53 protein-coding genes and 1 tRNA gene (1 of these 54 cut by a window edge) are annotated in these 57,115 nt (G+C 62.4%); 24 read left to right on the top strand and 30 right to left on the bottom strand.

Annotated elements, in window-relative coordinates; genetic code table 11:
- Positions 1-258, top strand: the 3' end of a protein-coding gene (locus AC0L16_RS08470) for a cysteine desulfurase-like protein (protein WP_473620125.1). Its footprint begins 1,008 nt before the window's first position; the window shows 258 of its 1,266 coding nt (coding positions 1,009-1,266); its start codon lies beyond the left edge, outside the window; it ends in the stop codon at positions 256-258.
- Positions 259-276: 18 nt separating this feature from the next.
- On the opposite strand, the gene AC0L16_RS08475 is transcribed toward AC0L16_RS08470, so the two are convergent.
- From AC0L16_RS08475 to AC0L16_RS08495, 5 genes are all read right to left on the bottom strand, one after another.
- Complete coding sequence (locus tag AC0L16_RS08475; protein WP_473620126.1) at positions 277-1,308, bottom strand: histone deacetylase family protein; 1,032 nt, start codon at positions 1,306-1,308, stop codon at positions 277-279.
- An 8-nt stretch (positions 1,309-1,316) separates the two neighbouring features.
- Entirely contained in the window at positions 1,317-1,820 is a 504-nt protein-coding gene (locus tag AC0L16_RS08480; RefSeq protein WP_473620127.1) for a GNAT family N-acetyltransferase, read from the bottom strand.
- A gap of 207 nt (positions 1,821-2,027) precedes the next feature.
- Positions 2,028-2,957, bottom strand: coding sequence for a 3,5-dioxohexanoate:acetyl-CoA acetone transferase (gene kce, locus AC0L16_RS08485; RefSeq protein WP_473620128.1), 930 nt, complete (start codon positions 2,955-2,957; stop codon positions 2,028-2,030).
- Between the two features lie 9 nt (positions 2,958-2,966).
- Positions 2,967-4,346, bottom strand: coding sequence for an aminotransferase family protein (locus AC0L16_RS08490; protein ID WP_473620130.1), 1,380 nt, complete (start codon positions 4,344-4,346; stop codon positions 2,967-2,969).
- Between the two features lies 1 nt (position 4,347).
- A complete protein-coding gene (locus AC0L16_RS08495; RefSeq protein ID WP_473620131.1) occupies positions 4,348-5,988 on the bottom strand; it encodes a N,N-dimethylformamidase beta subunit family domain-containing protein in 1,641 nt (546 codons plus the stop codon).
- Positions 5,989-6,144: 156 nt separating this feature from the next.
- Between AC0L16_RS08495 and AC0L16_RS08500 the strand changes: the two genes are divergently transcribed.
- The 7 genes from AC0L16_RS08500 to AC0L16_RS08530 all read left to right on the top strand — a co-directional run bounded on the left by AC0L16_RS08500 (position 6,145) and on the right by AC0L16_RS08530 (position 12,637).
- A complete protein-coding gene (locus tag AC0L16_RS08500; RefSeq protein ID WP_287120331.1) occupies positions 6,145-6,393 on the top strand; it encodes a ParB N-terminal domain-containing protein in 249 nt (82 codons plus the stop codon).
- A 138-nt stretch (positions 6,394-6,531) separates the two neighbouring features.
- The gene (locus AC0L16_RS08505; protein ID WP_473620132.1) at positions 6,532-7,017 is read left to right on the top strand and encodes an SRPBCC family protein; all 486 of its coding nucleotides are present in this window, start codon (positions 6,532-6,534) and stop codon (positions 7,015-7,017) included.
- 26 nt (positions 7,018-7,043) lie between these two features.
- Positions 7,044-8,000 carry an alpha/beta fold hydrolase gene (locus AC0L16_RS08510; RefSeq protein ID WP_473620133.1) on the top strand — a complete coding sequence of 319 codons (957 nt, stop codon included), beginning with the start codon at positions 7,044-7,046 and terminating at the stop codon, positions 7,998-8,000.
- A gap of 190 nt (positions 8,001-8,190) precedes the next feature.
- Positions 8,191-8,589, top strand: a complete 399-nt coding sequence (locus AC0L16_RS08515; protein ID WP_473620135.1) for a GFA family protein — start codon at positions 8,191-8,193, stop codon at positions 8,587-8,589.
- Between the two features lie 167 nt (positions 8,590-8,756).
- Entirely contained in the window at positions 8,757-9,002 is a 246-nt protein-coding gene (locus tag AC0L16_RS08520) for a hypothetical protein (protein ID WP_473620136.1), read from the top strand.
- 214 nt (positions 9,003-9,216) lie between these two features.
- Positions 9,217-10,233, top strand: coding sequence for a glycoside hydrolase family 25 protein (locus AC0L16_RS08525; RefSeq protein ID WP_473620137.1), 1,017 nt, complete (start codon positions 9,217-9,219; stop codon positions 10,231-10,233).
- 205 nt (positions 10,234-10,438) lie between these two features.
- Positions 10,439-12,637 carry an esterase-like activity of phytase family protein gene (locus AC0L16_RS08530; protein WP_473620139.1) on the top strand — a complete coding sequence of 733 codons (2,199 nt, stop codon included), beginning with the start codon at positions 10,439-10,441 and terminating at the stop codon, positions 12,635-12,637.
- Positions 12,638-13,144: 507 nt separating this feature from the next.
- On the opposite strand, the gene AC0L16_RS08535 is transcribed toward AC0L16_RS08530, so the two are convergent.
- The 14 genes from AC0L16_RS08535 to AC0L16_RS08600 form a co-directional block, all read right to left on the bottom strand.
- Positions 13,145-13,771, bottom strand: coding sequence for an ImmA/IrrE family metallo-endopeptidase (locus tag AC0L16_RS08535; RefSeq protein ID WP_473620140.1), 627 nt, complete (start codon positions 13,769-13,771; stop codon positions 13,145-13,147).
- Complete coding sequence (locus AC0L16_RS08540; RefSeq protein WP_473620142.1) at positions 13,768-14,082, bottom strand: hypothetical protein; 315 nt, start codon at positions 14,080-14,082, stop codon at positions 13,768-13,770. The genes AC0L16_RS08535 and AC0L16_RS08540 overlap by 4 nt, the downstream gene beginning before the upstream one ends.
- A 143-nt stretch (positions 14,083-14,225) precedes the next feature.
- Positions 14,226-18,008 carry a vitamin B12-dependent ribonucleotide reductase gene (locus tag AC0L16_RS08545; protein WP_473620143.1) on the bottom strand — a complete coding sequence of 1,261 codons (3,783 nt, stop codon included), beginning with the start codon at positions 18,006-18,008 and terminating at the stop codon, positions 14,226-14,228.
- Positions 18,009-18,706: 698 nt separating this feature from the next.
- Entirely contained in the window at positions 18,707-19,195 is a 489-nt protein-coding gene (locus AC0L16_RS08550; RefSeq protein WP_473620144.1) for an NUDIX hydrolase, read from the bottom strand.
- A gap of 204 nt (positions 19,196-19,399) precedes the next feature.
- A complete protein-coding gene (gene gpt / locus AC0L16_RS08555) occupies positions 19,400-19,900 on the bottom strand; it encodes a xanthine phosphoribosyltransferase (RefSeq protein WP_023798205.1) in 501 nt (166 codons plus the stop codon).
- 150 nt (positions 19,901-20,050) lie between these two features.
- Positions 20,051-20,884, bottom strand: coding sequence for a universal stress protein (locus AC0L16_RS08560; RefSeq protein ID WP_473620145.1), 834 nt, complete (start codon positions 20,882-20,884; stop codon positions 20,051-20,053).
- Positions 20,885-20,961: 77 nt separating this feature from the next.
- Positions 20,962-21,705, bottom strand: a complete 744-nt coding sequence (locus AC0L16_RS08565; RefSeq protein WP_473620146.1) for a competence/damage-inducible protein A — start codon at positions 21,703-21,705, stop codon at positions 20,962-20,964.
- Between the two features lie 253 nt (positions 21,706-21,958).
- Positions 21,959-22,858, bottom strand: a complete 900-nt coding sequence (locus tag AC0L16_RS08570) for a carbohydrate ABC transporter permease (RefSeq protein ID WP_287363253.1) — start codon at positions 22,856-22,858, stop codon at positions 21,959-21,961.
- A gap of 1 nt (position 22,859) precedes the next feature.
- The gene (locus AC0L16_RS08575) at positions 22,860-23,711 is read right to left on the bottom strand and encodes a carbohydrate ABC transporter permease (protein ID WP_425293516.1); all 852 of its coding nucleotides are present in this window, start codon (positions 23,709-23,711) and stop codon (positions 22,860-22,862) included.
- 206 nt (positions 23,712-23,917) lie between these two features.
- Positions 23,918-25,243, bottom strand: a complete 1,326-nt coding sequence (locus tag AC0L16_RS08580) for an ABC transporter substrate-binding protein (protein ID WP_473620148.1) — start codon at positions 25,241-25,243, stop codon at positions 23,918-23,920.
- Between the two features lie 39 nt (positions 25,244-25,282).
- Complete coding sequence (locus AC0L16_RS08585) at positions 25,283-26,371, bottom strand: ABC transporter ATP-binding protein (protein ID WP_473620149.1); 1,089 nt, start codon at positions 26,369-26,371, stop codon at positions 25,283-25,285.
- Between the two features lie 287 nt (positions 26,372-26,658).
- On the bottom strand, positions 26,659-26,898 hold the full coding sequence (locus tag AC0L16_RS08590) for a DUF2188 domain-containing protein (RefSeq protein ID WP_077371423.1): 240 nt from the start codon (positions 26,896-26,898) through the stop codon (positions 26,659-26,661).
- Between the two features lie 31 nt (positions 26,899-26,929).
- Positions 26,930-27,223, bottom strand: a complete 294-nt coding sequence (locus tag AC0L16_RS08595) for a DUF982 domain-containing protein (RefSeq protein ID WP_473620265.1) — start codon at positions 27,221-27,223, stop codon at positions 26,930-26,932.
- Positions 27,224-27,317: 94 nt separating this feature from the next.
- Complete coding sequence (locus tag AC0L16_RS08600) at positions 27,318-28,421, bottom strand: NADH:flavin oxidoreductase/NADH oxidase (protein WP_473620150.1); 1,104 nt, start codon at positions 28,419-28,421, stop codon at positions 27,318-27,320.
- A 412-nt stretch (positions 28,422-28,833) separates the two neighbouring features.
- Here AC0L16_RS08600 and AC0L16_RS08605 point away from each other — a divergent pair, with 412 nt between their 5' ends.
- On the top strand, positions 28,834-29,412 hold the full coding sequence (locus AC0L16_RS08605) for an NUDIX domain-containing protein (protein WP_473620152.1): 579 nt from the start codon (positions 28,834-28,836) through the stop codon (positions 29,410-29,412).
- A 203-nt stretch (positions 29,413-29,615) separates the two neighbouring features.
- The gene (locus tag AC0L16_RS08610) at positions 29,616-29,858 is read left to right on the top strand and encodes a hypothetical protein (RefSeq protein ID WP_473620153.1); all 243 of its coding nucleotides are present in this window, start codon (positions 29,616-29,618) and stop codon (positions 29,856-29,858) included.
- A gap of 193 nt (positions 29,859-30,051) precedes the next feature.
- Here the strand turns inward: AC0L16_RS08610 and AC0L16_RS08615 are convergent.
- Positions 30,052-30,137, bottom strand: a tRNA-Leu gene (locus AC0L16_RS08615).
- 263 nt (positions 30,138-30,400) lie between these two features.
- On the opposite strand from AC0L16_RS08615, the gene AC0L16_RS08620 reads away from it, so the two are divergent.
- From AC0L16_RS08620 to ade, 3 genes are all read left to right on the top strand, one after another.
- On the top strand, positions 30,401-30,604 hold the full coding sequence (locus AC0L16_RS08620) for a hypothetical protein (protein WP_473620154.1): 204 nt from the start codon (positions 30,401-30,403) through the stop codon (positions 30,602-30,604).
- Between the two features lie 51 nt (positions 30,605-30,655).
- Positions 30,656-30,835: a hypothetical protein gene (locus AC0L16_RS08625; RefSeq protein WP_473620155.1), complete on the top strand. Its 180-nt coding sequence runs from the start codon at positions 30,656-30,658 to the stop codon at positions 30,833-30,835.
- 341 nt (positions 30,836-31,176) lie between these two features.
- Entirely contained in the window at positions 31,177-32,988 is a 1,812-nt protein-coding gene (ade, locus tag AC0L16_RS08630) for an adenine deaminase (RefSeq protein WP_473620157.1), read from the top strand.
- 27 nt (positions 32,989-33,015) lie between these two features.
- Here ade and AC0L16_RS08635 read toward each other — a convergent pair whose 3' ends face one another.
- Together AC0L16_RS08635 and AC0L16_RS08640 are read right to left on the bottom strand one after the other, a co-directional pair.
- Entirely contained in the window at positions 33,016-34,182 is a 1,167-nt protein-coding gene (locus AC0L16_RS08635; RefSeq protein ID WP_473620158.1) for an alpha/beta hydrolase, read from the bottom strand.
- A gap of 174 nt (positions 34,183-34,356) precedes the next feature.
- The gene (locus AC0L16_RS08640) at positions 34,357-35,457 is read right to left on the bottom strand and encodes an alpha/beta hydrolase (protein ID WP_473620267.1); all 1,101 of its coding nucleotides are present in this window, start codon (positions 35,455-35,457) and stop codon (positions 34,357-34,359) included.
- A 187-nt stretch (positions 35,458-35,644) separates the two neighbouring features.
- On the opposite strand from AC0L16_RS08640, the gene ilvA reads away from it, so the two are divergent.
- Positions 35,645-36,901, top strand: a complete 1,257-nt coding sequence (gene ilvA / locus AC0L16_RS08645; RefSeq protein WP_473620160.1) for a threonine ammonia-lyase IlvA — start codon at positions 35,645-35,647, stop codon at positions 36,899-36,901.
- A 10-nt stretch (positions 36,902-36,911) separates the two neighbouring features.
- Positions 36,912-37,472: a DUF1697 domain-containing protein gene (locus AC0L16_RS08650; RefSeq protein ID WP_473620161.1), complete on the top strand. Its 561-nt coding sequence runs from the start codon at positions 36,912-36,914 to the stop codon at positions 37,470-37,472.
- A gap of 6 nt (positions 37,473-37,478) precedes the next feature.
- On the opposite strand, the gene AC0L16_RS08655 is transcribed toward AC0L16_RS08650, so the two are convergent.
- Both AC0L16_RS08655 and gloA read right to left on the bottom strand, forming a co-directional pair.
- The gene (locus tag AC0L16_RS08655) at positions 37,479-37,772 is read right to left on the bottom strand and encodes a DUF2218 domain-containing protein (protein ID WP_473620162.1); all 294 of its coding nucleotides are present in this window, start codon (positions 37,770-37,772) and stop codon (positions 37,479-37,481) included.
- 27 nt (positions 37,773-37,799) lie between these two features.
- Positions 37,800-38,240, bottom strand: coding sequence for a lactoylglutathione lyase (gene gloA, locus AC0L16_RS08660; protein ID WP_473620164.1), 441 nt, complete (start codon positions 38,238-38,240; stop codon positions 37,800-37,802).
- 217 nt (positions 38,241-38,457) lie between these two features.
- On the opposite strand from gloA, the gene AC0L16_RS08665 reads away from it, so the two are divergent.
- Genes AC0L16_RS08665 through AC0L16_RS08675 form a run of 3 tightly spaced genes read left to right on the top strand, consistent with a single transcriptional unit; the run spans position 38,458 to position 40,374 of the window.
- The gene (locus tag AC0L16_RS08665; RefSeq protein ID WP_473620165.1) at positions 38,458-39,054 is read left to right on the top strand and encodes a cold-shock protein; all 597 of its coding nucleotides are present in this window, start codon (positions 38,458-38,460) and stop codon (positions 39,052-39,054) included.
- A gap of 25 nt (positions 39,055-39,079) precedes the next feature.
- A complete protein-coding gene (locus AC0L16_RS08670; protein WP_473620166.1) occupies positions 39,080-39,586 on the top strand; it encodes a DUF192 domain-containing protein in 507 nt (168 codons plus the stop codon).
- Between the two features lie 20 nt (positions 39,587-39,606).
- Positions 39,607-40,374: an alpha/beta fold hydrolase gene (locus AC0L16_RS08675; RefSeq protein WP_473620168.1), complete on the top strand. Its 768-nt coding sequence runs from the start codon at positions 39,607-39,609 to the stop codon at positions 40,372-40,374.
- 119 nt (positions 40,375-40,493) lie between these two features.
- On the opposite strand, the gene AC0L16_RS08680 is transcribed toward AC0L16_RS08675, so the two are convergent.
- Complete coding sequence (locus AC0L16_RS08680) at positions 40,494-41,093, bottom strand: HD domain-containing protein (protein WP_473620169.1); 600 nt, start codon at positions 41,091-41,093, stop codon at positions 40,494-40,496.
- A 246-nt stretch (positions 41,094-41,339) separates the two neighbouring features.
- On the opposite strand from AC0L16_RS08680, the gene cysE reads away from it, so the two are divergent.
- Positions 41,340-42,188: a serine O-acetyltransferase gene (cysE, locus tag AC0L16_RS08685; RefSeq protein ID WP_023798183.1), complete on the top strand. Its 849-nt coding sequence runs from the start codon at positions 41,340-41,342 to the stop codon at positions 42,186-42,188.
- Positions 42,189-42,458: 270 nt separating this feature from the next.
- Entirely contained in the window at positions 42,459-42,662 is a 204-nt protein-coding gene (locus tag AC0L16_RS08690; RefSeq protein ID WP_013531334.1) for a DUF3126 family protein, read from the top strand.
- A gap of 224 nt (positions 42,663-42,886) precedes the next feature.
- On the opposite strand, the gene AC0L16_RS08695 is transcribed toward AC0L16_RS08690, so the two are convergent.
- Entirely contained in the window at positions 42,887-43,618 is a 732-nt protein-coding gene (locus tag AC0L16_RS08695; RefSeq protein WP_473620171.1) for a hypothetical protein, read from the bottom strand.
- 161 nt (positions 43,619-43,779) lie between these two features.
- On the opposite strand from AC0L16_RS08695, the gene AC0L16_RS08700 reads away from it, so the two are divergent.
- Positions 43,780-44,124: a DUF6949 family protein gene (locus AC0L16_RS08700; protein ID WP_473620172.1), complete on the top strand. Its 345-nt coding sequence runs from the start codon at positions 43,780-43,782 to the stop codon at positions 44,122-44,124.
- 19 nt (positions 44,125-44,143) lie between these two features.
- On the top strand, positions 44,144-44,671 hold the full coding sequence (locus AC0L16_RS08705) for a gamma carbonic anhydrase family protein (RefSeq protein WP_473620173.1): 528 nt from the start codon (positions 44,144-44,146) through the stop codon (positions 44,669-44,671).
- A gap of 53 nt (positions 44,672-44,724) precedes the next feature.
- Here the strand turns inward: AC0L16_RS08705 and AC0L16_RS08710 are convergent, their stop codons facing one another.
- Entirely contained in the window at positions 44,725-45,285 is a 561-nt protein-coding gene (locus AC0L16_RS08710; protein ID WP_473620174.1) for an ankyrin repeat domain-containing protein, read from the bottom strand.
- A 256-nt stretch (positions 45,286-45,541) separates the two neighbouring features.
- Positions 45,542-45,781, bottom strand: a complete 240-nt coding sequence (locus tag AC0L16_RS08715; protein ID WP_473620176.1) for a DUF1127 domain-containing protein — start codon at positions 45,779-45,781, stop codon at positions 45,542-45,544.
- Between the two features lie 174 nt (positions 45,782-45,955).
- Between AC0L16_RS08715 and AC0L16_RS08720 the strand changes: the two genes are divergently transcribed.
- Together AC0L16_RS08720 and AC0L16_RS08725 are read left to right on the top strand one after the other, a co-directional pair.
- Entirely contained in the window at positions 45,956-47,965 is a 2,010-nt protein-coding gene (locus AC0L16_RS08720; RefSeq protein ID WP_473620177.1) for a BTAD domain-containing putative transcriptional regulator, read from the top strand.
- Positions 47,966-48,590: 625 nt separating this feature from the next.
- Entirely contained in the window at positions 48,591-50,615 is a 2,025-nt protein-coding gene (locus AC0L16_RS08725) for a hypothetical protein (protein ID WP_473620178.1), read from the top strand.
- A gap of 1,180 nt (positions 50,616-51,795) precedes the next feature.
- Here AC0L16_RS08725 and AC0L16_RS08730 read toward each other — a convergent pair.
- Together AC0L16_RS08730 and AC0L16_RS08735 are read right to left on the bottom strand one after the other, a co-directional pair.
- Entirely contained in the window at positions 51,796-52,071 is a 276-nt protein-coding gene (locus tag AC0L16_RS08730) for a hypothetical protein (protein WP_473620179.1), read from the bottom strand.
- A 248-nt stretch (positions 52,072-52,319) separates the two neighbouring features.
- Complete coding sequence (locus AC0L16_RS08735) at positions 52,320-57,011, bottom strand: alpha/beta fold hydrolase (protein WP_473620180.1); 4,692 nt, start codon at positions 57,009-57,011, stop codon at positions 52,320-52,322.
- Positions 57,012-57,115 lie beyond the last annotated feature (104 nt).

A 57,115-nucleotide genomic window follows, 5' to 3' on the forward strand; every position in this document is an offset into this window, starting at 1 on the left:
GGAGAGCGCGTGCCGACGGTTTCGTTCACCGTCGACGGCATCGTGCCGGAGACGATCGTGCGGCAGATGAATGCGGAAAACATCTTCCTGTGGTCCGGCCACAACTATGCCTGGGAGATCGTTCACCAGCTTGGCATTCCGGCCGAGCAGGGTGTCGTGCGCATCGGCATCGCCCATTACAATATGGCGTCCGAGATCGACGAGACGCTGGAGAGCGTGCATCGGGTTATCGCGATGCTACGGCAGGAGCGATCCTGACGCGGCATCCGGCTGATATCACCGCTTCTTGCCGCCGCCGAACCCGGTGAGGAAGGCAGTAAGATTGTCGCCGAGTTCGTCGCAGAGATAGCCGCCTTCCTGGACGATCACCGTCGGCAGGCCAAGGCCGGCGATAGCCTCGCCGATGCGCGAGAAGCCCGGTGTTGTTACAGAAAGTCCGCCGAACGGATCGCCTTCGAAGGCGTCGAGGCCGAGCGCCACGACCACCGCTTCTGGCGCAAAGGCGCGGATGCGCTGGAACGCCACGTCGAGTGCTTCCAGGAACGCGGCATCGCCGGATTTGCGCGCCAGCGGCAGGTTAAGATTGTAGCCGAGACCAGGCCCTTCGCCGCGCTCGTCGGCATGACCCCAGAAGAACGGATAGAAGCGCACCGGATCGGCATGCAGCGAGACGGTGAGCACGTCCGGCCGTACGTAGAAAATGCCTTGCGTGCCGTTGCCGTGATGCAGATCGACGTCGAGGATCGCCACCCGCGCAGCTTGCTTGCGGAGCACCTGTGCCGCGACCGCCGAATTGTTGATGAAGCAGAAGCCGCCGGCGACATCGGCAAAGGCGTGGTGGCCGGGCGGACGGCAGAGCGCATAGGCAGCCGGCGCGCCCCCCATCACCGCCTCAGCGGCCTCGACCGCGCTCCAGGCGCTCCACAGTGCGCTCCGCCACGTCTCGCCGGAGATCGGGCAAGCGGTGTCGGCCATGTGGTAGCCGGCCTGGCCGACCGCCGAGGCCGGATAGGAGCCGCCCCGCGCGATCGGATGGATGTTGGGGATCACTTCGGCCGAAGCGCCTTCGATGCGCTGCCAGCGCGCGAAGATGTGCTCGAGAAAATCGAGATATTCGGGCGTATGCACAGCGGCAACCGGACCAAGCCCGTGATCTCTCGGCCGTTCGATCGTGCAGCCGGCAGCCTTGGCGCCGGCGAGCAGCCGTTCGACGCGTTCCGGCTTTTCCGGATTGGGCTTTTGGGCGCCGCTGGAGAGGAACGCCTTGGGATCGTGGCGCTTCTGTTCTTCGGCATAGAAGGCTTTCATGATTTCCCTCATTCCTCTGGCGCATCGGCGAAGGCAAAGAACGCGTCGCCGACGATCTTTTGCACCTGCTCGTAGCTCGACCAGGCAATGCCCAGCCTTTCGTAGAAGGCCTTGGCGGTTTGATTGTCGGTATCGACGGACAGTCTGAGATAGGCGCCGCCCTCTTTCCGACATTCTCTCGCGACACGCCGCAGCAGGCGTTCGCCGATCCTGCGGCCGCGAAACCGATCTTCGACATAGAGGTCCTGCACATAGACGCCGGGCCGCCCCATCCAGGTCGAGAAGATTGGGAAATGCAGGCACAGGCCGGCGAACTCGCCGCCGACTTCGGCGATCAGCGTCGAGAAGGCAGGTTTTTCGCCAAAGCCGTAGGTGCGCAGGTCTTCAGGCGTTGAGGTGATTTCCTGATGCGCGCCGGTATGGGTTCCGAACCGCAGGAGTGCGGCGTGGATGGTTTCGACGTCGTCGATGCGGCCGGGGCGGATGATGATTTTGGGTAAATCGGCAGTCACTGGAGGTTCGGCGCCCAGGCACCCCCCTCTGTCCTGCCGGACATCTCCCCCGCAAGGGGGAGATTGGCAGCTTTGCTCTTAGCGTCTGTCCTGCAACGTTGACGATTGGCGGAGACGACTGGGACATCCGATCTTCCCCCTTGCGGGGGAGATGGCCGGCAGGCCAGAGGGGGGTGGGACGGAACGCAACCATCTCAAATCATCGTCTCAGAACGCTACCCTATCGCCGCCCTTGAGCGCCAGCATCTCGCGCGCCTCATTGGGCGTGGCGACGTCCAGCGACAGCCCGTCGAGCACGCTGCGGATGCGGCGCACCTGGTCGGCATTGGACTTTGCCAGCTGGCGGCCGTCGTAAAGGCTGTCCTCCAGCCCGACGCGGACATTGCCGCCCATCGCCGCCGCAATCGAGATCATTGGCATCTGGTGGCGCCCGGCGGCCAGCACCGAAAACTGGTAGCTGTCGCCGAACAGTTTGTCGGCGATGCGCTTCATATGGACCAGATTGTCGGGATCGGCGCCGATACCGCCGAGAATGCCGAACACGAACTGGATGAACAGAGGTCCCGACACCAGACCTCGATCGCGAAAATGCGCCAGTGAGTGGAGGTGGCCGACATCGTAGCATTCGAATTCGAAGCGTGTGCCACAGCCCTTTCCAAGTCTTTCGAGCACGGTCTCCATGTCGGCAAAGGTGTTTTTGAAGATCGTGTCGCGTGTCGCTTCCAGCAGCTTGGGCTCCCAGTCGTGCTGCCACTCCCTTGGCCGGTCGAGCATCGGGAACAGCGCGAAATTCATCGAGCCCATGTTGAGCGAGCACATTTCGGGCTCGGCCCTGAGCGGTGCGGCCAGCCGCTGGTCGAGCGTCATCAGCGAGGAGCCGCCGGTGGTGATGTTGATCACCGCTGATGTCGCCTGCTTGATGCGCGGTAGGAACTGCATGAACACATCAGGATCAGCGGTCGGCCGCCCATCCCCGGGGTCGCGGGCGTGAAGATGCAGGATCGAGGCGCCGGCTTCGGCAGCAGCGATTGCGTCTTCGGCGATCTGGTCCGGCGTCACCGGCAGATGCGGCGACATCGACGGCGTGTGCACCGAGCCGGTGACGGCACAGGTGATGATGACTTTTCGCGGCGCCATCGCTCGCTCTCAGCCTTCGACCGGCAGGTCGAGTTCGCCGGCCAGCACCTGCAGCGAGTCACCGATGATGGCGACGATTTCGCCGATCTGCTCAGCCGTGACGATCATCGGCGGCGCCACCATGAAATTGTCGCCGTCGACGCCGCCCTTGACCTTTCGCCCATAGATGATCAGGCCGCGCTCATAGGCGAGGTCGAGCAGGCGCTGGGTGGCCTTCTTCGCCGGTGCGATCGGCCGCAGCGTATCGGGGTCGGCGACCATCTCGGCGCCTAGCAGCAGACCCTTGCCGCGCACATCGGCGACGAACGGAAACCGCCTGGCCAAGCCCTTCAACTCAGCCATCAAAAGATCGCCCATGTCAGCCGCATTGGGGATCAGGTCGAGACGATCCATTTCGCCAAGCACGGCGAGCCCGGCGGCGCAGGCGAGCGGATTGCCGGCATAGGTATGGCCATGCTGGAAGCCGCCGGAGGCGAGCAGCGGCTGCACCAGCCGCATCGGTGCGGCCAGCGCGCCGAGCGGCGCATAGCCCGAGCCCAGCCCCTTCGACAGCGCGACGATGTCGGGCTTGCAGTCAAAATGGTCGCCGCCGAGGAATTTGCCGGTGCGGCCGGCACCGCTCATCACTTCGTCGTGGATGAGCAGGATGCCGTAGCGGTGGCAGATTTCGCGGATGCGCGGATAATAGCTGTCCGGCGCCACCAGCGCCGCGGTGGCAGCGCCGCCGACCGGCTCCATGATGAAGGCGAGCACGCTTTGCGGCCCCTCGGCGAGGATCTTCTCCTCCAGCATGTCGGCGTAACGGATGCCGCGCTGTTCCATCGAGAGATTGTCGCGGTCGCGCCAGGCGGCCGGCGCCGGCACGGTCGGCATGACCTGCATCATCGGCGCAAAGGTTTCGGCCAGCGCATCGTCGCCGGTGACGGCGAGCGCCCCGAGCGTGCCGCCATGATAGGAGGGAAAGCGCGTGATCACCTTCCAGCGGCTGGCCTGTCCGGTGGCGACAGCCCATTGCCGCGCCAGCTTGACGCAGGATTCCGTCGCTTCCGAACCGCCCGAGACAAAGAATATCCGGTCCAGGCCTTCGGGCAGTTTTCCGGCCAGTTCCCGTGCCAGGTCCTCGGCCGGCTCGTTCTCGAAATGCAGCCGGTAGGCGAAGGTGGCGCGATCCATCTGCCGCTTCATCGCATCGAGCACGTTGCGGTTGGAATGACCGATATTGGCGACCATCGGTCCGCTCGATCCGTCGATGAAGCGGCGGCCGTCCTGCGTCCAGATGTAGATGCCTTCGGCGCGGTCGACCAGCGGCCGGCGCAGGCTGGACAGATAGAACAGATGCGACGGCAGGGGCGTCTCGGTATCCGGGGCAGGGGTCTGGGACTTCAGCATGTCAGGACTTTCCGAGATAGCGGTCGAGAACATTCCTGGTGACGCGCTCGACCATCGCGTCCTGCCTTAGCAGGCCGGCGACCCATTCGCAGCTTCCGGCGTGGAACACCTCGCCCTTGCCGCGCGGGAAATTGACGATCATGCCGTTGCCGCGCTTGACCTTTTCGAGATTGGCGTCGCTCGCCTCGCCGAACAGTGTTTCCGCGGTGAAGCGTCCGTCCTCGTCGCCGAGAAACTGGTGTTCGAACGCGATGTCGGCGCTCTCCTCGACTTGCGCAGCCAAGCCGACCGCCAGAATTTCCAGCCCATCCGGCGCGCCGCTGTCGGGCGTCGGGTAGGGCAGGCCGCCGTGGATCTCGTGGTCGAGCCCGTCGACCTCATAGCCATAGACATGGCTGTCGGCGCCGAGCAGGTCGCCGTAATAGATGCCTGTGCCGGCGAACGCCCAATGCTCAGGCCGGTAGACCGGAAAGCCGCGCACGCCGCGCGGCGCGCAACCGCCCCAGCCGGCGTAGAGGCCCCTGGTCGCATTGAGCCCGAAGGTCGTCGCACCCGGCCGGCCGATTTCCGGTGCTTCCCAGGAATTCGTGGCGCGGGTCACGTCGCCGCCGCGATAGACCGGATCCTCGGCGCGGGCGCGGTATTTGTAGCAGACCTGCCGGTGGCCCTCGTCCTCCAGCCTGGTTTGCCACATGAAATTGCCGGCGAAGCGCGCCGCATGGCCGCCGCGCTCGACATAGGCGTCGACAGCGTCGCGCATCTCCCAGGTCCAGTATTCGTCATGGCCGACGAAGACGACGCAGTCATAGCCGTCGAGGATTTCGGGCGAGAAATGCAATTCGTGCTGGCTGGCGAGATCGACCCCATAGCCGGCACGCTCGGCAAAACGAAAGAAGTGGCTGTCATAGCTTGCCCAGCCGGACGAGGCGTATTTCTTCGAATGGCCGGTGGCGAGGGCCCATTCCATGTGCGGATAGCGCGGCACGGTTTTGGGCGGCACGGCGACCTCGAGCGGCACGCGCGGCGCCTCCTTCGGCAGAACAACAAAGCCGCGGCACCATGGCCGCTGCGTCGACACCATTGGGGCATACTGGTCGCGGTTCGGGCCGGTGATGCCTTCGTAATGATTGGAGCCGCCCCAGGTGTTGTAGGCAAGCCAGGTGCCGGTGGCTGCGACCTGCAGCACACGACCCCGTTTCTTGCCGGGCTGCGGGGTAACGATGAAAAGATGGTGGCAGCGGACCGGCTTGCCATCGCGGCCATCCGCCGTCAGCGTGACTCGGTAGGCCCCGGATGGCCAGTCGTCGCCGACGCGGATTTCAAACGAAGCGTCCCAGCCGCAGCCCACGACCGAACATTGATCGGGTGTATCCTGCCAGCGCGCCGCGATCCCGGCCTTCTCGAACATTTTCGTCTCGATGCCGCCGTCGCGGACGATCGCCATGCTGAAGCTGGAGGCTATTGAGCTGGCATGCAGCGTCACCGTCTCGCCCCGACGGTATGAGAAACGGTCACTGTAGCACCAGATCTCTCCGCGTTCGCCGTCCATGCCCGGCCATTCCCAGTAGTGGCCTCGCACCGCTTGCCGGCGCTGGTGGAGCGTCAGTCCGAAATCGGGGAATTCGGTCGGCAAGTCAGTCATGGCTACCGGCATGATCGAAGATCGCCATTTCGGCCATCTGCCCGGCAAGCGTCAATCGGAAACGATCGGGCCAGCGATAGCTGACAGCCGGCCTTGGCCTTGCCTGTCAAACCGACTATCTCTCAAAAGGCGGCCTTTTCCGCCGCGGGAGCCGACATGCTGAGAGTGCAAAAGGTCAGGGTGGACGACATCTACGTGCCGACCGCGCGCAGGAAGACGCTGCATCCCGAGACCGTCCGGCATCTTGCCGAGGACATTCTGGAAAACGGCATGAAGACGCCGATCCAGGTGCGCCACGACGGCAAGCGCCATATCCTGGTCGAAGGCCTGCACCGGCTGGAAGCGGCGAAATGGCTCGGCGAGATCGAGATCGACGCCTATCTGGTGCAAGCCAAGCGCCACTGAGCTCTCATTCGGCGTCCGCGGAAATCGGCCTGGCGAAGTTTTTCGCGAGACCGTGTCGGGCTGCGCGTTGCCCGCTCGTCCTTGAGACGGAAACCGGCATTCAAGCCAACTCTTTAGCAAGCAAGTGAGGAGACCATCATGACGACCAAGCTCGACATCGCCCCCAGCTCCGACCGCGAACTGGTTCTTGCCCGCATCCTCGATGCGCCGCGCGAGAACGTCTATCGCTGCTGGACCGAGCCGAAGCTCGTGACGCAATGGTTCGCGCCAAAGCCGTGGACGACGCCGCGCGCCGAAATGGACGTGCGCACCGGCGGCTCCAGCCTGGTCGTCATGGCCGGTCCCGACGGCAACGAATTCCCGAACCCCGGCGTCTTCCTCGAAGTCGTGCCGGGCAAAAAGATCGTTCTCACCGACGCCGACACAAAGGCCTGGGAGCCGTCCGAAAAGCCGTTCATGACGGTCGTGCTGACCTTCGAGGATGAGGGCGAGGGCAAGACCCGCTACATCGCCCGGGTTGCGCATTGGTCGGTCACTGACCGCGAAGAGCACGAGAAGATGGGCTTTCACGAGGGCTGGGACCAGTGCGCCGACCAGCTCGAAGAAGTCGCCAAGCGGCTTTGATATCGACGGGACGCAAGGAGACCGAGATGTCCAGATCGATGTTTTTCGCCATTTTCGCCTCGGCCGCAGCACTGTTCGCCGCGCCGGGCGCCACCAAAGCCGAGGAGGCAAAGCCCGCCATGACCACCGAAACGAAAGCAATGCCGAAGCCGGCGAAATCCGGCCTGCTGCCGATCAACGGCCTGAATTACTATTACGCCGTCTATGGCAAGGGCGAGCCGCTGCTTCTCTTGCACGGCGGGCTCGGCACCATCGATATGTTTGCGCCGATCCTGCCAAAGTTTGCCGAGAACCGCACCGTCATCGGTGTCGACCTGCACGGTCACGGCCGCACCGCGCTCGGCGACCGGCCATTGAGCCTCGAGGCGATGGGCGACGACATGGCGGCGATCGTCAAGGCGCTCGGCTACGAGCAGGTCGATGTCATGGGCTATTCACTGGGCGGCGGCGTCGCCTTCCGCATGGCCGTCCAGCATCCCGAGGCCGTGCGCCGGCTCGTCCTGGTTTCGACCGGCTATGCCGCGGACGGCTTCTATGCCGAGATGCGCGGTCAGCAGGCGCAGGTCGGCGCGGCGATGGCCGACATGATGAAGGACACGCCGATGTACAAATCCTATGTGGCGGTCGCGCCGCATCCGCAGGATTTTCCAAAACTGCTCGACCAACTCGGCGCCTATATGCGCAAGGACTACAACTACTCCGCCGATGTGCCGAAGCTGAAGATGCCGGTCATGCTGGCGTTCGGCGACAGCGACATGTACCGGCCCGAGCACGAGATCAAGTTCTATCAGATGCTCGGCGGCGGACTGAAGGACGCCGGCTGGATGCGCGAGAACCTGTCGCAGAACCGCCTGGCCATCCTGCCGAACCGCACTCATTACGACGTATTCTTTGCGCCGGAACTGACAGCCGCCGCGCTGCCCTTCCTCAATGGCGAGACCAAGGTGAAGACTTGGGACGAGATCGTCAGCGAAACGAACTGACCGCCTGACACCTGCCTGCCGGCCGTCTCCCGCGAGATGGCCGGCAACGCTTGTTACGCGTCGTGCCTGAGCACGCCGCAAGTTCCGCCTGCCGCATCACGCCAACAGATGGCGCCATCAAAGCTTTTCAATTGACGCTGCTATGCCGGCAGCTACCTTGCCGTCAATCCTGGGAAAGAGGGGTGCAGATATGGCCAGGTATCAGGGTGGCTGCCTGTGCGGGGCAGTGCGTTACCGCACTGAGGCCGCGCCGATCAACGAGCGCGTCTGCCATTGCCGGCTTTGCCAGAAGGCGCTCGGCGCTGCCTTCAACGCCCGCGTGCTGTTCCGTATCGACGATGTGACCATTGACGGGCCGGTGGCGACGGTGAATTCCTCGCCCGATCTCAAGCGCGGCTTCTGCCCGGGCTGCGGCACGACGTTGTTTTCCCGGCGCGACTCCGCCGGTATCATCGGCGTCACCTCAGGCTCGCTCGACGACCCTTCGATATTCAAGCCGCAGATGCATATGTGGACCGCCTCGAAGCAGCCCTGGGTACAGCTCATCGACGGACTGCCGCAATATGAAGGCGCCCCACCCCCGAATTGAAGCACAGGCGAACTGAAGCACAGGCGAACCGAAGCACAGGCGAACTCAAGCACAGGACGTGCCCAATTTTTTCTTCCGGGACACGAGATAGTCGGCAAAACGTCATTGGCGAGCCATCATTGCCACCTATCTATTGCTTGCGGGTCGGCAGTCGAAGGAGGCGACGGATGAACGACAGAATCAACACCCTGGATGAGCTTTTGAGCGATCCGATGGTCAAGCTGGTGATGGAGCGTGATCGCGTGCAGCCGGCCGAGCTTCGCTCGCTGCTTGAAGAAAAGGTTCGCCGGGATGATGCGCCGGTCAATCCCGTCACTGATCGCCCCGTCACCGACCGCCCTGCCACCGATCGCGCCGTCCCGCCCGCTCATATGGTAGCCGAGAGCTGTCACAATCTATGGTTGTGCGGCTAGGCAGCGGACCTGCAGGCGTCGGCGATCCTTCGCGCCCTCCTGCGGCATTTCCAGGCTCTCACCGCTGCGGTGATAGAGCGAGCGCCTTGCCCAGCTCCTCTGCCCTAACAATTTGATTCAAACTTTGTTGGTAATTTCTCGTTAGTAATCCGGACTGGTTTGTCCGGCGGCGTTGTCTTGCCCTCGGTCTGTTGTGTTCTGCGTACAGGTCCAGATGCGGTTATCAGGCGTCGTCATCTTCTCGATCGCGTCACTTTGCCTTGCCGGCTGCACATCCACGTCCGGCGTCGACGCGCTGCAAGTGCCGTCCAGCGAGACGACCAGCTCGGTTGTGCGGCCGCCCGCGCCGGTGGCGTCGGTCGGCGTTGCCGATGCCGAACCCGACTTTGCGCCGGAGGAGGTGACGGAGCAGACTGTGGCAATGGCCACTCCGGAGCCTGTGGAAAGCGTCGAACCGCCCGCCGAGCCGATTGCCCTGGTGGCGCCGACGCGGCTGGCACGGGCAGCACCGATGCTCGCCGAGCCGGTCCAGCGCTATCGTTTCCGCGACGCCAAGCCGATCAATTTCGGCAGGGCCTCGCCCAGGCACCTCGCCGTTCACGGCGTCGACGTCTCGCGCTGGCAGGGCAACGTGAACTGGGCGAAGCTGCGCGCGCAGGGCGCGAACTTCGCCTACATCAAGGCGACCGACGGCGGCGATCACCTCGACCCGATGTTCAGGAAGAACTGGCGCAATGCCGACGCCGCCGGCCTCAAGCGCGGCGCCTATCACTTCTTCTACTGGTGCCGCACCGCTAGTGAGCAGGCTGACTGGTTCATCCGCAACGTGCCGAGGGTCGAGGGTGCCCTGCCGCCGGTGATCGATGTCGAATGGAACGGCGAATCCAGCTGCAAGCGGCGGCCGTCGCGGCAAAAGGTGCTGGAGAAGATGCAGGTCTTCATGGACAAGCTCGAGCGCCACTACGGCCAGCGGCCGATCATCTACACCGCGCCTGATTTTTACCGCGACAATCTCAGAGGCGCATTTCTGGACTATCCGTTCTGGCTGCGCGCGGTGGCACAGCACCCCTCAAAAGTCTATCCCGGCCGCAAATGGGTGTTCTGGCAGTATTCCGGCTCCGGCCTGTCGCATGGGGTGAGGGGCCGCATCGACCTCAACGTATTCCACGGCGACGAGCGAGCCTGGCGGAACTGGGTTGGCGGGCGGCAGATGGTGGCCGAGGCGGAGTAGGGCGTCCTTCCGGGGCTGGAGCTTCTTGCTGTTCGCGCCCGGGGGGCGCTGATTGCGACCGCAGAAAGCTGCCATTTGCAGGCCAGTATGAGGTGAATATCGACGGACCCTGACCGCCTGTCGCGGAAGTGTCATCGATCCGTCATCGCTTTGAAATGTCGTTCCCCCAAATCAGGTGGCTTCCATTCGAACAGGAGACGCCGCCGTGCCCCGCCATTCCGCGCTTTTCGTCCTGACGGCAGCGCTTGCTGCCTCCGTTTCGCTGCCGGCCCATGCCGACATGATGTTCAACCGGGTCGCGAGCTTCGCAGTCGCCGGTAACCTGCCGGCGGACGTCGAGAAGACCACGCCGACTTCGTCCGAGATCATCACGGCGAGCGAAGACGGCATGACGCTGGTTTATTCCGATAGCCCGCTCGGTGCGGTCGGCTTCATCGACATCGCCGATCCCAAGGCGCCCAAGGCCGGCGGCATCGTCAAGATAGACGGCGAGCCGACCTCGGTTGTGGTCATCGGCGGCAAGGTGCTGGCCGGCGTCAACACGTCTCAGAGCAAAGCCAAGCCTTCGGGCAACCTCGCCGTCATCGATCTTGCCTCCAAGGCGATCGAAAGCACCTGCGATCTCGGCGGCCAGCCGGACTCGCTGGCGTTCAGCAAGGACGGCAAGTTTTTGGCCATCGCCATCGAGAACGAGCGCGACGAGGAACTGAACGACGGAGAAATTCCGCAGATGCCGGCGGGCGACCTCAGGATTTTCACGCTTGCCGAAGGCCAGCCTGATTGCGCGACGATGAAGACTGTCAACCTGGCTGGCATTGCCGAAGTCGCTGGGGAAGATCCGGAGCCGGAATTCGTCGCCTTCAACGAGGCCGGCGAGATCGCGGTCACGCTGCAGGAAAATAACCACATCGCCATCGTCAACGCCGAAACCGGTGCGATCGTCACCCACTTCTCCGCAGGCTCGGTCACGCTGGACAAGATCGACACCAAGAAGAACGGCGCCTTGTCCTACGATGGCAAAATCGAAAACGTCGCGCGCGAGCCCGATGCCGTGAAATGGCTCGACAATGACCGCCTCGTCGTCGCCAACGAAGGCGACTACAAGGGCGGCTCGCGCGGCTTCACGATCTTCAGCAAGAAGGGCGAAATCCTCTACGAATCCGGTCCGTCCTTCGAGTACCAGGTCGCCAATGCCGGCCATTATCCAGACGACCGCAACAAGAAGGGCGTCGAGCCGGAAGGTCTCGAGACCGGCGCGTTCGGCGAAGACAAGCTCGTTTTCGTCGCTTCGGAACGTGGCTCCGTTGTCGGCGTCTACAAGGACACGGGTGCGGAGCCTCAGTTCGTCCAGATCCTGCCGTCCGGCATCGGTCCGGAAGGCCTGGTCGCGATTCCGTCGCGTAATCTCCTGGTCACCGCCAACGAGGCCGACCTGGTCGAGGACGGCCTCGCCCGCTCGCACGTGATGATCTACGAACGCTCCGAGGGTCCCGCCACTTACCCGATGATCACGGCAGAGCTCACGGCAGACGGCACGCCGCTCGGCTGGGGTGCGCTTTCGGCGCTCGCGGCCGGCGACACTGCCGGCAAGCTGTTCGCTGCCTCGGACTCGTTCTACGCCAACGCGCCCTCGATCTTCGAGATCGATGCCGCCCAGACGCCGGCGCTGATCACCGGCAAGACCATCGTCACGCGTGGCGGCCATCCTGCACAGAAGCTCGATATCGAGGGTCTTGTCGCCGACGGTGAAGGCGGCTTCTGGCTGGCCAATGAAGGCGATCCGGCAAAGCTCGTCCCGCACGCCATCCTGCGCGTCGACGACAAGGGCGAGATCAAGCAGGAAATCGGCTTCCCGATGGAACTGCTCGCCCACCAGACCCGCTTCGGTCTCGAAGGCATCACTGCGGTCGGCGAGGGCGACGAGCTGACGCTGGTGATGGCCGTGCAGCGCAAATGGGCCGATGATCCGAAGGGCCAGGTCAAGCTTTTGGCCTACAAGCCGAAGGCCAAGGAATGGTCGGCGGTGCGCTACCCGCTCGAAGCGACCGAAGCTGGCTGGATGGGCCTGTCGGAGATCACCGCGCATGACGGCAAGCTCTACATCCTCGAACGCGACAACCAGATCGGCGACCTGGCCAAGGTGAAGCGCATCTATTCGGTGGCGCTCGACGCCTTCAAACCTGCCAAGCTTGGTCGCGACCTGCCATTGGTCGAAAAAACGCTGGTGCGCGACATCGTCGGCGACCTGAAATCAGCCAGCAACGGCTATGTCATCGACAAGGTCGAAGGTTTCACCATTGACAAGAACGGCGATATCTTCGTCGCCACCGACAATGACGGCGTCGACGATTCTTCCGGCGAAACGCTGTTTTTACGCCTGGGCAACATCAGCGCCGTGAATTGAGGGTGGTTCTTTCCCGTAGAAGGAGCGGGCAGTTCTTCCGTTTCCCCTGTGGGAGAAGGTGGTTCGGCGCGTTAGCGCCGAGACGGTTGAGAGGTGTTTGACATAGCGCGGTTGGCGCAAGCTGGAACACCGCTCATCCGACCGCATTGCTCGGGCGCTTCCTCCCATATGGAAAAAGCGCCCGATATTGATGGGGATTTATTTTTTTCGAGACGGCTCGTTTCTCGTGTCTCCATATCCAGGCTTCGGAACCCGTTCGACAGTCGTAGAGCTAGGACGACGCTCGGCCTCCTTTACCGGAATAAAATGACCAGTTTTGGAGTTCCGGCCTACTTCGAAGGTTTTACGCTCTTTGTTTGACATCTCATTCTCTCATAGGTGCCATGCGCCGAAGCTACCTCGACTCCAAGGATGAGATTCCCCTATAATGACCTTGCTACAGGAGAGGGAAATCAACCTCTTCGCCCCGCGTGGGCTTCGGCCTTTTCGCGGTATCCAAAGCCGGCTCTAACGGGCCGGCTTTGGTGTTTCTTCAATCGTAGTCTGGATAAGTCTAATTGCCGCTTTGACCTGAGGCGGAATTACAAGAGGTTCTGAGATTCCAAGGTTTTTGAGGCGGTTCTCGGCAGCTGTCCGACTGACAGCAAAAAACGTCATAATTTCCGAAATGTCGGTGAAGTCGCGAATTAGAGTCTCCGGCATAAGAAAAGCTGCAGCGAATGCGTTGGCCTGCCACTCTGCGCTCGCGTATGCAGGTAATTCCTTCATTTGAGAGTACCGTTTGGGGGCTCGATCAAGGGGAACGGCAGATTTGTGAAGGACTAAATGTCCTAGCTCGTGGGCAGCAGTCCACCGGCCACGACCCTCAAAATCAGCGGCAGATTGATACGTTGTTGCGGACAAGACAACGCGAGGTGGGTCAAATTCGGTATAGCCTTCTGCATCGTCCATCAGGTGATCATCTTTGACGACTAGTGCGAAATCGCCAAAAAGCCGGGGCATTTCATTTTCAAGAACACTAACCATGTCAGGGGCTTGGCATGTGGTGCCTATGCGCAGTGCTTGGCGCCATGCTGCTGCCAATATTTCTATGTCAGCGCGGCTTTTTGCGGACACGCAATAGTCGTGGCTCATCTTTCGTCTCCTGGAAAGGCCGCATCAAGTTTTCGAATCTCGTCCGGAGACATCTTATTGATCTTCCTAAACAATCTTCTGGCAAGTGCGGCGCGATCTTTGTTGATCGGTGTAAATCGAATGACATTAATTCTGGCATCTGCGAGAGCTTGTAAGTGCTTTCTTGTAACGACGTCTAACTTCAGCCAGCTTCCGAAATTTTCAACGTATCCTTCTGGAACCTGTTTGCCTCCGGTCTCAACAGCAGAGATAAATGAAGGCGAGCACTTGAATTCCTTTGCTTGATCGATCATCCGCAGCTTTCGTGCCATTCTGATTTCCCGGCATGCGGACCCAAATGCCGTCAGAGTTTTTTCGACCATTTTCAGTTCCCTTTCTCTTTCACCTGCAGGTGAAACGCTCCCTCAAAAAAAGACCCCACTGCCGCGAGTACGCGACAGTGAGGCGGTTGGTGTTAGCTGCACCCGCTCGTCGAGCCACAGGTGTCGCACTTCTCGCACGTGCCGTTCCGCACCATCGTAAAATTGTGGCATTCGGAGCATTCGTTGCCGGTGTAGCCCTGCATCAGGGATTGCTGGCGCCGGGTCGCGGCAAGCGCCTTGGCCTCGGCCGCTTCTTTCGCGGCCTCGTCGGTGAACAGCCCAGTCGGATCGGTTGCTTCCTCGTAGACGATGTCCTCGACCAGTTCCTTCGCCCGCTCCTCGTAGTCTCGCTTATAGGCGATCGCTTCGTCGCTGGCCGGCTTCAGCGCCAGCACATTGGAGCCTGAGAACGCGGTCGGCGCCGAGCGAGTGGGAGCGGGAGAGGGACTTGAACCCCCAAACCCCTTAGGGTCGGCGCTCATTCCCGACACCAGTTTGACCGGCGAGACGCCGCGGGTCAGCCCCTTCGAGAACGGCGTCGCCTTGCCTTCGTTGATGCCGCGGCCGAGTGCGGTCTTGTCGAAATCCGACTGGTCGACATGGGCGAGGTCGTGGCGGGCAAGATAGGACACGGCAAGCTCGCGGAACACGTAATCGAGGATCGACGTGGCGTTCTTGATCGCATCGTTGCCCTGCACCATGCCGGCCGGCTCGAATTTGGTGAAGGTGAAGGCTTCGACATATTCCTCGAGCGGCACGCCATATTGCAGGCCGAGCGAGATGGCGATGGCGAAGTTGTTCATCATCGCCCGGAAGGCCGCACCTTCCTTGTGCATGTCGATGAAGATCTCGCCGAGGCGACCGTCGTCGAATTCGCCGGTGCGCAGATAGACCTTGTGGCCGCCGACGACCGCTTTCTGGGTATAGCCCTTGCGGCGGTTCGGCAGCTTTTCGCGGTCGCGATAGAGGCGTTCGACGACGCGTTCGACGATCTTTTCGGTCACCTGCACGGCGCGCTGTGAAGCCGGTGCCGCGATCAGCTGCTCGACGGCATCGTCCTCGTCGTCTTCGACGTCGGCAAGCAGCGAGGCGTTGAGCGGCTGCGAGAGTTTCGAGCCGTCGCGATAGAGCGCGTTGGCCTTCAGCGCCAGCTTCCACGACAGCATGTAGGCGCCCTTGGCGTCTTCCACCGTCGCGTCGTTCGGCATGTTGATGGTCTTGGAAATGGCGCCGGAGATGAAGGGCTGGGCTGCCGCCATCATCTGGATGTGGCTGTTGATCGACAGTGAACGCTTGCCGATCTTGCCGCACGGGCTGGCGCAGTCGAACACCGGCAGATGTTGGTCTTTCAGAAATGGTGCTCCCTCGAGGGTCATCGCCCCGCAGACATGGATGTTGGCGGCCTCGATGTCCTTCTTCGAGAAGCCGAGCGCCGGCAGCATCTCGAACGAGAAATCGTTGAGCTGCTCGTCGGTGAAGCCAAACGTGTCCTTCACCCAGTCGGCACCCAGCGTCCACTGGTTGAAGACGAACTTGATGTCGAAGGCCGACTTCAACGCTGCATTGAGCGCCGCGATCTTGTCGTCGGTAAAACCCTTTGCCTTGAGCGAGCCGGGGTTGATGGCAGGCGCCTGGTTGAGGTTGCCGTGGCCGACCGCATAGGCCTCGATCTCGGCGATCTGGCTTTCCGAATAGCCGAGCGTGCGCAGCGCTTCCGGGACGGCGCGGTTGATGATCTTGAAATAGCCGCCGCCGGCCAGCTTCTTGAATTTCACCAGTGCGAAGTCGGGCTCGATGCCGGTGGTGTCGCAATCCATGACCAGGCCGATCGTGCCGGTTGGCGCGATCACGGTCGCCTGCGCATTGCGGTAGCCATGCTCCTCGCCGAGCTCGATGGCGCGGTCCCAGGCAGCCTTGGCATGGGCGGCAAGCTCCGGCTGCTTCAGGTCGGAGGCGACCAGCGGCACCGGGTTGACGGCGAGTTTCTCGTAGCCGTCCTTGTCGCCATAGGCAGCACGGCGGTGATTGCGCATGACGCGCAGCATGTTCTGGGCGTTGCGGTCGTAATCGGGGAAGGCGCCGAGCTCGGCGGCCATTTCGGCCGAGGTGGCATAGGCCGTGCCGGTCATGATTGCGGTGAGTGCTGCGCAGATGGCGCGGCCCTCGTCGGAATCATAGGGAATGCCCGAGGTCATCAGCAGGCCGCCAATATTGGCGTAGCCGAGGCCGAGCGTGCGGTATTCGTAGGAGAGCTTGGCGATCTCCTTCGACGGGAACTGCGCCATCATCACGGAAATTTCCAGCACCATGGTCCACAACCGAACCGTGTGCTCGTAGGCAGCGATGTCGATGGTGCCGTCGGCGTTGCGATAGGGCAGCAGGTTGATCGAGGCCAGGTTGCAGGCGGTGTCGTCGAGGAACATGTATTCCGAGCACGGGTTGGACGCCCGGATCGCACCGGCGGCGGCGCAGGTGTGCCAGTCGTTCATCGTCGTGTTGAAGTGCAGGCCCGGGTCGGCCGACGCCCAGGCGGCATAGCCGATCTTTTCCCACAGATCGCTGGCCTTCAGCGTCTTCAGCACCTTGCCGTCCTTGCGGGCGGTGAGATGCCAGTCGGCATCCTGCTCTACGGCGCGCAGGAAATCGTCCTTCAGCGAGACCGAATTGTTGGAATTCTGGCCCGAAACGGTGAGGTAGGCATCCGAATCCCAGTCGGTGTCGTAGGTCTTGAAGGACATCGAGGTGTAGCCCTGCCTGGCGAACTGGATGACGCGGTAGATGTAGTTCTCCGGCACCCCGTCCTTCTTGGCCAGCTTGATCTCACGCTTCAGCGCGGTGTTGATCGCCGGGTCGAAGCAATCGTCGTCCTGGCCTTCGCAGTTGATGCAGGCCTTCATGATCGCTTCGAGGTGCTTCTTGACGATCTTCGAGCCGGTGACCAGCGAAGCGACCTTCTGCTCCTCATTGACCTTCCAGTCGATGAATTCCTCGATATCGGGGTGGTCGGCGTCGACGATGACCATCTTTGCAGCACGGCGCGTCGTGCCGCCCGACTTGATGGCGCCCGCCGCGCGGTCGCCGATCTTGAGGAAGCTCATCAGGCCGGACGAACGGCCGCCGCCGGACAGTTTTTCGCCTTCGCCGCGCAGGAACGAGAAGTTGGAGCCGGTGCCGGAGCCGTATTTGAACAGCCGCGCTTCACGCACCCACAAATCCATGATGCCGCCTTCGTTGACGAGATCGTCCTGCACGCCCTGGATGAAGCAGGCATGCGGCTGCGGATGCTCGTAGGAAGACTTCGACTTGGTCAGCTTGCCGGTGAACGGGTCGACATAGAAGTGGCCCTGGCTCGGGCCGTCGATGCCGTAGGCCCAGTGCAGGCCAGTGTTGAACCATTGCGGTGAGTTCGGCGCAACGCGCTGGGTGGCCAGCATATAGGCGAGCTCGTCGCGGAAGGCGCGCGCGTCTTCCTCCGAGTTGAAGTAGCCGCCCTTCCAGCCCCAATAGGTCCAGGTGCCGGCAAGACGGTCGAAGACCTGGCGGGCGTCGGTCTCGGAGCCGTAGCGCTCGGTCTCGGGCAGCTTTGCCAGTTCGGCCCCGTCGGCAACGGAGCGCCACAGGAAGGAGGGGACGTTATTCTCCTCGACCTTCTTCAGCCGTGCCGGCACGCCGGCCTTGCGGAAATATTTCTGCGCCAGGATGTCGGCGGCAACCTGGCTGAACTGCGCCGGCACATCGATATTGTCCAAGCGGAACACCACCGAGCCATCCGGATTCTTGATCTCCGAAAGTGCCTTGCGGAATTCGATCTCCGCATAAGCGGCCCCGTCTTGACCTGCTAGTCCCTGCTTGGTGAAACGACGCTCGATGCGCATTGGTCCTATCCCTTGCTTGTCTAGATATAGCGCCTTTCCCAGGGGATTTCTGCCCCCATTGCGAAACGCGCATGTCCGCCGTCTGCCGGCGTTCGAAAACGGCCGGCTCCTTTTCACGAGGCTCCGCCCGCCCTGCTGGTCGAACTCCTTGCGAAGTAGCCGTCCAACGCGCCGACGGACCCTGCGGGTCCTCAAGACTGAAACTTTTTTGCGACTCCCTCAATCGAGGGAACTTCACACTATCTAGCGTCGAACCTACCTGCAAACACTAAATATAGTATTAACAGACAATTTATTCCAGTCCGACATTTTTCCCTTTCGTCCCCCCAAGACCCCACAATCCCGACGCATCCGCCGGCCCCGTAGCCAGGCGGAAATGCGGCCAAACGCACATAATCCGGGAAAAAAGACCGGGCTCAAAACTTTCCGGTCGCACTCTCAACAGGAGCGCATGGCCTATAAAAGGCGACTCGTTTTGCGCCGTCAAGGATTCGTTTGCGTAGCTTTTGTGACCCCAACATCTTGTGTGTCACATATGTGGATAACGGGGATAGAAAGTGGCGCGGAGGGTTCGATTTCTACTCACCGCGCAGGCATCAAGCGCGACAACGCATGGCAAGCCGGAGCACCAAGCCGATTCCCGACTTCACGAACATCGACGGCAAATGCGCGGCAATGGCCGGTGAGCCTATGCTTGCTTAGGAGAATTTGTGCGGGTCGGCGCAGAAATAGGCAATGATCTGGCCAAGGTCCGGCTCGTTGACCATGCGCACGGCCTCGACGGGGCTGACCCATTTGCGGGTTCGCGACCGCTTTTCCTTCCACCGGTCGGCGACCTTGTCGACCCGCAGCGGAAACACCAGGACTTCACAAGGCACTTCCTCGCCGGAAGCCAAAGCCTTGGCATAGAAGTAGCGGCCGGCTTCGTGGTGGGAGACCGTGCCGCGCAGTCCGGCTTCCTCGCCGGCCTCGCGCGCCGCCGCTTCGCAAAGCAGTTCCTTGGCCTCAGGCCAGCCCTTGGGAAGCACCCAGCGACCGGTATCGCGGCTGGTGATCAGCATGATCTCGATGCCATGCCCGGTATCGCGCCAGGGCAATGCTGCAACCTGCAGGCGGCACGGCGCTGCGCCGAAGAGCCGCTGGACCCTTTCGGCCAAATGGTTGTGCGTTACTGGCCTCGTCAACATCGGAGAAGCTTGCCCCAGCCTCCAGAATCACTTGCCGTCTCGTGAATCTTACGGCTAATCATGAGCAATAAAAGTAAAAAACCTCATACGCTCGGGTTAACCACACCAATAGGCATATTGTGCGCCGCGGCACTCTTTCAAGAAGTGCTCGCCGGCAAGCGGCGCCCGTCGGCATGTTCCGGGAAGAAAAGCGGTTGCCGCGAATCAGCCGGCGTGGTCGTCGGCGATCGGCTTCTGGTAGGTGAAGCCCATGTCCCACGGAAAATAGATCCAGGTGTCCTGGCTGACCTCAGTGACGAAGGTGTCGACCAGCGGTCTGCCCTTCGGCTTGGCATAGACGGTGGCGAAATGCGCCTTGGGCATCATGGCGCGGACGATGCCCGCGGTCTTGCCGGTGTCTGTCAGGTCGTCGATGATCAGCACGCCGGCGCCGTCATCGGCGAGCAGTGCCGGCGTGACCTCCTTCAGCACCTGCAACTGCCCCTGGCTGGCATAGTCGTGATAGGAGGCGACGCAAACCGTCTCGATGACCCGGATGCCGAGTTCACGCGAGATGATTGCGGCCGGAACCAGGCCGCCGCGCGTGATGCAGACGATCGCCTTCCATTGGCCTTTGTTGGCGCCGGCAAGCCGCCAGGCGAGCGCACGCGCGTCGCGGTGGAACTGATCCCACGAGACAGGAAAGGCCTTTTCGGGAAGGGACATTTTTCGCGCACTCCGCAGCGCGCGAAAAACGCGCGCAGACACTTTGAAAGGAATGCGCGCGGAATTAACTGGAAAGCCTTGCCCTTGGCAAGGGCGGCGGCAGGCGATCCCTGTGGACTTAGCCCCTTGTGAACTTACCCCCTATGAGACTTATCGCGACAGGAAAGCTGCCACCGGCAACGTGCGCAGCACCGTGCGGGTGACGCCGCCGAACAGCAGCTGCCGCAGCCAGGAATGGCTGTAGGCGCCGAGCACGAGCAGGTCGGCGCCGGTTTCGGCAACCCTGGTATGGAGCACCTCGTCGACGGAGTGGCCGGCCGATTGCAGCACCGAGACGCTGACCGTGGCGCCATGCCTGGACAGGGCGGCAGCGATTTCGGCGCCGGCCGCCTCCGGGGCCTCGTCGAGCGTATCCGGCGGGTCGATGATGACAATATCGGTCTTTTCGGCCTCGATCATGAAGGGCAGGGCGTCGAAGGCGGCGCGCGCCGCTTCCTTGCTGCCGTTCCAGGCGAGCAGCACATGCTTGAAGCTGGTGATGAGCGGGCCTGAATGCGGCACGACCAGCACCGGCCGGCCGGCGTCATAGACCAGCGTGTCGACATCGGCGTTTTGATCGCCGCCCGACTCTAGCTGCGCGGCGATGATCAGGTCCGCCGTGCGAACGGTCGGGATGCCGGTCAGCGCGCTATCTCCGGAAAAGCTCTCAAGGCTGCGCCACTCGAAGGACAGGCCGGACTCCTCGACATGCCGGAGGAAAACCGCCCGCAACTTTTCAGCGCGTTCTTTGTTCATGTCGGCCGAAACCTGCAGGAACTCGGTGTCGGGAAAGCCGGTGGCCGAGGTGTAGGGGACGGGAAGCGCTTCGGCATGGATGCCGATGAGATGGCTCTCGAACTTGTCGGCAAGCGGAATGGCGCATTCGAGCACGCGCTCCGCGTCCTGTTCGTTCTGCAGTATGGCGACGATGGTCTTGAATCGCATGGCAACCCCTCAATTTGCGGGCGAGCGAAACTCGCCCGCATGAAACGTTACAGCACGACGCTTGGTTCCGGCCTGCATCAGGTGGCCGGGCTGGCGAGCCTTGCGACCATCGCCTCGACATCGGCGCGGGCGGCGTCCAGCGCTTCCTGGCTGCGGGCACGGACGACCAGCTCGGTCCAGAACTTGCCGTCGCCATATTTTGGATAGGAGCCGATGATCGTGTCCGGATGCGCCTTCTGGATGTCGCCCAGCGGTCCGCCGACCAGGCCTTCGCCGAACGGACAGTGCACCGTGGCCGACAGCATTTTGGTGCCGGCCCTCAGCGTCGGCACCACATTGTCGAGCATCGCCTGGAAAATCGCCGGCACGCCGGCCATGACATGGACGTTGCCGATGCGAAAGCCCGGTGCGATCGACACCGGATTGTCGATATGGTCGGCGCCGCGCGGCATCCGCGCCATGCGCTTGCGCGCCTCGGTGTATTCGATGCCGCGCGCGGCGTAGCTCGCTTCCAGCATGGCATAGGCTTTGGCGTCGTAGTCGCAGGGCACGCCGAAGGCCTTGGCAATGGCATCCGCGGTGATGTCGTCATGCGTCGGACCGATGCCGCCGGTGGTGAAGACATAGGTATAGCGGGCACGCAGGGCGTTCACTGCGGCGACGATCTCGTCTTCCTCGTCGGCAACGATGCGCACCTCCTTAAGGTCGATGCCGATCGCCGTCATGATGTCGGCGAGGTGGCCGATATTCTTGTCCTTGGTGCGGCCGGACAGAATCTCGTCGCCGATGACGAGCATGGCGGCGGTAACGATTTCGGGCATTGGGAGGCTCCGGCAGAAGGTCAGTTGAGGCAGACAAGGTCGCCTGAGATAGCGCGGCGGATGGCCAGCGGCAATGCGCCTCTTCTTCCTTCTCCCCTTGTGGGAGAAGGTGGATTGGCGCGCAGCGCCAAGACGGTTGAGGGGTGCTGGCCGGAACGCCGTCGGTGCCAAGCTGGAACACCCCTCATCCGACCTCGCTTCGCGAGGCCACCTTTTCCCACAAGGGGAGAAGGAAGAGGCGCGCCCACGAGCGCTATTCCTTCACCGCTCCGGTCATCGAGGAAACGTAGTGCTCGACGAAGAACGAATAGAGCACCACCACCGGCAGCGAGCCGATCAGGGCTCCGGCCATCAGCGCTCCCCATTCATAGACGTCGGAGCGGACCAGCTCCGTAAGCACCCCGACGGGCACAGTCTTGTTTTCGGACGACTGGATGAACGTCAGCGCATAGATGAATTCGTTCCATGACAGGGTGAATGCGAAGATGCCGGCCGAAATCAGGCCGGGCACCGACAGCGGCAGCACGATCTTGATGAGGATCTGCCAGCGGCTCGCCCCATCGATGAGCGCGCATTCTTCCAGTTCGAACGGGATGGAACGGAAGTAACCCATCAGCAGCCAGGTGCAGAAAGGCACCAGGAAGGTCGGGTAGGTGAGGATGAGCGCGAAGGGCGTGTCGTAAAGCCCAAGGTTGAACACCATCACCGACAGCGGGATGAACAGGATCGACGGCGGCACGAGATAGGCGAGGAAGATTGCCAGCCCGACCTGCCGCGCCCCCGAAAACCGCAGCCGTTCGATCGCATAGGCCGCGAACACCGCAGCCAGCAGCGACAGGAAGGTGGCGGCGGTGGAGATGATGATCGTGTTGAGCAGCCAGCCCGGATAGGACGTGTCGAACAAGAGATAGCGGATGTGCTCGAATGTCGGATGCACGACCCATAACGGATTGAAATTGGCATAGTCGGTCATCTCGAGGTTGGGCTTGATCGCCGTGATCGTCATCCAGTAGAACGGGAACAACAGCACGATGACGAACACCAGCAACGGCAGATAGACCGTCACCACGCGCCGCGGCAGGCTCTGAAGATAGCCCATGCCGCCTTCGTCGAGTTCTTGCCGTTTGGTTTTTTTGATCGCGGTCTCAGCCATGTCAGTCTCCTCCGCCCTGCTGCCATTTGCGGCGTTGCAGGCCGAAATAGCTGAACAGGATCGCCGCAAGCAGGAACGGTATCATGGCGACCGCGATGGCGGCGCCCTCGCCAAGCTGGCCTCCCGAAATGCCGCGCTGGAACGACAGTGTCGCCATCAGATGGGTGGCATTGACCGGTCCGCCGCGGGTCAGCACATAGATCAGCTGGAAATCGGTGAAGGTGAACAGCACCGAAAACGTCATGGTGATGGCAATGATCGGCGTCAGCAGCGGCAGCGTCACAAAACGGAACAATTGCCAGCGGCTGGCGCCGTCAAGCGTGGCGGCCTCGTAGAGCGACTGGGGTATAGTCTGCAAGCCGGCCAGCAGCGTGATGGCGACGAACGGAATGCCGCGCCAGATGTTGGCGGCGATGACCGAAGCGCGCGCGTTCACCGGATCGCCGAGGAAATTGATGCGATGGTCGATCAGGCCCATTTCTATCAGTGCCCAGGACAGGATCGAGAACTGCGAATCGTAGATCCACCAGAAGGCGATTGCCGACAGCACCGTCGGCACCACCCACGGCAGCAGCACGATCGCGCGGAAGAACGATTTGAAGGGAAGGTTCTGATTGAGGATAAGCGCCAGCCAGAGGCCGAGCGCGAATTTCAGGATCGACGCGCTTATCGTGTAGAGCAAGGTGTTGAAGACGGACAGCCAAAAGACGGCGTCCTCCGACAGATATTGGTAGTTTTCGATGCCTATGAAGATGCCGGGGCGGCCGATGCGGGCATCCGTGAAGCCGAGCCAGATGCCGAGCCCGAGCGGATAGGTCAGGAAGACCAGCAGCAGCGCTGCCGCCGGCAGCATGAAGCCGAAGCCAAGCGCGTTGCGGCTGTCGGCCAGGAGCGACAGGCTCCGCGACAGGATCGACGGACGCGGCTGAACGGCAGCGGACGACACGGCCATGGGACGGCTCCTCATGAGGTCTGGTGGCATGGTGGCCTGAGTGGTCGCCACGCGATTCTGGGAACCAGACCGGGCAGCGCGGTCGCGGCTGCCCGGCTCGGCTGCGATCAAACGCGATAGTAGCGGTTGGCGCGTTTCTCCGCCTCTTCCATCGCCTCCTGCGCCGTCGCCTGGCCGGTCACCGCCTTGGCGAACATGTCGACCAGGACATAGTCGGCCATGGTCGCCGCCGACGCGTAGCCGAGCGGCCCGGCATAACCGTTGGGACGCAGCGTCGCCGAGGCCTTGGCGTAAGCGGCGTTGTTCGGGTCAGCCGTCCACACCGGATTGTTCTCGAAGGCCTTGAGTGTCTGGCAGCAATAGCCGGCGGAGGAGGTGATCCACTCCGCCATTTGCTGTTCCTCGAACATGAACTGCAGATAGGCTTTGGCCGCGTTGGGGTAGGGCGTGTAGTCGAAGATCACGGCCGTGGTCACCTGGAACAGCTCGACCGATTTCCCGACAGGACCGATCGGCAGGCTGGTCGTGCGCATGTCCTTGGCGATTTCAGCCAGTTTCGGATCATTGTCCTTGTTGGTCTTCGCCGTGTTATACACGGAAATGCCGTTGGCGATGACGCCCAGTTCGCCGGCCAGGAAGGCACGGTTGTTGTTGACGTCGAGCCAGCTTTCGGTGCCGGGGATGAAGGTCTTGTAGAGTTCCTGCGCGTACTCGATCGCCTTGAGCGTCTCGGGGCTGTTGATCGTCACCTTTCCGCTCTCGTCGACCATCTGGCCGCCATGGCTCCACAGCAGCCAGTGAGCGTAGTTGTTGCCGTCGCCGACGCCATGGCCGTGTGTGAAACCGGCCGGATGGCCCTTCGCCTGCAAGGCCTTGCAAAGCTCGAGGAAGCCCGCCGTGTCCTTCGGAAATTCCGAGAAGCCAGCCTCCTTCACCCAGCTTTCCCGATAGACGATGGCATTACCGATGGTGGCCAGCGGCAGGCCGAGGAATTTTCCCTCCCGTGTCGCATATTGCTTTGGTCCGTCGTGCCAGCCGCCATATTTCGTGCCGAGATACTCACCCAGTTCCGTCACGTCGTGCAGCTTGTCGGGGTACTGGTGCGGGTCGTCGAACCAGACCAGCATCAGATCTGGACCGGAGCCGACATTGGCGGCAACCGCCGCCTTCGGTCGAATGTCCTCCCAGCTCTCCTTGTCGACTCGGACCTCGACGCCTGTCGCCTCGGTGAACCGCTTGGTGTTGGCCAGCCATTGGTCTTCATCGCCCTGAACGAACGGCGACCAGCGCAGCATGCGCAGCTTTGCGCCGTCTTCGGGCTTGTACGTCAATCCCTCCTGGGCAAAGGCGGAAGAGCCGACGAAGCGGCTTCCAAAGGCTCCCGCCGCCACGCCGGCAGTGGTGCGGATCACGTCACGTCTGGTGAATTTCATGTTCGTCTCCTCCTGTTTATTGTCCTTGCCTTATGGATCCTACTGCCGGGCGCGCATTTCGAAGCGCTGCCCGGTCTCGCCATGAAAGAGATGGATGAGGCCCGGCTCGGCCGTGAGCCGTACGGTCTCGCCCGGCGTGAAGGAATGGCGCTCGCGGAAATTGGCAACGATCTCGTCACCGCCGGCCGTCCGGCCGATGAGCTGCACTTCCGACCCGGTCGGCTCGACCACCACGACAGTGACTGGAATGCCTTCGTCCTGGGATAGCCGCAGATGTTCGGGGCGTATCCCCAGCACCACCTGCTCGCCGCTGCCGGTCGAAGGCACTGCGGCCAGCGGCAGGGAAATCCCGCCGGAGCCGCGAAAGGACGGTGAGCCGCCATCGACAGCGATTCCGCCCCTCAGCATGTTCATGGCGGGCGAGCCGATAAAGCTGGCGACAAAAAGGTTGTTGGGCCGGTCGTAGAGTTCCAATGGCGGCCCGATCTGCTCGACGATGCCGTCATGCATGACCACGATCTTGTCGGCCATGGTCATCGCCTCGATCTGGTCGTGGGTGACATAGACCGTGGTGGTCTTCAGCCGCTGGTGCAGTTCCTTGATCTCGGCGCGCATCTGCACCCTGAGCTTGGCGTCGAGATTGGACAGCGGCTCGTCGAACAGGAAGACCGCCGGATCGCGCACGATCGCCCGGCCCATGGCGACGCGCTGGCGCTGGCCGCCGGAAAGCTGCCGGGGATAGCGCTCCAGCAATGGCACCAGTCCCAGGATTTCGGCGGCGCGCTTGACGCTGGCAGCGCTTTCGGCTTTCGCAACACCTTTGAGCATCAGCGAGAACGCCATGTTCTCGGCGACGGTCATGTGCGGGTAGAGCGCGTAGTTCTGGAACACCATGGCGACGTCGCGTTCTTTTGGCGCAACGTTGTTGACGACGCGCTCGCCAATCGCGATCTGGCCGCGCGAAATCTTTTCCAGGCCGGCGATCATCCTGAGAAGGGTCGATTTTCCGCAGCCCGACGGCCCGACCAGCGTGACGAACTCGCCATCCTCTATATCGACGCTGACACCGTGGAGAATCTCGACGGTTCCGAATGATTTGTAGACATCGCCAATCGCCACAGACGCCATCGATTTCCTCCCGAATGCTTCCTGCGACGTCTTCGAAGGAAACCGCTTTCCTGGCCGCGGCAGTTCCCAAAGCTCCTCCCTGGTCACGCGCGATGATGAAACGGTAGCGCTACCAGACTGCCCTGTAAAGCGGCTGCGTGGCAAGCACTCTTCTTCGTCGCGCCTGATCGTGTTTGTCCATAATGGGATTGGAGTTCGCCATATCCAGTGTCGTAGCAGGAGAATGATTTGCCCAGCCCCAGCTCTTAAAACCGGAGGTGCGAGAAGCCATCCGGCGCGACACCAGCCTAGTCGGAAACTTCGGTTTGCGGCCGGTCGCGGCCGTCGGCAAGCTCGTCGTGCCATTTGCCGTCGGCGTCCTCGTACTGGATGCCGTCGGTGGTGCCGGCGACCTGCTGTTCGGCCGAAGCGATCTCGGCGGCGCGCAGTGCGTCCTCGTGCGTGGGGAACGTCTCCGAAAATGTCTCGCCGACCTTATAGGCCCAGCCCCCGTCATGCTCGACGATCTTGTAGGTCAGCTTGGCCATGAAATCCTCCAGTGGAAAAAGCTCGGTTTGCTCAATGCGGTTTGCCTTGGGGCAGTTTGCCTTGGGGCAATCTCTCGTCGGGAACCAGCACGTCCGATTCTTTCGCGGCCTCGACCAATGCCCGGCGCGCATCCGCTGTCGAACGATAACCTTCCAGCACTTTTAGGCAAGTGTCGAGAGCATCGCGATGCCGAGGCCCACGATTGAGCGGCCAGACGGTCATCAGGCACTCCGCCGCTTCCTGCGTGCTGCGGATTTCACGGTATTTGCCGACATGGCCAAGTTCGACCACGACCGGCTTTTCAAAAGGCTTGCTGTCCATCATCGCCGCCAACGCGGAGCCGCCGATTTGGTTGCACACACCTCGGCAATGTCGGGGGGTAGCGGTCGTTGCGGCGGCAGCCTTGCAATCGGGCCGGTCAGCCGGCCGCCTTCATCCAGTGCTGCATCGTCGTCACCGAGCGGGCAAGCTGCGGCGCCGGCTGGATTTTTTCGCCGAAGGTGGCCGCGGCGCGCCACGCCCAGCGCGGATCGGCGAGGAAGGCGCGGGCCAGGGCCACCATGTCGGCACGGCCCTCGGCGACGATCGCCTCGGCCTGCTTCGGATCATCGATCAGGCCGACGGCCCGTGTCGGGATTCCGGCGCCGTTGCGAACGGCTTCCGCCAGATGCACCTGGTAGCCGCGACCTGTCGGCAGCTTCTGCAGGGGCGAATTGCCGCCGCTCGAGCAGCAGAGATAGGCGACATCAGCTGATTTCAGCGCCTTGGCCACTTCGATTGCGTCCTCGATGTCGAAGCCGCCATCGACCCATTCCTTGACCGACAGACGCGCCCCGAGCATCAGCCTGGGCACGGCCTTTCTCACCGCCTTGGCGATCTCGACGACAAAACGCATGCGGTTTTCCAGCGAGCCACCCCAGCGGTCGGTGCGCTGGTTGGAAAGCGGCGACAGGAACTGGAAGATCAGATAGCCGTGCGCGGCGTGCAATTCGATGAAGTCGAAGCCGGCACGTTCGGCCCGCCTTGCCGCCTCGGCGAAGCGTTCGATGATCTGCAGGATCTCCTCCTCCTCCAGCGCCCGCGGCACCTGCCAGCCGGTGTCGTAGGCGATGGCCGAGGCGGACACGATCGGCCAAGGGTCCTGATCGGCGTTCAGCGGCCCGCCGCCTTCCCAAGGTTTCTCGTTGGAGGCCTTGCGGCCGGCATGGGCAAGCTGCGTGCCGAATTTGGTGCCGGGGGCAGCGACGCGCTTGGCGGCATCCAGCGCGCGCCGGGCGGCCGCCTCGTTGTCGTCGGAATAAAGGCCAAGGCAGCCATGCGAGATGCGGCCGCGCCGCTCGACGTCGGTCATCTCGACGGTGACCATGCCGGCGCCGGACATCGCCAGGTTCATCCAGTGGTACAGGTGCCAGTCGCTGGCCGAACCGTCTTCGGCGGAATACTGGCACATCGGCGCCACCGCGATGCGGTTGGGAAAGGTGAGGCCGTCAAGCGTGATCGGCTGGAAGAGGGAAGGGGTCATCAAAAAACTCCGGGGAGGGGCTGTCGCTATTTAGGCGATGGATTGCGCCCGCGCCATACACGAGGCGGTGAAGCGCTGCCCGTCTGCCCTGCCGGGCAGAGCGACCTGTCAAGACCTGGGTTCCTCGCCCACCGCGAAGCGGGGGAGAGGTGGCCGCCCACGGGTCTTGCCTTTGGCAAGCCCGAGGACAGGCTCCGCGGCCGGAGAGGGGGCTTTCGTAGAGCGCGGTTCCCCTCTCCGTCTCGGCTCCGCCGAGCCACCTCTCCCCACTCCCGTGGGGCGAGGAACCCAAGCTGGATGAAGCCGCGATCCTTTCCCTGAAGTGATTGCCCCCGCAGGTCTGACCAATTGCTGTCGGGATTGCGCAAAGGCTGGATCACCGCTACGCCTCGCCGGCAACACGGAGTTCACCATGGAAGACCGCATTCGCATCCGTTCGGAGGAAGTCCTTTCCGATGACTGGGCCGTCCTGAAAAAGACCGTCCTCGATTACCGCCGGCGCGACGGGCAGTGGGAGACGCAGATCCGTCAGACCTACGATCGCGGCGATGGCGCGGTGATCCTGCCTTACGACCCCGAGCGCTCGACGGTTCTGCTGGTGCGGCAGTTCCGCTACGCGGCCTACGTCACCGGCCACCGCGAACCGCTGATCGAGGCCTGCGCCGGCCTGCTCGATGAACATGATCCCGAAACCTGCATCCGCAAGGAGGCGGAAGAGGAACTCGGCTATAGGATGAAGGACGTCGAACGGCTGTTTTCGCCCTTCATGAGCCCTGGCAGCGTGACCGAGCGGCTCTGGTTTTTCGTCGCCCGCTATTCACCGACCGACCGCATCTCGGACGGTGGCGGCGCGCCGGGAGAAGGCGAAGACATCGAGGTCCTGGAAATGCCGCTCGACGAAGCGCTGGCCGGCATTTACGACGGCCGCATTGTCGACGCCAAGACGATCATCCTGATCCAGCACCTGAAGCTGAACCCGATCCGGGCCTGATTTGAGCCGGCGCGGTTGTGGTGGCAGGCGTCTTAGTCAAGCATTAGCTAATATATATGAGCCCGTTTCATCCAATCGATGGATGAAGCTCATCATGGGCCGCTGCTACTTTGATGCATGGCGCGACTGCGTCACCTATTGCAACGCCAAGGGCGGCAGCCCGGTTTTGCTGCCAAGAAACCCGCTGGCTTTAGGGGCTAAATATGAGCAGGACGACTCTCATTGCTATCGCTATGTTCGCGATCACTGTCGGCTATGCGGAAGCCAACGACCGCAAGGTCGAAACCGCGACCCTCGGGACCTACGCCAATTCGAAGAACCTGCCGGTTTGCACCGCGTCAAGCACACTGTTCGAAGTCCTCGGTGACAAGTGTTTTCTCGTCAAAGGTTCGATGATCTATGGCGACATAGCCGAGCTATCCCAGATAATCACTGTAAGCTGGTAGCCGGAGCAACAACGGCGCGCTAATCTTTCGCAACCTTACCCCCGGCGCCGCCGCCAGGACGCGCTGTCGGCAGCAAAGACCATGCACTCGTCTACTTTGACGCAAAGACATATGGTCATTGAATTGTTTCCCACCCATTGCAGCAGAGTTCCGATTCCCAGCAAGAAAGCCAAATAGATGTTTAATTTCAAAATGGTGCGGACGACGGGAATCGAACCCGTACGATCAGAGATCGAGGGATTTTAAGTCCCTTGCGTCTACCAATTCCGCCACGTCCGCAGGCCAGTCCTTTTCAAACGCCAGCCAAAGGCCGTCAAGCCATCTTCTTGATGGCGCTAAAACCTGGTCCAAAAACCCGGGCTTGGCTGCGGTCGTCGGACCCAAAATCGGCACGGCGCCCAAATCAACGGCATGGCTGCCGTCGTCGAGCCAGCGGCAACCCTCGCCAGCGACGGGCCATCCACTGATTCAAACTTGATCAAGATCGCCGGAACCATTTCGCAACGGTTGAGTTTCGGACGGAAGCGACTGGAACCCCGGACATGACAGAGTTTGACACAGGACAAGGGAAGTCTGTTGCCAACGCGGTACGGCAATTGCTGCGTTCCGAAGACTATCGCCGGCACCTGCACGGCGTGCTGAATCTTGCCGTCGACGCACGACTGCCCAGCACCTTTGTCCCATTGCTTGAGGCGCTTGATCAGGCCGGGCGGGAACCATTTCCGCGGAGCCCAAACGAGCGATGACCGAGTAAACGCGCTAATCTTCTCCTGCACCCGCTAATCTCTCCTTCCCCCATGACTCAACGCTACGACATTGAGAAGACACCTGAAGGCACGTGGGACATCATCGATGTGTTCACGGGGCAGCCGGTTGTCGAGGTCGGCGTCCCGTTGATCGACATGCCGATCGAAGAGGCCGACGATCTGGTCGACCTTCTCAACTGCCGCGACAGGGAGCAGCGGCAGGATAGTTGAGCGTCCGCCTTGTCTGATCGAAACTCCCGAACACGCTGATTTGCCGCAAACGGACTCGCCTTCCGGTTGAGGCATTTGTCGTGGACGGCGCCTGAGTAAGAAGCCCTAACCGGGAAATCAGCGTGAGGATGTGGCTGTAATTGGTTGACAGGTCGGCGGGACAGCCCTGCCTTGCCAGGCATCTCCCCCGCAAGGGGAGATCGGCAGCTTCGTCGACGGCGCCTACTCCGGAGCGTTCGGCAACGAGAGGTGAAGACCGAGTAGCCGTACACGACCCACAAGTTCCCCGCTGGTCAAAATCCGCGCGGCTTGGCACAGTCGGGAAAACAGGAGTCCTCCTCATGGCGAAGACCGCGCGTGCGACGAAACCAAAACCCTGGGCCGAGGCGGCGACGCATCTGGTCGACGTCGCGATGGGCAGGAGGCCCGCCGATCTCGTCATCCGCAACGGGCGCTGGGTCAACGTTCATTCCGGCGAGATCATCGCCGGCACCGACATTGCCATTGCCGGCGGCCGTTTTGCCTATTGCGGGCCGAATGCCGGCCACGCCATCGGCCAGGGCACCAAGGTGGTCGACGCCGGCGGCCGCTATCTGGTGCCGGGCCTTTGCGACGCTCACATGCATGTCGAGAGCGGCATGGTGACGGTGACGGAGTTTTGCCGCGCCGTCATCCCGCATGGCACCACCTCGATGTTCATCGACCCGCACGAGATCGCCAATGTGCTCGGCCTGCCGGGTGTGCGGCTGATGCATGACGAGGCCGTCGCCATGCCGATCAACGTACTTGTGCAGATGCCGTCCTGCGTACCTTCCGCACCTGGGCTGGAGCATGCCGGCGCCGAGCTCACGGTCGCCGATGTGACCGAGGCGATGGGCTGGGAAAACATCGTCGGACTTGGCGAGGTGATGAACTTTCCCGGTGTCGCTGCCAACGATCAGGTTATGGCCGGCGAGATCGCCGCGACGGTGAGGGCGGGCAAGACCGTCGGCGGCCATTACGCCTCGCGCGATCTCGGCCTGCCGTTCCACGGCTACGTCGCCGGCGGCCCCGAGGACGACCACGAAGGCACGCGCGCCGAGGACGCTATCGCCCGCGTCCGCCAGGGCATGAAGGCAATGCTGAGGCTGGGCTCGGCCTGGTACGACGTTGCCTCGCAGATCAAGGCGGTGACGGAGAGCGGGCTCGATCCGCGCAACTTCATCCTGTGCACCGACGACAGCCATTCCGGGACGCTCGTCCATGAAGGCCATATGGACCGGGTGGTCCGCCACGCCATCAGCCAGGGGTTGAAGCCGGTGACCGCTATCCAGATGGCGACGCTCAACACCGCCCAGCATTTCAGGCTGGAGCGCGAGCTGGGGTCGATCGCGCCGGGGCGGCTCGCCGATCTGCTGATCGTCTCCGATCTGGCCGCGATGACCATCGATGAAGTCTATGGCCGCGGCGTCAGGCTGGCCAAGGGCGGCAAGCTCGACATCGACATTGCGGCCTATGACTATCCGAAGACGGCAAAGAACACCGTCAAGCTCGGCAAGAAGCTCAAAGCAGGGGATTTCGACATCGTGGCGCCTGCCGGCGCCAACGAGGTTCGGGTGCGGGTGATCGGCGTGATCGAGAACCAAGCGCCGACGCGGGCGCTCGAGGCCGATCTTCCGGTGGAGGACGGGCTGGTCGCCATGGACCGCCGCAACGACGTCTGCCAGATCGCGCTGGTCGAGCGCCACCGCGGCACGGGCGGCGTCACCAACGCCTTCGTCTCCGGCTTCGGCTATATGAGCGACTGCGCCATGGCCTCCAGCGTGGCGCATGATGCGCACCACATCATCGTCGTCGGCACCAGCAAGCAGGACATGGCATTGGCGGTGAACCGGCTGGGCGAGGTCGGCGGCGGCGTCGTGCTGTTCTCCAGGGGCAAGGAACTGGCGCTGGTCGAAATGCCGATCGCCGGCCTGATGTCGGATGAGCGCGCCGAAATCGTCGCGGCCAAGGCAGACAAGCTGACCGAGGCGATGCGCCAGATGGGCTGCTCGCTGAACAACGCCTACATGCAGCACTCGCTGCTGGCGCTAGTCGTCATCCCGGAACTGAGGATTTCCGATGTCGGCCTGATCGACGTGACGACGTTCCAGAAAGTCGACCTGTTCGTCTGACAACGACCAAGGGCGAGCCCAAATTGCTCATCCGCCGGTGGCGATGGTCAGCACCTTGAACGGCGTGGTGATGACGATCTCGGCGACGGAGCCGACGGCCTTGCCGATGCCCTGACCGAGATTGTCGATCGGCCGCGCCGGATCGACCTCGTCTGATGCCAGGCCGGCCGGGGCGCGCAGCCGGTCGCCGAGCAGTTGCACCAGGAACGGGTTGTCGGCGAATTTGGCGTGGTTCAGGCGGTCGCCGCCTTTGGTCTTGCTCAGGTCGACCACCGACACGCCATAGCTGGCGAGGTCGGCCGCGTCGCCATAGTCGCCGACGCGCGGCTTGTCGCCGGAGATCAGCGAGGACAGCCTGAGGGCGCGGTCGTCGCCCGAAAGCAGGATGGCGAAGGGCTTGTCGGGCTTGCCGTAACGGATCATCTGCTTCTTGAACACATCGACATCGATGTCGGGCGAGGCCAGGATGACATAGCCGAGCTTGTCGCTGAGATCACGGTCGCCGGTGATGGCAAGCTGGCGCAGCGCCTCCATCGTCACCCAGGTGCCCATCGAATGGGCGATGATGTCGATGCTCTTGGCCTTGGTCTTGGCCAGCATCCGCAACGTCTCTTCGAGATCGTCGCGCGCCGCGTTGGCGCTTTCCTTGTCGTAGATATAGCCCGTGGTCTTGCCGCTCGATGCCCATGAGAACAGCACCGGCGTGCCGGAGTATTTGGTGTCGTGCGCGATCTGTGTCAGCCGATAGATGCCGTCGTCGAAACCGTTGTTGAAGCCGTGCACGAAAACCAGCGCGCGGTCGCCGCGCATGGCGATATCGGCGCCGACCGCCTTGGCGAATTGCGGGGCGCCTTCGTAGAATTCGACCTCGGTTGCCGTGAAATCCTTGGCCGGATTGCTGTTGGCGGAGCCCCTGACCCGCTCGATGGCGCCGACCTGATGGATTTTCGGGACGGTGACCTCGACACTGGCAAAACTGGTGGTCGGTGAACGGTCACCGTCGAACACCTGCCGCGGGTCCTTCGTCGCCTTTTTTCGGGTGGTGGCGACGAAGATCTCATGCGTGGCGGCGATGTCGGAGGCAGGCACCGTCACGGTCGTCGTGTTGAGAAGGTCGTGTGTCTTGCGGCCGGCGCAGCCGGTCACGGCGAGCGCAAACGCTACGACGAGAAAAGTCTTCGAACGCACGGTCACGCAGGCTCCCGCAGGAAGGACGTCAAGCTGGTGACGTCAAGCTAGGGACGTCAAGTTGGTGACGTCGCTCGCTGTTTCGACAAAGCCAGGGGCCGGCCCGGTCCAGTTGAAAGTGAAACGGCGCTGCCGCAACCGTGACCATGCGGGACGAAAGTAACAGGGCGTCGAACGCCCTCACTGCCCGAGCAGGCTGATGCGGTCGGTCACTTCGCGGTCGCTGGCAAATCCGTCATCCTCGCGCAGCCGCTGGCCGATCATCTTCACCAACTCGGGGTTGTCGGCAAATTTGGTGTGGTTGAAGCGATCCGATCCCTTGACGCTGGAAAGATCGACGACGCTCACGCCATAGTCGGCGAGGTCGGCGGCGTCCTTGTAGTCGCCGACGCGCGGCCGCGAGCCGGCGATCAGGCCAGAGAGCCGCAGCGCCCGGTCGTCGTCGGACAAAAGCAGAATGAAGGGTTTGTTCGGCTTGCCGTAGCGGCGCATCTGGCTCTTGAACACGTCGACATCGATGTCGGGCGAGGCCAGCACGACGTCGCCGAGCTTGCCGCCGAGATCGCGGTCGCCGTTGATGGCGAGCTGGCGCAGCGCTTCCATGGTGACCCAGGTCCCCAGCGAGTGGGCGACGATGTCGATGCGTCGCGCGCCGGTCTGCGCGAGCATTCTCAGCGTCACCTCCAACTGGTCGCGGGCGGCACTGGCGCTTTCCCTGTCGTAGACATAGTCCCTGGTCTTGGCGCCCGACGCCCAGGAAAACAGCACCGGCGTGCCCGGGTAGCCGGAATCATGGGCGATCTGGGTGACGCGGTAGACGGCGGCGTCGAAGCCGGTGTTGTAGCCATGGACGAAGATCATGACGCGACCGCCGCGCGCGGCGATGTCGGCACTGAGCGCGCTGGAGAATTTCGGCGCGGTGTCGTAGCCGACGACTTCGGAGGCCATGAAATATTTGGCCGGGTCGTTCGACTTGCCGCGCGAGCGCCGCTCGATCTGACCGGTTTCGTGGGTCCCTGGCACGGTGACGTTGACGCGGGCATAGTTCAGCGTGGCCGAGCGCTCCCGGTCGAAAACCTTGCTGGGATCGTCGGAGCGCTTGCGCGTCGTGGCGATGAAGATGCTGTGGTTGCCGGCGATTTCGGTCACCGGCGCCGACACCATGGCGCTGCCGAGCAGTTCCTCGGTCTGCCGGCCGCCACAGCCGGCAACGAGCAAGGCAAGGACAAGGATGCAAATCTTCTTCAACTCTAGAATTCCACTTCCGGCCGAAAGGCTAATCCAACCTCCGCGAACCCTCCCGGACAGCCGAAGTGCGGCAGAAGTAAGTCGTTTCTTGCCGAAATGCGCTCAGCGGCTTGCGACAGTCATCGCACTGTTGCGCGAAAGCCAACGATTGCCCTGATCAAACACGTACGGCGTGTGCTAGCTTCGCGAACACCACAGACGATCCGGGGTAATTTTTCCGATGACCAGTTTCTCTTCCCGCGTCGCTGTCGCCGCTGCTGCGATCCGCCAGATTTTCCCGGAAACGCCGCTGCAGGAAAACGACTATCTGTCGAAGAAAACCGGCGCGCGCGTGCTGCTGAAACGCGAGGACCTGTCGCCGGTGCGCTCCTACAAGATCAGGGGCGCCTTCAATTTCTTCCGCAAGGCGCTCGACGCCGGCAACGATGCCGAGCTGTTCGTCTGCGCTTCCGCCGGCAACCATGGGCAGGGCTTTGCCTTCGTCTGCCGCCATTTCGGCAGACGAGGCGTGGTGTTCATGCCGGTGACGACGCCGCAGCAGAAGATCGACAAGACGCGGCTGTTCGGCGGCGAATTTGTCGAGATCAGGCTGGTCGGCGACTTTTTCGACGACTGCTACCGCGCCGCCTTCGAGTTCACCGAGAGTGCCGCCGCGCACATGGTGCCGCCGTTCGACCACAAGGACATAATCGAGGGGCAGGCGACCGTCGCCTACGAGATATCGGCCCAGATGCCCGGCGCGCGCATGCCCGACATCATCATGCTGCCGGTCGGCGGCGGCGGTCTGGCCGCCGGTGTGACGCATTATTTCGCCGACCAGCGCCGCGACACGCGCTTCGTCTTCTGCGAGCCGGCCGGCGCGCCAAGCCTGCGCGAGAGCCTTGCCAGCGGCAAGCGCATCAAGCTTGCCAGGGTCGACAATTTTGTCGATGGCGCCGCGGTGGCCGAGATCGGCCGCGAGCCGTTGCGGCATCTCAGGGCGTTTGCCACCGAGGCCGTGCGGCTGATCCCGGAAAATCGGCTTTGCGCGACAATGATCGAGATGCTGAATGTCGAAGGTGTGGTGCTGGAGCCAGCCGGCGCACTGGCGATCGACGCGCTGAAGGATTTTTCCAAGAAGGAAATCAGGGGCAAGACCATCGTCGCGGTGGTTTCGGGCGGCAATTTCGACTTCGAGCGGCTGCCGGACGTGAAGGAAAGGGCGCTGCGTTTCGAGGGGTTGAAGAAGTATTTCATCATCCGCTTTCCGCAGCGGCCGGGCGCGCTGCGCGACTTCCTCGAATTGCTCGGTCCCGACGACGACATCGCCCGCTTCGAATATCTGAAGAAATCGGCGCGCAATTTCGGTTCGGTGCTGATCGGCATCGAAACCAAGGACCGCCGCAATTTCGAGCTGCTCAACGCCAATTTCGAGGCCGAGGGCGTCCAGTATCAGGACATCACCGACAACGAGACGCTGGCCGGGTTCATCATATGAGCGTCCGAATATGAGTGCCCAGCCGAAAATCTTCGTTGCGCTGTTTTCCGGCATCAATGTCGGCGGCAACCGCATCGTCAAGATGGCGGACTTGCGGTCGTTCTTCGAGCAACTCGGCTTTGGCGACGTCGCCACCTATGTGCAGAGCGGCAACGTCGTGTTCCGTTCGGCAAAGGGCGACGCGGCCACGCTGACCAAACAGCTGGAAACGGAATTCGAGAAGAAATGGGGATTCTTTTCGCGCATCATGGTGCGCGATCTCGGCTGGTTCGAGCGGCTGGTGGCGGAAAATCCCTATCCGGAAGTCGCCGGCGAGCCGACAAAGCTTCACGCCTATGTGCTGGAGCGCCCGCCGACCGCCGACGAGGTCGCGCGGCTGGCCCAAAAATGTACAGGTTCCGAACGGTTCGAGATCAGGGACGACGTGCTTTACCTGCATGCACCGGAAGGCCTCGGCAAATCGGTATTTGCCAACCTCATCCCGCGCACGCTGAAAGTACCCGGCACCGCGCGCAACTGGCGCACGGTGCTGATGCTGCTCGAGATGGCCGGCCGGAATGGCGGAGCGTAGTCACGCCTACGTTGCCGAAGCCTTTTTCCAATCGAAGGTCAGCTCTTCGCGGAAAGCGAAGCGTTTGATGTGGTCGGCGACGACCGTCTCCAGGCGCTCCAGCGAGCCGGCTTCGTCGACGGTTACCGCGATACGCAGCGCTGCCGGGTCGGCATCGAGAACCGTGCGGCCCAGTGAGAGATCGATGGTGCCGTGGTTCGCATCGAACTCGACCGGAAACTTGTGCGCCCAGTGCTTGCAGAGCTGCTGCAGATAGCGGCTCGCATGTTCAGTGGCGATATCGGCATGGCTGGTCGGCATGAATGGATTCTTCCCCAATGTGGCCGGTTACCAGCTTCCGGTATTGGGCATCGACGCCCAGGGCTCGGCCTTGGCCTTGGCCGGGCCCTTCTGCAGAAGCTCGATCGAGATGCCGTCCGGCGATTTGACGAAGGCCATGTTGCCGTCGCGCGGCGGCCGGTTGATGGTGACGCCATTATCCATCAGCTGCTGGCAGGTGGCATAGATGTCGTCGACCTCGTAGGCGAGGTGGCCGAAATTGCGGCCGCCCTTGTAGTCCTCGGGATCCCAATTGTAGGTGAGCTCGATCAGCGGCGCCTTGTCGGTGATGCCGCTTTGCTCGTCTTCGTCCGCTGCGAGGAAGATCAGCGTGTAGCGCCCCTGTTCGTTTTCGTGGCGGCGCACTTCCTTGAGGCCAAGCTTGTTGCAGTAGAAATCGAGCGAGGCATCGATGTCGGCGACACGGACCATGGTGTGGAGGTAGCGCATGTGATTTTCCTCGAAATGTTGCGTTGCGGCGGAACATAGGGGCCACCCGGTCAAAGGGCAATTCCCGATAACCGCCCCCGCCGGCAAACAACAAATCCGGTATTCCTGCAATGAACCGTGAAAAAACGCCGCTCAGGTCTTGCACACACCGGAAACGGAAGTGTTAATCTAACGTCAAGAATCAGTTGCGGTATTCTTGGAAAAGGGGGGCGTTGTTATGGGGGAAAAAGCCTCTTTCATGGGGCGGGACGGAAGCGGTCACGACGCCTTGCAAAGAGACGCGAGCGGCGACACGGCAGATCTTGTCGAGGTTGCGGGCGCTATCAAATGGTTCGACGTGGCCAAGGGTTACGGTTTCATTCTTCCCGATGACGGCTCTTCCGGCGATATTCTCCTCCATGTGACATGTCTTCGAAAAGACGGTTTCCAGACCGCCTTGGAAGGTGCACGCGTCGTCTGCCTGGTCAAGCAGGGTGAGCGCGGATTGCAGGCGTTCCGCGTGCTCTCCATGGATCTCACCACGGCGACCCATCCGGCGGAGATGCAGGAGCAGCGCACCCATGTCTCGGTGACGCCGGAAAGCGGCCTCGAACGAGCGCTGGTGAAATGGTTCAACCGTACCAAGGGGTTCGGGTTCCTGACCCGGGGCGAGGGCACCGAGGACATTTTCGTCCACATGGAGACGCTGCGCCGTTACGGCATTACCGAGCTCAGGCCGGGGCAGGTCGTGCTGGTCCGCTTCGGGCGCGGCGACAAAGGCCTTATGGCTGCCGAAATTCACCCGGATATGGGTACCTTGCCGGTCTCGCACTAGGATGATTTCCGGCCAAGGATTTTGAATGACTCACAGGAACTGGCTGACAACGGGCGTACTCTGCGCCGCGATCGCCTTTGTCATCGCCACAGGCGCTTTCTTCCAGCGATCGGCTTCGGCAGACAGCCGGGCGATGATCCTTGCCGTCGACCCGCAGCCGCTGGTCGCGGTGACGAAAGGCGGCGAACGCTCGTTCTCCGTCGAGATCGCCGACACCTCGGCCGAGCGCGAGGCCGGCCTGATGTTTCGCGATGAGATGGCCGACGATCATGGCATGCTGTTCGTGTTCGAGGAGCCTCGGGATGTCAGCTTCTGGATGAAGAACACGCCGATGCCGCTCGACCTGATCTTTGTCGGTCAGGACGGCAGGATCCGGGCGATCAAGCAAGGCGAGCCGCAGTCCGAGGCGATGGTCTCACCCGGCGAGCCGGTTCGCTTCGTGCTCGAGCTCAAGGCGGGCACGGCCGCCAGGAGCGGCATCGAGGACGGCGACCTGTTGCGTCACCCGGCAATCGGCACTGCGCACAACTGAACGCGCAGGATCGATCGCAGATGCAGTTTTTTTCCCATGACGGTTTTGATCTTGCCTTCCTCGACCGCCAGCCGGCATCGGGGCAGGGCGATCCGGTGCTCATGATCCATGGCTTTGCCTCGACCCATTACGTCAACTGGGTCTCGCCCGGCTGGTTCAAGGCGCTGAACGATGCCGGCTACCGCGCCATCGCCTTCGACAATCGCGGCCACGGCGCCTCGTCGAAGAGCTATCGGGAGGCCGATTATACGCCGGCAAGAATGGCGTCCGACGGGGCAGCGTTGCTGAACCATCTCGGCATCGAACGCGCCCATGTCATGGGCTACTCGATGGGCGCGCGGATATCGGCTTTCCTGGCGCTTTCCGATCCGGACAAGGTGGCGACACTGGTCTTCGGCGGTCTCGGCGTCGGCATGGTCGACGGCGTCGGCGACTGGGATCCGATTGCCGCCGCCCTTCTGGCCGACGATCCCGATGCCACCAGTCATCCGCGCGGCCGCTCGTTTCGCGCCTTCGCCGACCAGACCCGCAGCGACCGTCGGGCGCTGGCCGCCTGCATTGCCACTTCACGGGAATTGCTGGCCGAGGCAGACATTGCGCGCATTGCCCAGCCGACGTTGATTGCCGTCGGCACCAAGGACGATATCGGCGGTTCGCCCGACGAACTGGCCGCCTTGATGCCGAGCGCCAGGGCTTTCCACATCGAGGGCCGCGACCACATGCTGGCCGTCGGCGACAAGACCTTCAAGCAGCGGGTGCTGGAGTTTTATGCCGAAAATCCGCTGTGAGCATATCGGTGGTTGAGTTGGGGTGACTTAAGGCCTGAAGAATGCAGCGGCTCAGGATAAAAGCCGATCCGTAGCGATCCTTCGCGCCGGCATCAAAGGTGCTGCACCCGCAGCAGCGCTCACGCCTCAAGCGCTTCGAGCGAACGCTCCATGTTTTGCCGAGCCAGAGCTTCGAACCGCTGCCGGAACTCCTCGGTGTGGAAGATGTGCGCGCGGGCGAGGAAACTCTTCAGAACAGCACTGCGGCCGGCACGCCACATCGGCTCCTCCACCCAGCCATATTCGCGGCGCACCGCCTGTTCATAGGCGTCGAACGCATCAGGCGGCGCCCCCAGGATCGCCAGGTCCATGTCGAGGAACAGCGCTGCATCGCGTGCGGCATTCTCGTCGTCAAACTGCGGCAATTCATGCGTGGCGGTGGCCGATATCATCCCCGTGATGCGGCCAAGGCGTTGTGCATCGGTGCGGCCTGCGAGCTTTTTCTCGGCAAGGGCGGCACTCCTCGCCTCGTTGTCCTTGGCCCGGCTGTCATAGATGGCGTCGTGAAACCAGATCGCCGCCTCGACTGCTTCAGCATCATGCAGCGACGCCTTGTAATCATTGGCCAGCGCCAGCATCGCCTCGATGTGGCCAAGGTTGTGATAATGGCGACCCTCGGCCTCATAGAGCGCGGAAAGCTCATTCTTCAGCGGCTCGTCGATCAAGGCTTGGTATTCCATGGCCGCTTGAATTTCCGTGAACCAAATCCATTTGACAAAGCACTAAGGAAAATTGAGTTCAACCGTGCTATGATCTGGCTTATAGAGCATGTCGCGCAAAAGTGCGCAGCGGTTTTGGGACAACGACATGCTCAAAACGGACGCTTGATGCGCATCGCCTGAATCACTTTGATCGCGATTCGCATTGTGCGGCCGGAGAATAGGCAAGTCGCCAAGCCGGAGACATTGGATGGCCGGAGACCATTGATGAACAGCGTTACGATTGCCCGCCCGACCATGGTGAAGCCGATCGACCCGATCTGGCGCTCGATCCGCGACGAAGCGATGGAGGCGGTCAACCGCGATCCGCTGCTGGCGGCGTTCCTCTATTCGACCATCCTCAACCAGGAAAGCCTGGAGGAAGCGGTCATCCATCGGCTGGCCGAACGGCTCGCCCATCAGGATATCGGTTCCGATCTCATCCGCCAGACATTCAAGGCGATGGCAGCCGACGACAAGGATTGGGCGTCAACGGTGCGTGTCGACATTCAGGCCTATTACGACCGCGATCCGGCCTGCGATCGCTTCATCATGCCGGTGCTCTATTTCAAGGGTTTTCACGCCATCCAGACGCACCGGCTGGCGCACTGGCTGTGGAACCAGGGCCGCCAGGATTTCGCGCTCTACCTGCAGAGCCGGTCGTCCTCGGTGTTCCAGACCGACATCAACCCGGCCGCCCGCATCGGCAAGGGCATCTTCCTCGACCACGCCACCGGCCTCGTCGTCGGCCAGACGGCGGTGATCGAGGACGACGTGTCGATCCTGCACGGCGTGACGCTGGGCGGCACCGGCAAAGCCGGCGGCGACCGCCATCCAAAAATCCGCTACGGCGTGCTGATCGGCGCCGGTGCCAAGATCCTCGGCAACATCGAAGTCGGCCATTGCTCCAAGATCGCGGCAGGCTCGGTGGTGCTGTCGCCGGTGCCGCACAACAAGACGGTTGCCGGCGTGCCGGCCCGCGTCGTCGGCGAGACCGGCTGCGACCGGCCCTCGCGGCAGATGGACCAGCTTTTGCCGTCGCAATCGATGGACCACGTCGTCAGCTTCGATATCTGAACGCTCGGGCAGGGGCTTGTCGCGTCGGACCTCGATGTCGGCGTATAGCGACGTCGGCACGCTTTCCGCAGCGCTGCAGAATGGCGAAATCTTTTGCAACGCGTCTTTCTCCCCGTCACTATACGGGGAGAAGTGCCCGGCAGGGCGATGAGGGGCAGCGCAAACCTCAAGCGATTGCCCTGGTTCTCTCGCCGGCTTGCCTTTACATCGCCATTGTCGACGTGCCAGAAGCGCGCTCAAACGAGCAAGACCGACGATCGGAGAAGAGTTTTGAAGCCGGACGAAATCAGAAAGCTGGACGCCTATTTCAAGCGCGTCTTCCAGAACCCCAAGCTTGAAGTGAAGGCGCGGCCGCGCAAGGACGATTCGGCCGAGGTCTATGTCGGCGACGAATTCCTCGGCATCGTCTTCAAGGACGAGGACGACGGCGACTATAATTTCTCGATGGCGATCCTCGACATCGACCTGGCCTGAGCCGAGAGGCGATCGGTGCCGGCCGCACCCTCTTCTTCAACGTTGGCGATTGGCGAAAGAAGAACGAATAGCCAATCTCCCCCCTTGTGGGGGGAGATGCCCGGGAGGGCAGAGGGGGGGCGCTGTCCGGGGCGCTGTCCCGCCGGCGTCGCGCAAATTTCTGCGCTGCTGCGGCGTTCAAAAGTCACTGAGCGGATCCTCGCGCGGGTTGCTTCATCATCATCCTAATGCCCGGCCTTCAGCATTCGCGCAGCCTTGGCGGCGATCGCTGCGTCGAGCGCCTGCCAGTCGCTCAGAAACTCCATGGGAAAGCGGTAGGTGAGGCTGAGATTGTTGCCGACCAGAATGTCGCGTTCGCAGGGCGCCAGCGATTGCGCGGCACTCGGGCCGCTCAGGCAGCGGGCCACGAACGGGTCCTTGCCCCGGCGATTGCCGACCGCCAGCACCTCGTTGAAATAGCCTGATTTTTCGGTGAAGCCGTAAAGCGTCGTGCCGCCCGGGCCGGGCGTGCCGGGCTCGACGATCAGCGCGCTGTAGATCGGCGCGAAGCGGCCGCTCATGTCACGCGACATGACCTGTCGCTCGAACGACAGAAAGACGATGCTTTTGCTCTGTCCAGTGTGGTTGAAATCGTCGCGGGCGGCCTCGCTGTAGCCGTCCATTTCGGGATAACGCAGATAGAGGTCGAGGCGCGAGGCGATGCCGTCGCGCCGCGCCTGGTCGAAGCGGATGACATTGGCCGGCACGGCGATGACGTTGTTGCCGATCACCACCTCGTGGATTGTCGTGTCGTCGGTGTATCCGGCCATCGCGATCGAGCGGCCCAACCATTTGCCGCCAAGGCTGATCGTCACCGAAAGCACTGCCAGCGCCGCGAACACGCAGAACACCCGCTTCATCAGCCTGGAATCGACGACGGTGAGTTGCGGGCCGTTGGCGGTGGCTGCCTGCTTCATCGCGATCCCCAATTTCGGCCGCCTGTCCCCATGATGCACCTGGGCGTCCCCTGGGACGACCCTCTTGGGTGTCCTTAGACGGCACATGTGGCGCGGCACGGCTCTTGCAGCGGCGCCTGTCGAACACGACTGTGCGATTTCATGGTAAATGGAAGGTAAAGATGGGTCCGGTCGAACACACACTCTTTGCTTTTATGGTTGGGCTGACGGCGTGCGGCCTGGCCGGATCGGCTATGGAGCTGATATCAGGCCGCCGGCTTGCCTTCGTCGAGCCCTATGTGTCGCCGGCGCATGTGCTGCGCTCACTCTTCGCGACGGCCTGCGCCGGGCCCCTGATGTTCGCCAACGAAGCCCTCCACGCCTGGCGGGAAGGCCGCATTTCCGCCCCGGCGCTGATCTCTTGCGGTTGCACCGCTACGGTCTGGGCCTTGGCGTTGGGCGTCGTGCTGATCGACATTGCATCCCGAGCGGACATTCTCCTAGGTTCGGCTGATTCTTCAGCGTGAGACGATTCGGAGGCGAAAAATGCCGCTCTATGCGATCGACGGAAAGGCACCCGGTTTCGAGGACGCGGACAGCAACTGGATCGCGCCCGACGCGACATTGATCGGCGATGTCAGGGTCGGCCGCAATGCAGGCTTCTGGTTCGGCGTCGTCATCCGCGGCGACAACGAGCCGATCGTTATCGGCGCTGATACCAATGTGCAGGAGCACACGGTCATGCATACCGACGTCGGTTTTCCCCTGACCATCGGGCAAAGCTGCACGATCGGCCACCGCGCCTTGCTGCATGGCTGCACGATCGGCGATAACAGCCTGATCGGCATGGGCGCAATCGTGCTGAACGGCGCAAAAATAGGCAAGAACTCGCTGGTCGGTGCCGGCGCGCTGGTCACCGAAGGCAAGGAATTCCCCGACAATTCGCTGATCATCGGCTCGCCCGCGCGTTTGATGCGAGTGCTGGACGATGCCGCGGTCGCAAGGTTGCGCGATTCGGCCGCGCACTACGTCGCCAACGGCAAACGTTTCAAAGCGGGACTGACGAAGGCCTGAGGCCAGCCTTGCTCAAATCCTCGGCTATGGTTTCACCGGCATCGTCCCCCAACTCACCGTCCATTGGAGCCGCGCCTGGTCATCGCATCGCGCAGCAACGAAGCGCCGGCTTCAAAGCCGGCATTGTCGGCGTCCTCGAGGGCCGTCGTATAGTCGTCGATGCGGGTTTCGAGGGATGGGCCGGCGCCCGCCGCCAACAGTAGGCGGATGGCATCGACGCTACGGATGGCGACCGCATAGTGAAGCGGCGTCCAGTCGTTTACGCCCCGCATGTTGAGGTCTGCGCCACCATCGATCAGGATTCGGACGATTTCCAGTCTGTCAGCCCGGTCGGTGGAGAGTGCCGCAATGATTGCTGGAAAACCGCCGTGGTGGTGATAGTTCGGCTCCGAGCCCGCATCCAGTAGGATCGAGATGAAAGCGGCGGGGCTCCAATAGATCGCATACTCCAGTGGATGCCCAAGGCCGAATTCAAAGGGCATCTGCTCGTCGAACCAGCAAGGTGAGCCGCCGAGAGCCACACCGAGGCCCTCGAAGTCGCCCGCCTTGAACGCGTCGTCGATGGCCTTGAACAGGCGGTGGCGCTCGCATCGATCTTCCGGGATTTCCAACATCGCAGCTATCCGGAGGTTGAATTGGCCTGGCTGCCATATTGCTCCCACCCGCAGTTGCCTGAAAGCCTCATGACGGTTGCGATTGGAGAGCAGTTCTTGCGGCTGCGTTTGTTAGAATCTCATCCCGCCTTAGTCTCGTAAGCTGCCGAGAAAATCTCCCGGACTGGCGCGCCCAAAGCTGCGCATACAGCCCATTTTTCAAAAGCAGCTCGTTATGGGTGCCGAGTTCCACGATGCTGTCAGTCGTACCCCGATCTTACCGCATCGACATCAAGTTCGTGATCAGACCTGCCTCGATGTTGAGCACGGCTCGATCGGCCTCCGGATGACCGATGTCGTTCAGCTGATCGGCCGTCAAGTCGGCCAGTGCCCTGCGTCTTGCGACGATGCGCCGCCACCCCCTGAAGGCGGCAATCATCATTGCTGCGCTTTTCAGGCTAGGTCCAAACAAATGTCTTTTCGAGGTGCGGGCGGCGCGAGTTTTCGTGTCAGCCATTTTAGTCTCCCATTTCGAGATTTGCGGATGAGAGCGTGCCATGTGGCTGTTTTCGGGCTGTTCGGCTGTGCGTGAAAAAAACGGAAAAGCCCGACGAGCTGCCGTTAAATCGGTGTTAAATCCATCTACGGGAATGCTATTCTGCCGCGGCGGTCAAAGTCTGGAGACGGATCTGTGCGCATCAGGTTGCTGGGCGGCCTCGAGGTTACCTCCCCGGAGCGCCGGCCCGTCCGCTTCGCGACGCGCAAGACTTCGCTGCTTTTTGCTGCCTTGGTGCTGGCGGGCCGCCGCGGCCATCGTCGTGAGTTGCTTTCCGAAGCCTTTTGGCCGGGACGAAGCAATGGCCAGGCGCGCAACAGTTTGCGGCAAGCGCTGGTCGACATCCGGCGCTCGTTCCCGACCAGCAAGGATGCCACAGTCTACATCGACGGGGATCACGAAGCCATCGCGCTGATTGCCGGTCCGGATGACGCGGACATTTCGATCTTCGACCGGAAACTGGAGCAGGGCGGGGCGGCCGATCTCGCCCTCGCCGCCGACCTCTACCGCGGTGGGGTGCTTGCGGGGGAGCCCATTCCTGAGGAACTGGATGAGTGGTTTGGACCCTATCTGGACAGGTATCAGCGCAAGGCGCTGCAGTTGGTCGATCGGCTGAGCCTCGCGCTGCCGATACCCGGCTCAGCGGAAGAGACGGCCTGCGAAGGGCTGGCAGAGAGATTGCTTGCCTCAGATCCTACCGCGGAGGCCGCCCATCGGGCGCTGATCCGGATCCACGCTCATCGCGGTCACGAAAACGCCGCCTTGCGCCAGTTCGAGCTCTGTCGCAATGCCCTGAAAAAGCAGCTGGATGCGGAGCCGGAGGCGCAGACAAGCTCGCTGGCGGCTTCTCTGCAGTCCCGCGAACGAACTGGGGATCGGCGGCCCGGGCCAAACTCTGGCGTCGCGGCGCCGGCGCAGATGCTGGTCCCAACGAGACACGACGACCAGCCGTCAATTGCGGTGCTGCCGTTTCAGAATCTGAGCGGTGATATGGAGCAGGAATATTTTGCCGACGGTATGGTGGAAGACATCGTCACCGCCCTGGCTCACTTTCGTCACCTGTTCGTAGTCGCACGGAATTCGAGTTTTACCTACAAGGGACGGTCGATAGACATAAAGCAGGTCGGGGGTGAACTGGGCGTGCGCTATGTGGTCGAGGGAAGCGTGCGGCGGGCGGGTGACCGCCTGCGCATCGCCGGGCAGCTCATCGACACCTCGACGGGGGCGTATCTGTGGGCCGATCGTTTCGACGGAACGCTCGCCGAAGTGTTCGATCTGCAGGACCAGATCGCCTCGAGCATAGTCGGCGCAATCACCCCGAAGGTGGAGGAGGCTGAGATCGAGCGAGCCAAACGCAAGCCGACAGAAAGCCTTGACGCTTACGACTACTACCTCCGCGGGCTGGCGGCCTTTGACCGGACGATCACTAGTAGATCGGCCATTGACGAAGCCTTGCGACTGTTCAAGGCAGCGATCGCCCGTGACCCGGAGTTTGCCGCAGCTTACGCGCGGGCTGCGCGATGCTACGCTACCCGAAAGAGCAATGGCTGGATGGTCGACCGCGCGGAAGAGATTGCCGAGGCTACTCGACTGGCCAGGAGAGCCGTCGAACTCGGAAGGGACGATGCAATTGCGCTTTCCTACGGTGGATACGTCCTCGGCTACGTAGGCGGCGACCTTGATGACAGTGCGGCTTGCATCGATCGCGCGCTCGCTCTCAACCCGAACTTGGCCGCTGCTTTGGGCGTCAGCAGCTGGGTGAGGGCTTGCTTGGGCGAGCCAGGCAAGGCCGTCGAGCACGCCGCGCTTGCCATGCGTCTAAGCCCATTGGATCCACGCCTGTTCGCTTGGCAGTTCAACACCGGGCTCGCTCATTTTTGTGCCGGCCACTACGATGACGCTGTCGCTTGGGTGGGAAAGTCGCTGCGGCACCAGCCGAACTACGTGAGCGCGATGCGTGTAGTGGCGGCGGGTCATGCCCTTGCGGGGCGTCTATCGGAAGCGCAGCAAATGATGGCCCGGATCTGCGAGTTCGATCCGCTGCTGCGGCTTTCGAATCTCGCCGAGGTGCTGCCGCCGTTTTATCGACCGGACGATCGCAGCAGATATATCGAAGGCCTTCGCAAGGCGGGCCTGCCCGATTAACGCCGTGTCAGCGTGAAGCGAGGCAGACGGCTTCGGCACCAGATCGTGTCGCTCGGTGCGACTTAACCACGATCAGCATGATTTAGTTGGCCAGTTCGCGGGCGCCCCAATGGCCATATTGCATGCCGAGTGCTCCCGATGGATGCTTGATAAGGTAACGGTTGACCGTGGAGATCTGTGACCTAGCTAAAAGCTTAGCCGACCGTCCAGAGCCGGAAATGGCGGGATGGTACGCTACCGTGGGAGAACTCTCGGGACGTTGAGATGCAGAGGTGCAAGTCGGCTTTTCAGAGCCTGTGCGCCCTTGGCGGCCGACAATCGGCGGCCACGGCATGTCAAGTTTCGTTTCAAAGAAAAGTCATCTGCGCCGGGACGACTATCAACGCGCGACCGCCGCTCCGCCATACAACAACAATTCGAGCACTGGAGGGCCCTCGAAGCAAGTGACAGCTTCGAAAGCGATCAAAGGCTTTAGCCAGCACCAAGACGAGGGGCCAAACACCGCTTCACGAACTTGAGAATACACCCAAGACGCACAGGCACGGCAATGTCAAATTCTCTTGCCGAAATTTACGCAAACGACGCTGATCTCGCCATCCTGGGCGGGATAGCAACATTTGCCTCGGTGGGCCTCTATCTTTTGCTCCGGCGTATCCTTATCGCGGTGCAACGTCGCCTCAAATCAGATGTGAGCGAAGGCGGATCTGACTTCCCCGAGGAGGAGGTTTCTTGGGAATGGGAAAGCCCGGTCGACCTTGCAACCGAGCCGGCTTCTTCTTCTCAGGTTGCCGTGCCCTCAGACCCGGCAGACCCGGAAATTCGGCGTCAGGATGCCAATTGCCTTCGGTTCGGGGTGCGAATTGAGTATTTCGACGTGATATCTTGCGAGAGCTCGTCTGTGGCCCAGACCAACGCTTTCGCTTCCGCGACGAACATAGCGCAATTCGGCCGACTTGCGACATCGATCAGGGAAATCGCTGAGTACGTTTATAGGCGGATGGCGGCTGATCTTGCCGCTCTAAGTAATCCCGTGCTGAGGGCTCTGGGCCGTATGCCGACACAACTCGCCCTCGCGGAGAATCCCGACCCCACCACAACGACGGCCTCACCTCCTCGCGTTCGCAGGCCGATCGGTCTTGTGCCCCGCTTTGGCGTCGCCGCAATCTGTCTGGCCGTGCCGCTTAGCTATGCGATGACTAGACAAAACTGGGTCGAAAGCGCCCCCGCCATTTCGCTGGTCCAGGGCAACGTCAATCCGGACCTTTCGCGACCATTCGAGCGTCCGGCGAGTGCTGCATTGGATGTGCCTAGGCCAGCCCAGGGAGACGAGCGCACGAGTGTCGGATTGCTCAGTCCGGATCTCACGACTGCCCGGGCGCAAGTCGGAGCAGCCGCAGCGAGGGAATTGGCCGGCCAGGATCGCCGGGCGGCGGCGGAAGGCGAGCGCGCCAGGAGCGCCGCTCTGCAGCGAGCGCTGCTCGAATCGCGAAAGGAGATCGATGCGCTGAGGACAAGCATGGCAGCTGCCGATAGCGTACGCCAGGAGCAATTGCGCAACGAGCTCGCGGCAGCCCGTACAATTGACGCATTGCGGCGCATAGCGGGAGATACCCGCACAATGCTGCGCGAGGCCACCAACTATGTCCTTACGGAGATGCCCGCTGCTCATCTGGAGCGTCAGCGAGTCGAATGGCGGGCGCGCGAGCTCTCGCGAGCGCGGGCGAAAATTCAACAGCTTGAGGCCAAGGCCGCCGAGGATCGCGCCAAGGCCACGGCTTCGCTGGCGCAAGCGACCGGAATGCTCGACGACGAACGCCGGAAGTCAGAGGACCTTCGTGGCGACCTCGCCGAAGTGAACCTGTCCAATGCCGCGCTCGTGGAGCGCGCCGACGCGGCTGAGCAGGAACGGGCCGGTGCAGTCACAGCGAGAGAACGAGTGGAGCAGACCGCAGCCGAGACGGAGGGCGCGCTGGCTCGAGAACGCGCTGCAGCAGCGTCGATTCGTGAGGAGCTGAAAAAAGCTCGCCTCGAGCGCGACGCGGCTGAGCAGGAACGAGCCAGAGCAGTAACGGCGAGAGAACGAGTGGAGCAGACTGCAACCGAGACGGCGCATGCTCTGGCACGAGAACGCGCCGCAGCAGTCTCGACGCGAGAGGAGCTGAAAAAAACTCGCCTCGAGCGCGACGCGGCTGAGCAGGAACGAGCCAGAGCAGTCACAGCGAGAGAACGAGTGGAGCAGACTGCAACCGACACGGCGCAGGCTCTGGCACGAGAACGCGCTGCGGCAGTCTCGACCCGTGAGGATCTCGATAAAGCTCGCCTCGAACGCAACGCCGCCCGAGCACTTTTGGCAGGGGTCGCCAGGCTGAAGGAGGCTCTGGACGAGCAACGTGAAGTCACTGTTTCTCTTGCCCGCGACCTGGCCGCGGCGCGCGCGGACAATGACAGGCTCAGGGCTCAGCGTCGCAGCGCCCAGATTGAGCCGCCGCTGAAGCCGCGCGCTGGCCGCGTGGCAGCCGCTGCCGGCGGGTTGAAGGCTGTCAGCCAGAAGACTGCACGCAGCAAGGTTCGCAACCCGTCGCGGATTGCCCGGGTGCGTTCTCTCACACTTCCCTATCCCCTCAGGCCAAGACTAGCGACGCTGGAGTGATTTCCAAAACGACTGTGCGGTCCCTCCTATCGAAGGCCAGGGCCTTTGGGAGGCCTTGTCTCGCACCCTCTCACGATGCCGCGGATGAATCACCCGTTCGAGTTCATCCTGCTCTCGTCGGCGAGGAGTCTGCGCGATGCGCTATGTCAGCCCGATCACGCCGCCAGTCGCGTTCAATTCGCATCTGATCGGCGCCTGCCGCGTCTCCACCTTGCCTTGCCGTCCATAGTCGATGCTGACCTCAACGGGAGCTGAGATCGTATCCGGGCTCAACCGACGTATGGCACCTGCGCTGCTGACGCGCACACTGGTCGCGCCAAACGGGGCGGCGGCCAACTCGACTGCATCACGGCAGGCGCGAACGACTTCATCCGGGACGCCCGGCAGCGCCTTGATTGGACTGACCGTCGATGGACTGTTGCTGGCGCTGGGAGGCTGGAGGTTGGCCGGGAGGTCGAGCGACCGTCCGGTCCCTGCGGACCGGGCGACACTGACGGCAGTGGCGGCCGTAGTTGCCGCCACTGCCGCCGTTGCAGTGGTGCTGGTCCCATCGTCATCCACCGGTGACCTACTGCTGGAGCCGCTGGGCTTGCCGCCAGGTCCTTTGTGCGCGCCGCCTTTGCGGCTTTCACCGTGATGGCTGCCAGCGCTATTGCCTCCGCCACCATGGTTGCCACCGCTCTTGCCTCCGCCGCGCTCGCCGCCGGCAGCTGCTCCTGCGCAAGCTACCGCGATCGAGCAAACGAATGCGAGATATGCCCAGCTGAATCCAGGGAATTGACGCACGACCACCTCCATAAAGTGCGTCGGTCGAACCGTCTTTCCGCGCATGCAGTCAGAACGACGCAACCGCCGCCGCCCCCAGGCAAAACTCGCGACCAAGGCGCCCACGGAGGGTAAGTAGGGGATCAATCCGGTGTATCAAGGACGCGGTACGTGGTATGGGCGTCGCCCGGCTACCGGCGGGAGGGGAGGCCACGATCCGATCCCGTCGCTGACATTCTGAGGTGCAGCCTGAGAGAACTGCAAGCGTCTCTACAACTAGGCGACTCGCCTCTTGAGGCGGCCTTTGACCGGACGATCACTAGTAGATCGGCCATTGACGATGCGTTGCGCCTCTCATGAAGGCGATCGACCGTGACCCGGAGTTCGCGATAGCCCATGCGCGGGCGGCGCGGTGCTACGCCACTCGAAAAAGCAGCGGCTGGTGGTCGACCGCGCGGAAGAGATTGCCGAGGCTACTCGACTGGCCAGGAGAGCCGTCGAACTCGGAAGGGACGATGCAATTGCGCTTTCCTACGGTGGATACGTCCTCGGCTACGTAGGCGGCGACCTTGATGACAGTGCGGCTTGCATCGATCGCGCGCTCGCTCTCAACCCGAACTTGGCCGCTGCTTTGGGCGTCAGCAGCTGGGTGAGGGCTTGCTTGGGCGAGCCAGGCAAGGCCGTCGAGCACGCCGCGCTTGCCATGCGTCTAAGCCCATTGGATCCACGCCTGTTCGCTTGGCAGTTCAACACCGGGCTCGCTCATTTCTGTGCCGGCCACGACGATGACGCTGTCGTTTGGGTGGAAAGTCGTGAGGTGAGGTATATGTCGGCTTCACGGACGCATACTGGATTTCGAAAACCTAGCGTAGCCGGATGCTTATTCAGCCGCAGTGGCGGCGGCGCGGTTGCTGGGCACGCGTCACGTAGCCACGTTGGCTAGAAGAACTCACGCGCCGCCCGCGCATCCTGGCTGTCGTCGAGCTTACCGACAAGCTCGCCGTGAGGCGCGATAAATTCACGCGCTTTCTCGACATCTCCAAGGCTTCGAAGACAGCGAGCGAGTTCCACAGCGATACGCAGTTGGCCAATCGCGGAACGCTGCAAGGTAGCGACGTTCGCAGCCTTGTGGAGCATCTTCTCGATCTCGTCAGGTCCGCCACCGCTCTTTTCGCGGATACAGGCTTCGATCCTAAGTACTTCGGCGAGCTGGAAATAGGTTCCGTTGTAGCGGCCGAGCTCCAGAGCAGCTTCAACCGACTTGCGAGCGCTGTCCAGCCTGCCGCTGTCGCCCAGCGCTTCGGCGTAAAGGCCTATCAGATAGGGCAGCCCCATTTCAGCGCCGGTCCGGCGAATGGCAGATATAGCTTCCTCCATGCCGCGCAGGCCGGCCCCCCGTTCCCCAAGCCGGAATTGCCCCCATCCAACTTGGAACGCGGCTTGGCCGACAAGGAGCGGCAACTGGAACTTCTCTGCTATCTGCAACTCGCTTTCCGCCGCCCGAAGCGCGGCCTCAGGCTCCCCCGCGAACATATGGAGGTAGCTGGTCCCCCAATACGCAAGCGCCATGCTCAGCGGATGCTCGAAACGTCCGGCGAGCCCGGTTGCGTCTTCGCACCGTAGCCTTGCCTTATCCGGCTCGCCGGCCAGCCAGGCTGACAATCCCGAGAAGCAGCGGCAGCAGACGCCCGGGTCATGACCGGAGTACTTGTACGTCAGATAATGATCGCGGTCGGGGTCGTAGAGGCCGATGGCGCGTTCCGCATGGTTTTGGGCCGCCGCGGTCTCCCCAAGGAAGAAATTGTTTGTCCAGAACATGTGCTCGGTCTCGATCGCGAGACCGGGATCGCTGTCGTCCTTAGCCAGGCCAGCCCATCGGCAGGCCAGTTCCTGCGCCGCTGCCGGCTTGCCGCTAAGCATGTAGTATTGGGCTCTCCCGCGCAGCGCCGTGAACAGACGCGCCTGGTCGCCGATCTTACTGCAAAGTTCCTCGGCGCGCTCGAACGCGGCGAGCACTTCGGTCGCACCCCAGCCACGAGCCGCCATGAGGGCCACGCCCCTCGCGAGCTGGAACTCGATCTCTTGCTCATCGGCGTCGGCGACATCGTTGCTCCTTAGCAGCCTGACCCCAAGGTCCAGTTGCTCAAGTGCACTGACGTGCGCCGACCGCCTGATCGCCTTGCGAGCCGAGATCAGAAGATAGCCGACGGCTTCGACCCAGAGGTGAGCCTGTTGCGCGTGTCTGGCCAGGCGTTCGCTGTGCTCCTCAAGCCGGTCCGCGTAATGGGCCTTCAATTCGGCAAGCGCAGTCCTGTGGAGCTCAATGAGCGCCGACGATACGATACGTCCGGACACAGCAGTTCGGATGAGGACGTGCTTGAAGCGGACGAAAGCCTCGGGAAAAACCTGAAGCTCCACTAGGAGATCGGCCTTCTTCAAATTCTGGAGGGCGGCATCGAAGCGCAGGCTCGACAGCGTCGCCATCCTTCGTAGCAAGGGCACCGGAATCTCTCCGCCGAAGATCGAGGCGATCTCGGCTACCCGCTTCGAATCCTTGTCGAGACGTTCGAAGCGAGCGTCGACGATCGTCTGGATACTCGCCGAAACGACGATCTCGTCGACCTCGCCAGAAGGCCGGTAGCGGCCCGGCTGCCCTTCCAGCTTGCCGGTCTCGGCGAGAGCGCGGACGGTCTCTTCCAGGAACAATGCATTGCCTTTGCACGCATCCCCGACTGCACCGCGGAGCTGCGCCAGCTCAGGGTCCCTGCCAACCAGGTAGTCAAGAAATGCTGCTGCTTCGGCCGTATTGAACGCCGGCAGGCGGATTTCGGAAGGTCCTGCAGCGGCGAAGGCACCGCGATCGTATTCGGGTCGACAGGTCAGGATAAGCAGGCAGCGGACAGTGGGCAGTGCCTGCGCCAGCCGCACCAGGACCCCCTCACTTTCGGCGTCTATCCAATGAAGGTCCTCGACCAGGAGAACGACGGGCTTCTCGCGGCCAAGGAAGAGCAGAAGCCCAACCGCTGCTTCCTGCATGCGCCGGGATCGCTCCTGGCCAGAAATGATAGCCCAGTTCGGATCCTGAACGGGCAGTTCCATGACTGCCATGATCGGATCGAGGAGCCGCTCATCGAAGCCTTGCGCGCTTTGCGCGGCCAGTACCTTTTCGGTTGCGATTGGCGGCGCTTCGGTGTCGCCTACGCCGAACAGGGTTTGCAGCAGCTTCCGAATTACGACGAAACCGCTGCGCAGGTCCGTTTCGAGCGCGCCGACCTCCAGATTCTCAGCATCATCGTGAGGGATGGCTCCAACGAATTCATGCGTGACACGCGACTTGCCGTGACCGGGATCGCCGACCACGAAAACCGTCTGACCTTGGCCGTCGAATACGTCATGCCAGGCCTTGTTCAGAATCTGCAGCTGCATCTCGCGGCCGACGAACGGCGACAGCTGCGTTTCGGCGCGCAACTGCCAGCGCGAGCGGCCCCGCCTGATCTCGATCACTTCAAAGAGCCGCTGGTTCTTCGGGTATTCCGACAGAAATGGCGCTGCCAGCGCTTCCATACCGACGAAGCCGCCAGCCGATGCCCGGGTCCTGGCGGTTGCCACCACGAGATCGCGCCCCAATGCCTGGCTCAGCGTATGGGCCACGGACACCGGCCCACCGCGCACCTCCAAAGCCCGGTCACGTGCCGGGCTGACGATCACGATGCCTGTGTCTAGGGCAGCACGAACGCCGGTCATCCAATCGCCATAGCGCAGCGCGAGCGCGCGCAGGGCGAGTGCGGTCCGGCAGGCAAGTGCAGCATGTCCTTCGAGCGGCTCAGGCGCGCCAAACGACGCGACGAGCTCGTTCTCGGAAATCGTCAGAACCGTTCCTCCGTTGTCGCGCACGAGCGCGGTGGCCTGCATGAGGAAGGGATCGACCCGCTCCAGCGCGACATCGGGAGGCAGGTTCTCCATCACCGGTTCGGCGTATTGGAAATCGGCGCACAGGATCGTTGCCTGTCGCCGGGTCCTCGGGTCGACCGCAACGACCGTTTGCGCCTGAAGCGCCTCGTTGGCAAATGCCGACGCCTCGAGAATGAAGTTGCGGAACGCGGGTTCCTCGGCAAGAAGGATGTGATTGGCGCTTTCCAGTTCGACGAAGCGGGCACCAGTTATCGATCTGGCGAGCTCCAAACCTTCCGAGAAAGGCGCGACCCGGTCGCCGTTGGCATGCAGGACGAGCGCTGGCACATGCAGCCGTTCAAGCGATCGCGATATGTCAATGTCGGCAAAGACATAGCTCAACCGCATCGCGTTTTCCGGCGTGAGTGTCCGGCGCTGCAGCTCATTGAACCAATCCATCTGCATGCGATTGGCGCCCGGTATAAACAGGTTGGTGAACATTTGGCGGAACAATGGGTCGTCCCGACCCCAGCCCTGGCGCATCAACGCCGAGATTGCTTCGCGTCTGACGATCTCCGCCGCATTTCCGCGCGCTCGCCATCCACGAACATATCCCCCCCAAATCAAGAGACCCGCGACCTTCTCGGGATGGCGAATGGCGTATTCGACCGAGAGAGCACAGCCTTGCGATATTCCAAGGAGGACGAAACGGTCGAGGCCCACGGCCTCTACGACGCATTCGAGATCGTCGACGAATGCATCGAAAGACACATCCTCACAGACTGTGTCGGAAAGGCCGTTCAGGCGCCCGTCGTAGCGTACAAGCGTGAAGCCGCTGGACAGGCCGTCGATCCAATGTCCCCAAACTGGGCTTTCCCAATCGAAGTCGAGATGGGACATCCAGTGCGAGGCACGCACGATCGCTGGCCCGGATCCGCTGATGACATAGGCGATCCGGGTGCCATCGCGGGCATTGACGTAGCGTATCTGCTGCTTACCTGACGAAACCTTCGTCAAAGGCGGCGGGACGGGTTCGGGCACGGGCCCCGTCAGCGGAGGTTCGGGGGCCGGCCGGCTAACAGGTTCAGCCGTCGTGCCACTTCGGATCGGGGCAGCGGCGACGGTCAGTCGAGCCTGATCGTTAATGCGGGCGATCTCGTCTGCTAGATCATTGTCCGGAAGAAGTGACTGCAGCGTGTGCAGGTGGGGAAGCGCCCGCTCAGGCTCGTCGCCCAGGCGATCGATCAGGGCGCGTAGCGCCTTCAGGTGCAGAATCTCGGTCTCATTCGAACAATAGACGCGCCAAGCGTCGAACGCCTGGCAGCGCGGCAGATAGAGGTCCGACAAGAACGGGCCGTGGAAAGCCGCAGCGATCGCTTCCAGACGCTCTGTGGGCAGCGAACCAACCGCATCGGCCGACAGGCCCCTGATCAGATCGTAGTCGAGCCAGATCGATCCCGGCTTCAGTTGGACCACGTTGCGATCGGCCGCAAGCCGGGTCTCGCCGTCGGCGTTTAAGATCCGGCGCAGCTTCGAAAGGCTCCAACGCAGCGCGCCCCGAGGATCATCAGGGACGTCCCAGAACATCTCACAAAGCCACTCGCGGCGCTGCTGCTTTTGCTGCACGGCCAGATAGGCGAGTAACGCCCGCGTCTTGCGCGATTGCGTTAGGGCCACAGGCTCGCCGTCACGGCGAACCGTGAGGTCGCCAAAGACCCTTACTTCGAAGGCCGAGTTCAATCCGGTTGTCCTAACCGTATGGTCGGCCTTACATTAGCGACGAAGCATTTGGGTTCGCAACACCCAAACCGATGGCGGACGTGTCTTCACGCCCGCCATCGAAT

It is taken from the genome of Mesorhizobium sp. WSM4848, assembly GCF_055811375.1.

What these genes read in the sequence shown, in the direction of transcription:
- AC0L16_RS08590 (WP_077371423.1), bottom strand. Translation starts at nt 26,898, where the DNA reads ATGGCCAAGCTGACCTACAAGATCGTCGAGCATGACGGGGGCTGGGCC.
- AC0L16_RS08495 (WP_473620131.1), bottom strand. Translation starts at nt 5,988, where the DNA reads ATGACTGACTTGCCGACCGAATTCCCCGATTTCGGACTGACGCTCCAC.
- AC0L16_RS08625 (WP_473620155.1), top strand. Translation starts at nt 30,656, where the DNA reads ATGACTCAACGCTACGACATTGAGAAGACACCTGAAGGCACGTGGGAC.
- AC0L16_RS08670 (WP_473620166.1), top strand. Translation starts at nt 39,080, where the DNA reads ATGACTCACAGGAACTGGCTGACAACGGGCGTACTCTGCGCCGCGATC.
- AC0L16_RS08500 (WP_287120331.1), top strand. Translation starts at nt 6,145, where the DNA reads ATGCTGAGAGTGCAAAAGGTCAGGGTGGACGACATCTACGTGCCGACC.
- AC0L16_RS08540 (WP_473620142.1), bottom strand. Translation starts at nt 14,082, where the DNA reads ATGGCACGAAAGCTGCGGATGATCGATCAAGCAAAGGAATTCAAGTGC.
- AC0L16_RS08650 (WP_473620161.1), top strand. Translation starts at nt 36,912, where the DNA reads ATGAGTGCCCAGCCGAAAATCTTCGTTGCGCTGTTTTCCGGCATCAAT.
- ilvA (WP_473620160.1), top strand. Translation starts at nt 35,645, where the DNA reads ATGACCAGTTTCTCTTCCCGCGTCGCTGTCGCCGCTGCTGCGATCCGC.
- AC0L16_RS08580 (WP_473620148.1), bottom strand. Translation starts at nt 25,243, where the DNA reads ATGAAATTCACCAGACGTGACGTGATCCGCACCACTGCCGGCGTGGCG.
- kce (WP_473620128.1), bottom strand. Translation starts at nt 2,957, where the DNA reads ATGGCGCCGCGAAAAGTCATCATCACCTGTGCCGTCACCGGCTCGGTG.
- AC0L16_RS08520 (WP_473620136.1), top strand. Translation starts at nt 8,757, where the DNA reads ATGAACGACAGAATCAACACCCTGGATGAGCTTTTGAGCGATCCGATG.
- AC0L16_RS08565 (WP_473620146.1), bottom strand. Translation starts at nt 21,705, where the DNA reads ATGCCCGAAATCGTTACCGCCGCCATGCTCGTCATCGGCGACGAGATT.
- gpt (WP_023798205.1), bottom strand. Translation starts at nt 19,900, where the DNA reads ATGTCCCTTCCCGAAAAGGCCTTTCCTGTCTCGTGGGATCAGTTCCAC.
- AC0L16_RS08715 (WP_473620176.1), bottom strand. Translation starts at nt 45,781, where the DNA reads ATGGCTGACACGAAAACTCGCGCCGCCCGCACCTCGAAAAGACATTTG.
- AC0L16_RS08545 (WP_473620143.1), bottom strand. Translation starts at nt 18,008, where the DNA reads ATGCGCATCGAGCGTCGTTTCACCAAGCAGGGACTAGCAGGTCAAGAC.
- AC0L16_RS08655 (WP_473620162.1), bottom strand. Translation starts at nt 37,772, where the DNA reads ATGCCGACCAGCCATGCCGATATCGCCACTGAACATGCGAGCCGCTAT.
- AC0L16_RS08620 (WP_473620154.1), top strand. Translation starts at nt 30,401, where the DNA reads ATGACAGAGTTTGACACAGGACAAGGGAAGTCTGTTGCCAACGCGGTA.
- AC0L16_RS08710 (WP_473620174.1), bottom strand. Translation starts at nt 45,285, where the DNA reads ATGTTGGAAATCCCGGAAGATCGATGCGAGCGCCACCGCCTGTTCAAG.
- AC0L16_RS08560 (WP_473620145.1), bottom strand. Translation starts at nt 20,884, where the DNA reads ATGCGATTCAAGACCATCGTCGCCATACTGCAGAACGAACAGGACGCG.
- AC0L16_RS08510 (WP_473620133.1), top strand. Translation starts at nt 7,044, where the DNA reads ATGTCCAGATCGATGTTTTTCGCCATTTTCGCCTCGGCCGCAGCACTG.
- AC0L16_RS08680 (WP_473620169.1), bottom strand. Translation starts at nt 41,093, where the DNA reads ATGGAATACCAAGCCTTGATCGACGAGCCGCTGAAGAATGAGCTTTCC.
- AC0L16_RS08515 (WP_473620135.1), top strand. Translation starts at nt 8,191, where the DNA reads ATGGCCAGGTATCAGGGTGGCTGCCTGTGCGGGGCAGTGCGTTACCGC.
- AC0L16_RS08695 (WP_473620171.1), bottom strand. Translation starts at nt 43,618, where the DNA reads ATGAAGCAGGCAGCCACCGCCAACGGCCCGCAACTCACCGTCGTCGAT.
- AC0L16_RS08600 (WP_473620150.1), bottom strand. Translation starts at nt 28,421, where the DNA reads ATGACCCCTTCCCTCTTCCAGCCGATCACGCTTGACGGCCTCACCTTT.
- AC0L16_RS08605 (WP_473620152.1), top strand. Translation starts at nt 28,834, where the DNA reads ATGGAAGACCGCATTCGCATCCGTTCGGAGGAAGTCCTTTCCGATGAC.
- AC0L16_RS08675 (WP_473620168.1), top strand. Translation starts at nt 39,607, where the DNA reads ATGCAGTTTTTTTCCCATGACGGTTTTGATCTTGCCTTCCTCGACCGC.
- AC0L16_RS08665 (WP_473620165.1), top strand. Translation starts at nt 38,458, where the DNA reads ATGGGGGAAAAAGCCTCTTTCATGGGGCGGGACGGAAGCGGTCACGAC.
- AC0L16_RS08490 (WP_473620130.1), bottom strand. Translation starts at nt 4,346, where the DNA reads ATGCTGAAGTCCCAGACCCCTGCCCCGGATACCGAGACGCCCCTGCCG.
- AC0L16_RS08610 (WP_473620153.1), top strand. Translation starts at nt 29,616, where the DNA reads ATGAGCAGGACGACTCTCATTGCTATCGCTATGTTCGCGATCACTGTC.
- AC0L16_RS08525 (WP_473620137.1), top strand. Translation starts at nt 9,217, where the DNA reads ATGCGGTTATCAGGCGTCGTCATCTTCTCGATCGCGTCACTTTGCCTT.
- AC0L16_RS08595 (WP_473620265.1), bottom strand. Translation starts at nt 27,223, where the DNA reads ATGATGGACAGCAAGCCTTTTGAAAAGCCGGTCGTGGTCGAACTTGGC.
- AC0L16_RS08570 (WP_287363253.1), bottom strand. Translation starts at nt 22,858, where the DNA reads ATGGCTGAGACCGCGATCAAAAAAACCAAACGGCAAGAACTCGACGAA.
- AC0L16_RS08705 (WP_473620173.1), top strand. Translation starts at nt 44,144, where the DNA reads ATGCCGCTCTATGCGATCGACGGAAAGGCACCCGGTTTCGAGGACGCG.
- ade (WP_473620157.1), top strand. Translation starts at nt 31,177, where the DNA reads ATGGCGAAGACCGCGCGTGCGACGAAACCAAAACCCTGGGCCGAGGCG.
- AC0L16_RS08700 (WP_473620172.1), top strand. Translation starts at nt 43,780, where the DNA reads ATGGGTCCGGTCGAACACACACTCTTTGCTTTTATGGTTGGGCTGACG.
- AC0L16_RS08535 (WP_473620140.1), bottom strand. Translation starts at nt 13,771, where the DNA reads ATGAGCCACGACTATTGCGTGTCCGCAAAAAGCCGCGCTGACATAGAA.
- AC0L16_RS08585 (WP_473620149.1), bottom strand. Translation starts at nt 26,371, where the DNA reads ATGGCGTCTGTGGCGATTGGCGATGTCTACAAATCATTCGGAACCGTC.
- AC0L16_RS08575 (WP_425293516.1), bottom strand. Translation starts at nt 23,711, where the DNA reads ATGCTGCCGGCGGCAGCGCTGCTGCTGGTCTTCCTGACCTATCCGCTC.
- AC0L16_RS08475 (WP_473620126.1), bottom strand. Translation starts at nt 1,308, where the DNA reads ATGAAAGCCTTCTATGCCGAAGAACAGAAGCGCCACGATCCCAAGGCG.
- cysE (WP_023798183.1), top strand. Translation starts at nt 41,340, where the DNA reads ATGAACAGCGTTACGATTGCCCGCCCGACCATGGTGAAGCCGATCGAC.
- AC0L16_RS08550 (WP_473620144.1), bottom strand. Translation starts at nt 19,195, where the DNA reads ATGTTGACGAGGCCAGTAACGCACAACCATTTGGCCGAAAGGGTCCAG.
- gloA (WP_473620164.1), bottom strand. Translation starts at nt 38,240, where the DNA reads ATGCGCTACCTCCACACCATGGTCCGTGTCGCCGACATCGATGCCTCG.
- AC0L16_RS08505 (WP_473620132.1), top strand. Translation starts at nt 6,532, where the DNA reads ATGACGACCAAGCTCGACATCGCCCCCAGCTCCGACCGCGAACTGGTT.